We start from the raw sequence: 57,671 nt of genomic DNA on the forward strand, positions 1-57,671 counted from the left end.
TGAGATTGTTGTAAACAGTCACGGTGCTACAAACATACCTGGAGTATTTGCTGCAGGAGATTGTACGAATAGTGCTTATAAGCAGATCATCATTTCTATGGGATCTGGTGCTACTGCGGCGTTAGGTGCTTTCGATTATTTAATCCGAAGCTAATAAGCTAGAAATAGCGAGCCCTCATTTTTCACAAAATGGGGGCTTTTTGTTATGAATAAGGATCAATAGTATTCACATTTTAACTTGTCAGTAAAACCTATTCCTGCTATTATCGTAATAACTTATTAAATGAGTTTAATAAGTACATCAACACTAAGGAGTACATACAAAGATGGCAACGTTCTTTTTGATTATTATTTACTTAGCGTTTATTAGTTTGGGGCTACCTGATTCATTGCTAGGATCAGCATGGCCTGTGATGAGTATGGATCTGAATGCATCACTAGGAACTGCAGGAATTATTTCAATGGTTATTGCAGGTTGTACGATTGTATCAAGCTTGATAAGTGGTACCGTGCTCCATCGTTTTGGTACGGGGAAAGTGACACTTGTGAGTTGTATCATGACAGCAGCAGCGCTATTTGGTTTTACATGGTCTCCTTCACTTATTTGGTTGGTTATTTTTGCGATTCCACTCGGAATAGGCGCTGGGTCTGTAGACGCAGGATTAAATAATTACGTGGCTATTCATTACAAAGCACATCATATGAGTTGGCTGCACTGTTTTTGGGGAGTAGGTGCTACACTGGGTCCGATGATTATGGCTTCGTCTATTTCAGGCACCAATCAGTGGAGACAAGGATATCTCATCGTTGCGGTTATTCAACTTATTCTAGTAGTTATTCTATTCGTTACGCTTCCTCTGTGGGATCGAGTTGCAAACCGTAGTCACGTCATGAATACGGAAGATGAACATGAGTCGGGTAATCAGGAGTTAGATCCCATTGCTGAGAATAAGAAGCCGTGGAATATAAAAGGAGTCAAATTAGCGATGCTAACCTTCTTATTCTATTGTGGAATCGAGGCAAGTATGGGGTTATGGGGCAGTAGCTTTCTTGTAAATATAAAAGATTTATCCGCAGCAACGGCAGCACAATGGGTCTCATGGTTCTATATAGGCATCACCGTTGGGCGAATGATTACTGGATTTATTACGTTTAAAATGAGTAGTCGAATGCTAATTAGGTATGGTCAGCTGATCGCTTTATTCGGAACATTATTGCTTGTATTACCATTTCCACCGATCCTCTCGCTTATAGGATTTACAGTTGTAGGATTGGGGTTAGCACCCATATTTCCTTGTATGCTACATGAGACCCCTGCCCGATTTGGGAAAAAAAAGGCGCAGTCCATTATGGGTTTTCAAATGGCAGCTGCTTATACGGGAAGTACACTAATCCCTCCCTTTCTTGGTTTGCTTGCAACCAATATAAACATTAGTATCTTTCCGTGGTTTATTATCATGTTTGCCATCGCGATGCTGTTGTGTACAGAGAAACTAAATCATTTCTTGAAGAAATCGTTGCGTGGGTGACGAGACAGGAAGTGGTCTTCTACTCCGCGAAATATGAGGCATGTTAATTGTATACTCTGTTTGAAAAGTTATTAGAGCTAATTATTCCAGTTAATGGTATGTTGTTCCGTGATGGACGTCATACTATAGGGGCTGCATAAGAATGATAGGGAATACGACAGAGAAGGAACGGACGATATTTGATCATGCTGGAAATACAATCAAGACCGAAGATCGAGAGATTCGAATGATTGCCAAGTATGAGGAGCCTCTGGTTGTCGTATTAGGAAATGTGCTTAGCGATGAGGAATGCGATGAGCTAATAAAGCATTCTAGTGAACAATTGCAGCGTTCAAAAATAGGCCAAGATCATGAGGTCAATTCAATTAGAACGAGCAGTGGTGTATTTTGTGAAGAGAATGAGATGGTTACAAGAATCGAGCAGCGACTCTCTCAAATTATGAATATCCCTATTAAGAATGGCGATGGCTTGCAAGTTCTGCAATATACCCCTGGCCAAGAGTATCAACCTCATTTTGATTTCTTCGCAGAAACAAGTCGAGCAGGTGCCGCCAACAATCGAATTAGTACGATCGTGATGTATTTGAATGATGTGGAGGAAGGTGGAGAAACAACATTCCCTAAGCTGCATTTATCTATTTTTCCTAGCAAAGGTATGGCGGTCTACTTCGAATATTTCTACAGTGATCAGGAATTAAACGACCTCACACTGCATGCAGGTACACCCGTGATCAAAGGAGAAAAGTGGGTTGCAACGATGTGGATGAGAAGGCAATCTTTTCGCAGCTAGTTTGAGGGGATAATCCCTGTCGACTCCTTTATGAAAGCCCCGCCCCGATTGGGGTGAGGCTTCATTTCTTATTTATAGTAGGAGGTCGTTAATGGGACGAATATGCTCCCACCTTCCTTAAGATCTGAATGTATAAAAAGACTTTCCACGCCACTAATGTCAATCTCGAACGTTTTTAGTCCTTCCGCCATATCAATAGTATCGATTTCAAGTTTAGCATCCGTCTTAGTATCTTGAACGGAGAAATTCTCAATATCTTTGCCCACTGCTGCGACTTGAAGGTACAATTTTTGATATTTTCCCTTAGGATAGAGCATGAATCCGCTTGAGCGGTTGCCACTGGCGTTATTGAAGAAAACATCTTTATAGTCTTTACCATTATAACTCGTTAACTGGGGATCCTTAGTCCGATAATCGGCGTCAAAACCTTCAGCAATCGAGACCCCTACCCCTTTTTCACCAAGAAAGATAGTATTGGTTGTATTATCATATTCGATTGCAACGCCGAGTGCCTTCGACATGGCACGTACTGGAAGATATGTACTTCCGTTATATGAGATGGGTGCCATAACTGCACCTTTATCGTTCAGTGGTTGAAACGGTTCTCCATTCACCTGAAACTTCATGGTTGGATTCAAAAATGCTTTAATCTGCTGCAAATTTGACCCCGCATACACACCAGCACTGGTACTCATTAATAAAATAGCAGTGGCTCCAGCTGTGAGCCATTTCTTCCGCATGTTAATAGCCTCCTTAGAAACAAATTTGGTATAATTAGCAATTGATATGTGTTAATTGCACTTGAAAACCTCCTATCATATGAATAGTCCGAATCCTCATAATTCAGACCTCTTTTCCGCTATAATACAATTTCCAATACACATAAGTTCATTTAGACATGGCAAGTCCTAGTCTAAAGTCTAGGTTAAGCCCCCCCCTTAGGACGGTTATGTCAGGCAAATAAGACGGATATAATGAATTTATATCGGAAAGCGTGACTTATGAAGCCAAAGGAGTGTTTGAATATGAAGGCAATAGGTGCTACTGCAAATACACCGACAGGGAAGGTGCATTGGGTACTTTTTAATCCAAAAACCTATGCAGCCATCCTCTATTTATTGTTATCTCTCCCATTAGGGATTATCTATTTTACAGTAGCGATAACGGGAATTGCACTATCAATCGGATTAGCTCCAATTTTTATTGGAATACCACTTTTTTTTGGAGTAGCTAAGCTGTTGAATGGGATTATAAGCTTTGAACAAAGCATGATAAGGCAAATTTTACGTTTACCTACTCCTCCTGTTTCATCCAACAATCAACAGTCCGAAACAGGACGAAACTGGTTGATGCAAATGGTGAGAGGTTTTGATGGTGAGCTATTCATTCGAAATCTGATGCTTGTATTACTAAGATTTGTAACAGGTATTGTATTCTTTATTATTATGGTAACGGCGATATCATTAGGGCTAGGATTTATTGCTCTTCCAGTCGTACATATCATTTTGATGAATGAGATGAAGCTTGATATTTTAGAAAATACCTTGTTTAGTTATTTTCATATCGATTGGACCTATAATCAGCAATATATGCTGTATGTAGGCGTTGGTCTTGTGCTTTTCTGGATCGCGCTTCGCGTCGTGAATGGGCTTATGCAAATTCAGCGCAGAATCATGTATGTGGATGAGCCCTATCAGCAGTCGTCCGTACCCGTGGAGACGCAATCACATGCGACGGTTCAGTCGCAATATTATGAGTACGAAGAGAATCAACCTACTCAAGGGATGATGCAGCCAGTCTATAGAGAGCTTTAGAGGATCTCTTTTATCTACAATCCAATAAAGTACTTTGATTTCATGTAATCATGGAGAAAAGCTGTCGAGAATAATCTCTCGACAGCTTTTCTTTTGCGTAAATGTAAGGGATGCATACGAATAAGAGTATGGAGAGAGCGATGATGAGAAGAAGGTTTGCCTTGCAGTGCAACAACCAATTGTCGCCATCTTTGTGGAGGTTGTTTTATGGGGAAGTTAGTTGATATAAATTATAGAGTGTATAATAAAATGATTGTTGAATGATATAATACAGTAAAAGTATTTGCGTTAGATTATAGGAGGATAGCGCTTTGAGTGATAAGCTTGATCCAAGACAAATACGTTCTAAAAAGAAGCTTCATGAAGCGTATTTAGCACTAATAATGGCTACGAATTCAACTCTTTCAATTAAAGAAATATGTGATAAAGCAGGCTGACAAGGCCTACCTTTTATAAGCTTTATAATGATGTCTATTCTTTGAGAACAGCTATATATAAGGAAATGTTACTTGAGTTAAATCAAATGTTAGTGATTAAAGAACAGATGAGAGTGGAAGATGTTAGACTTAAAAATTTACCGATTAATATGGTGAATTTATTTCAACATATTTCAGATAATGATATATTTTACCATTCATTTCTTCTTTTCAGTCCAGACTCTGATTTCATTAATGAATTAAAGAGCATATTAAAAAATTACATTGAGGATGGACTTCGTATTGCAAATTCGGAAGAAGATAAGGTAAGCATACCATTGGAATTTGCAATTAATTATGCAGTGGGGGCTTATTTTGAGAGTATTTTATGGTGGATACAGAATAACTATAAATTTTCTGCCGAAGAAATGACTATGTTATTACTACGAATATCATTAAAGGGTCCATTCACGGACGAAATTCAACGATTGTTTAAATTAGAAAAATAAGAAATTCCTTAATGATACAATTACGAAATTTTTTCGTATCATCAAGGAATTTTTTTTGTTTTTAAAGGGTTGTCCAACCGTCATCGATACCTAACTTTAGCTGCAGTTACAAATTGAACTTGTCACTAGCTAAGTACAAGACACCGTGAACGGCATCTTCGGCTACCCACAAGTGGTATTCACCTCGCCACCAATGGAGATAATGTTATCTACCGCAGCATCGGTAATGATTGTAACTTTAAAATATTTTTGTTAACAAGTTTACACTTGTAAATTAGTTGGTATGCTATACATATTGTTTTATGTTAATAAATAGTCAATGGGAGGAATTAATATGGGTCGTTTAGAGAATAAGGTAGCAATCGTAACAGGAGCAGCCTCTGGAATGGGGGAAGCGACAGCTAAGTTGTTTGCAAAAGAAGGAGCTAAAGTCGTTGTTGCTGATATTAACATTGAGAGTGCAAAGCGAGTTGTTGCAGAGATTGAAGCTATGGATGGAATAGCACTTGCACAATACGTTGATATTGGTATACCTGAACAAATAGAAGAAATGGTTTTAGCAGCTAAGAATGAATTTGGTCGCTTAGACATTCTTCACAATAATGCCGCTCGTCTTAATTTTAAAGGTGATGTAGATGTAGTGGGAATGGATTTGTTCGAATGGAATGAAACGATGCGATTTAATCTAAAATCGGTTCTTTTAGGAACAAAATATGCGATTCCAGTCATGCTTGAAAATGGTGGAGGCTCGATCATTAATACTACTTCAATGGGAGGATTGGTTGGTGAACTTGGAAAATCCGCGTACGCAGCTGCAAAAGCAGGGGTTATATCATTAACGAAGTCAACGGCGGTTCAATATGCAATGCAATTGCACCAGGTATGGTACTAAGCGATACGATGGTAGAAAATGCGCCAGAGTCATTAAAAAAATTAATAGATATCTATACAGATTTAAAATGTACACCACGTATTGGTAATCCTGTAGATATTGCTAATTTAGCTGTGTTTCTAGGTAGTGATGAATCTACATTTATTACAGGTCAAGTCATTAGTGCGGATGGTGGATTGCTTATTAAAAATCCAGCTGTTGCCGAAGTACAAAAACAAAATTTAAATTGGTAATTTCAGCAATGAACCCACAACCGCAACAGGTTGTGGATTTTTGCTGTCCTCCATGTGAGGTTCTTTTAGTTAATCATGAATATTTCCTCCCAAGACGAAGCGGTGATTTAACTGCCGCCACGTCAATTCGCCAATATGGACCCCGCCGCTGTTTTTGGAAGGTGAATGAATGATCTTTCCATTACCCATATAAATACCTACATGGGTAATGATCCTATCGGATGGCTGTAAATTTTCATAGTCAGATGCGTTGTTTCCTCTATAGCTAGAGAAGAATAACAAATCCCCACGTTTGGCTTCTTTCAGTGAAGTATATTTTTTCTTGGAAAAGGCTTTAACGTATGCAGCTTGACTCCTCGAATCCCACGGTAAATCCATCTCTAATGAAGTCATAAACACCCACCGTGTATAGTCGGAACAGTCGAATGTAGAAGGCTCAGTTCGATCAGAACCATATAAATAGGGGGTTCCTATAAAAGATTCAGCGGTCGTAATAAGCTTCTTCACAAAATTCTTATGGCTCGGATGAATGGAAGGGGTAGGGTGTTGCTTGATGAGTGGAAATCCATTTGGATCTAGTAATACCTTTTTACTCGGATCAGCAGTTAAATTCCGTATGCGGTGAGCATTAGGTAGTTGCTCAACACCTAAATCTCCGAAATATAGATCGGGGTCATTGGTTTGTTCTTCTGTAACTATTTTCGATTTGTGGTCATTGGCGGAATGTGGGCGTATTTCATTGTTTGACGAGCAAGCAGAGAGAATAATAATACAGCTTAATCCCAATGTAAGCACCTGAATCATTCGTTTTCTCACTAAATCACGTACCTCTCTAGGTCATATGATTTTAGAATGTCTAGATTTGTTTTTTTGATTCACGTAGAGGGGAAATAAGAACCTAAATAGTTAAAGGCGAATTTCCATTCAAACTGAATGAGAATTCGCCACTGAGCGGGACTTTTTTATTTCTGATATCGAAATTAGACTATGGTTTCTATAATTACTTTTTCAAATAATTAATAAATAGAGATTTAAGAACGGAGAGTTCCTCTTGGGGAGCTAAGTCGAGTTCGACCATAAGAATGTTTTGCTGTAAAGATAGCTTTCTAGTAAAAGTGAAGAATGTGTGGATGATCGTAGTTAGCGTCTTCTCTATCGATATATCGGATCGAATCGATCCGTCGCGAACACCTTGTTCGGTAATAGTCGAGAATACCTTAGAAATTTCCCGATAGACGGCATTGAATGTGTCGATATCTTCCAGGGGATCTTTGTAGTGAGCGGCATAACTATCGAAATTCTCTAACATTTTTACATTCGAACTGTCGTGCTGATCTAGCGTTGAAATAGAGCTTTCGAATAGCAACTCCAACTTCTGAAGACAGGATAAAGGTAGAGCAGCGATCGATTGGTATGTGTGAAGGACTGTTTCTAGGTTTCTTGTAGCGACCGCAACGACCAACTTATCTTTTCTTGGAAAAAATCGAAATACGGTGGCTACTCCGAGGCTAGCCTTGGTTGCAATATCCTGCATGGTGGTTTTCTCAATACCTTTATGTGTAAACACATGTTCAGCTGCTTCAAGAATGACGAGTGTCCGGTTTTGTTTGCTACTTAGGAGTTCGTTCTCATATCTTTTTTTTGGATTCATGAGGTTAGCCTCTCAGTTCATAGGGTTTTCTGTTCCTCGTATTATATCGTTCTATTATTTTTGAAACAACAATTGAAGTTTTTGTGACAATTTGATATGATAAATATCACAGTGATAGACACTATATCATTTGTATATAAATGGAATGATCATGGAACGAAGAAGAGATAAAATATTTTTTTATAGTTCTATGACAGCGCTTACTTTTTGAGGGGTATGGAGCTAGTCAGTAGGTAACAAAAAATACAATCAGAATGGAGATGCGACAGTGCCAGCTAAAAAACCTGCTCAGTGGGATCGCGAAGTGGATGTTGTTGTTATGGGAACCGGGGGTGCGGCGTTAGTAGCTGCGATTACGGCTCATGACCAAGGTGCAAAAGTGTTAATTCTAGAAAAAATGTCCCAGATTGGGGGAACAACTGCATTCTCCGGAGGGATTCCATGGATTCCGATGAACCGTTATATGCAAGAAGCGGGAATCGGAGATACTCGTGAGGATGCACTCACCTATATCCGCCGTCTGACTGGGGGTAAAGAGCCAGATTCATCACTTCTCGAAGTCTTTGTTGATAATGGACATAAAATGATTGATTATCTTCATGAGAATACACCATTGAGATTTGCTGTTCCGTTGTCCTATCCTTCTTATTACGGTAATCTTCCAGGAGCTAAGAATGGTCGTTCCCTTGATCCAGTTCCTTTTGATATGACTCAAATTAATGAATGGGGAGATAAGATTCGTCAGAATCCTATATTTCCACCGCTAACACTTGAAGAGGGTGGCGCAATTGGCGGAGTCGATTTTGCTAAAGTAGCAGAGCGTATGGAGAATAACATTGTAACGATGGGTCGCTCGTTGATTGCTTCTATGTTCAAAGCTATTCTAGATCGTGGAATCGAAACGTTGGTAGAAACACCAGGTAAAGAATTGGTACTTAATGATGATGGCGAAGTCATTGGACTTGTTGCCGAGCAAAATGGTGAGAAGTTGTATATCGGTGCACGCAAAGGGGTCGTTCTTGCTTCCGGTGGATTTGAATGGAATCAGGAACTTGCTAAGACGTTCTTAAAGGGTGAAATTACACATCCGATGTCACCTCCAGGTAATGATGGAGATGGCTTGATCATGGCGATGGAGGCAGGCGCAGCTCTTGGAAATATGAGTGAAGCTTGGTGGTATCCAGCGATGCAAGATCCTACTTTTGAATATGAAGATCACGTCATGAACCAACTCGGCGGTGGACGTAATGGTCCAAACAGTATTGTAGTTAACCGTCATGGCAAACGTTTTGTCCATGAGGGAACGACATATAACGATATGCCTAAAGCATTTTATCAATATGACCCTGTAGCGCTTGAGTGGCCGAATGAACCTCCAGTATGGATGATCTTTGACCAACAATTAAAGGATAGCACAATGATTATTACGATGATGCCAGGAGAAGATACGCCAGAGTGGGTCGATCAAGCTGATAACATTAGAGACTTGGCTGAGAAAATTGGTGTAGATGCTGATGGTCTTGAAGCAACGGTACAACGTTGGAATGAGAATTCCAAGAAGGGTATCGATCCCGATTTCCACCGTGGAGAAACCTTCTTTGAGAATCTAAATGGCGGAGGTGGAAATGCCGCTGCTAATATTGGACCAATCGAAAAGGGACCTTTCTACGCATTACCAATCTATTTCGGTGCACTTGGCACGAGCGGTGGACCTAGAATTAATGCGGATGGTCAAGTGATCAACCTTCGTGGCCAAACCATTTCTGGTCTGTATGCCGCTGGTAATGCAGCTATGGGAATCATGGGACAAACGTATGCTAGCGCGGGCGGAACGATTGGTCCAGCAATGACATTCGGTTATCTTGCAGGAATGGCAGTTGGTAAATTGGAGCCGAAAGACATCTAAGACAACTATAAAACAATAAAGGAAGAGTGACTAATATGCCGAACGGTTCACATCATGTGGAACTTCCAGTTCCTATTCAGAATATATGGAATTTCGTAAGTGACATGGATAAATGGGCTCCACTTGTACCAGGATATATCGAACATGAAATATTAAATGAACGCCAATCCACTTGGAGCTTCAAAGGCGATCTTGGTTTTATGAAAAAGACAGTTAAGCTGAAAATTGATATTACGAATTGGATTGAACCGACTAAGGTGACCTTTGACTTGAAAGGGCTTTCAGATAATTTCGTCGGGGACGGTTACTTCGAGGCGAAGGTCATTGACGATAACAACACTAGCATGACTGGATACCTTGATATCACAGCGAAAGGTGCTATGGGACCTATGATCAATACTATTTTAAAAAGCTTCGTACCAAAAACAGCTGAGGATCTTACAATAGCAATCTCTGATAAAATCATTGAAATTGAGAATGTCAGCGTATAACCTGAGTTCCGTACTAACGAGGACACCCTTCAGGGTGTCTTTTTTTCAATGAGTGTAATTAATTATAGTAATACTATTGGTGAAAATATGAAATAGGGACTATGAGTGGATAGAATTAGGACTAGATGAGGTTGTTTTTGCTACTTACATGACTTTACATGTTATTTCGGGTGTTATTTTGACATAATACCCTTTTATATGACATTAAACATAACATATATATTAATAATGACTATTTAAATCTAGTAATACTTAACTCTACTTGTATGATATACTATCATTGATCTTATAAATGATAGGGAGGATTAATACATGTCGAGTTGGAAGTTACAATGGAATAAGAGGGTCTCTTCTGTAGTAGTGGCTACTCTACTCTCTGTGCAAGTGTTGGGCGGAGTTGTTATGGGTTCAGTTTGGGGTGGGAACAAGGTAGAGGCTGCTAGCCTATCTGCCACAGATGTTGAGGTCCATTTAATTGGAATTAATGATTTCCATGGACAGTTGGATACGGTTTCTACCGTAACATACAACGCAACATCCATGCCTGTAGGAACAGCGGCGATTCTAGCTACTTATCTGAAAGAGGCTCGTGCAAAATATACCAATTCACTACTCTTCCATAATGGTGATTCTGTTGGGGCGTCGGCTCCTGTGTCTTCACTAGAGCGTGATGAACCAACACATGAGTGGATGAACCTGATGAAATTCGATGTGGGTTCGTTAGGAAACCATGAATTTGATCAAGGTGTAGAGGCATTAATGACACAACTTAACGGTGGAGTGGATCCTAAAAATAGTAGTGTTACCCACGCTGGCTCGGATTTCAAATATGTTAACGCCAATGCTGTAGATAGTACAACTGGCACTCCTATTATTGATCCTTATGTTATTAAAGAAGTGGGTGGCGTAAAGATTGGATTCATAGGTCTAGTAACCAAGTCCACGCCAGCTAAAGTAGCTCCTTCAGGTACGGTGGGTGTTCGTTTCCTATCTCCTGCGGAAGAAGTTCTAGCGGTTGAGGGTTATGCTAAGGAGCTTCAGGCTCAAGGCGTTGAAACAATCATAGTGCTTGCACATGATCCTGCGACGACCAAGACTGGTGTCACAACTGGAGAAGCGGCAGATCTAGCTAATGCACTTCCAGCAAATTCTCCTGTTGACGTTATCGTTGCTGGTGATAATCACGCGCTAGCTAATGGCGTTGTAAATGGTAAACTAATTGTACAAGCTTACTCATATGGTACGGCGTTCGAAGATATTAAACTGATTATCGACCCTATATCAGGTGATGTTAAGGAGAAGTCGGCGGAGGTTATTAATACTTTCCATGAGGGTGTAACACCTGACCCAGAGACCGTCGCTCTAGTCGATAAGTATTTGGCAAAACATCCGGAGTTGACTAAGCCTGTAGGTACGACAGATGGTACCGTTACTCGTACAGATACATACACCAAAGAGTCGTCTCTTGGTAACTTGATCGCTGATGCGATGCGTAGCGCAGACTTCGGTGATGGTGAAGGGGTTGCGGATTTTGCCTTTATGAACCCGGGTGGCATCCGCGCGGATCTTCCTACTGGTGATGTTACGTTCGGTGACTTAGCCAAAATTCAACCGTTTGGTAATACATTGGTGAAGCTGACACTTACGGGTGCACAGATTAAGGAACTCTTGCAGCAGCAATGGAATGTAAAAGCGGATGGAACAGTCGATGTTAAAACGCTACAAATCTCCGGTCTGAAGTATACAGCAAATATGTATCTTCCTGTAACGGAACGTATTGCTAGCCTTACATTAGCTGACGGTAAGCTAATTAATCCAAGTCAAAGTTATACGGCTGTTGTTAACAACTTCATGGCAGCGGGCGGAGATAATTACAAAGTTTTGATGGATGCTAGTACATCTGTTCCTGGACCTATCGATCTGGATGTGTTCTATGATTACATCGTGAAGACATTCAAGGGTGGCGCTATCACGGCTCCAATTGAAGGACGTATAATCAATAATCTGACGGCTCCGTCTACGACGAACCCTCCTGCAACTTCAGGACCTTCGCCATCGACGCCGTCGACATCTAGTCCTTCTACGACGCCGAGTCCAACACCAACACCAACACCAACACCAACACCAACACCAACACCAACACCAACTCCTGTGGTACCTGTACCTACAACGGAGCCTGTACCTCAGTTTAAAGATTTAGGTCAAGTTCCATGGGCTAAGGTAGAAATTGAGTCTTTGGCGGCAAAAGGGATTTTAAAGGGTATGGACTTGAACACATTCGCACCAACCAAAAGTGTGACTCGGGCAGAGTTCGTCACTATGTTGGTTCGTGCTCTGAAGCTGACAGACACTGGATCAGTAAAAACATTTAAGGATGTAAAAGAAAATGCCTGGTATTCAGACTCTATCGCAATTGCGGTTAACCTTGGCATTGTAAAAGGTTCTGGAAACGGGAATTTTGAACCAAATCGTGAAATTACCCGCGAAGAAATGGCCATTATAGTCGCAAATGCTTTGAGCAAAACGCTTAAAGCAACGGACAAGGATGTGGCGCTCAACAAGTTTACGGATAAGTCTAATATTGCCGAATACGCACAGGAAGCTGTAGCGCAGTTGGCTAGTGTAGGAATTATCACTAGTATAAATGGTAAGGAGTTTGCACCTAAGGCTATAGCAAACCGTTCCCAAGCGGCAGTTATTATCTTCCGTATGTTGGGGCAAGCGTCTTAATCATTAATAAGAACGCAAATTAAAGTTAAACAAAAAGGTAGTTGTCGCAGAGTATTCTCTGTGGGAGCTACCTTTTTTTATTTATCGTATCAAGTTTAAGTGTAGGTTTTACGGAAACAGATGTTATAATTGTTATTATTTGTCGATGCGTGTAGATACATATATGAAATTGGGAGTGCGGCGTCATGATCGAGTTATCAGGATATCAAACGGTAGATATCATAAGCAATAATGGAGAAATAGAGTTATACAGACTTTTACGTCAAGAAGATAACATAAGTATCATTGCAATGACGACGTGCGACGAATATCCTGGACCCGCTATAATTGATGCTTTTCGATACGAGTATGACATTCTTACGAGATTGAATGGTACAGGAACGCTAGAAGTGTATAGCCTGGAGATCATGCCGAAGCGGCCTATTCTACTTTTACTAGATATCGGGGGAGGAACTCTCGATTGGGTATTGCGTACACGTGCCAATAGGTTAGAGCTTTCGGAGCTACTCCGTATTGCTATAAATACTGTCGATAGTCTTATGCAATTACATCGTAAGAATATCATTCTAAATGAATTAACTCCTTTCCATTTCTTTGTCAATCCTGACACATTTGAAGTAAGGTTTATCGATATTCGCATGTGCACAACCGATTCTGAGAAGAGTCCACTACCACTGCCTAGTGACCGTCCGGATTGGGTATTACCTTACATATCACCAGAGCAGACAGGTAGAACGGAGATGACTCCGGATTATCGCTCCGATTTCTATTCGCTTGGAGTCATGTTATATGAGTGGTTCTCAGGGAGCCTTCCTTTTGAATTTAAAAATGCATTGGATATCGTATATCATCATCTTGCTAGTACGCCTGAATCTCTTGATCATCGATTCTTCAATATACCTAAATCGATCTCCGACATTATCGCAAAATCCATGGAGAAGATGCCTGAAGCGAGATATGAAAGCGCATTCGGGATGAAGTCGGACCTAGAGGAGTGTCTGGCCCGGTGTCAGGTCTCAGGGGAGATGGATTCCTTTGTACTCGCTAGCCACGATATTTCGGAGCGTTGGGTTGTACCCTCTCATATGTATGGACGACAAGCTGAGCAAGAAATATTGAGAGAAGCGTTACAGCGAGCGACAAATGGAACCACGGAGATGGTCTGGGTCAGCGGTAGAGATGGAGTAGGGAAAACGTTCTTCGTGAAGGAAACACTTCGAAAAACGGTTACCTTCGAAGGATTCCTCGCTATAAGCAAAATTGACTCTCATTATACTGCCTATCCTTACGATATATGGATTCAAGTGATAGATCAATTAGTTGGCCAACTGTTGATGGAAGACAATATACAAGTGGAAGTTTGGAAATTACGTATTATCAATGCGGTAGACAGTTATGGACAATTGCTAATCGAACTGGTTCCTAAGTTGGAATTACTCATTGGTCAACAGCCAGCTGTACTACCACTACCGCCAATTGAAGCACAGCGACGGTTACACATTCTTATGAACCGATTTATCCAGTTGTTTCTTCATCGTAATTATCCATTGGTACTGGTTATCGATGATCTTCAATGGGTAGATGAAGCTTCGCTTCAATACCTTTCGTATCTTGTGGAGGATCGGGAGACGAAACATTTACTCGTAACCTTGTTGTGTCGAGATGGAGAGATTACGCCTGAACATCCGCTAAGTCGTTGGAAGAAACATTTTGGAGATCGTGGCACCTCATGGAGTAATATTTATTTGAAGCCCCTTGAAGTTGCCGATCTACATAAGTTGCTAACTGAGGCGAAGCATGACGATGTAGAAGATATGGATATGCTGGCAACAGTGTTATTTCAAAAAACAGAAGGGATTCCTTTATTTCTCAACCGATTTATCCAGGATTTGATTGATAATAAACTAGTCACCTTCAATGAGTTAGATCGATGTTGGAAATGGAACTTACAGCTTATAAAGAAAATGAGTGTCCCTGATCATGCCGTTGATTACCTAACGGATAAATTGAAGCTTCTTCCGGACCAAATGATGGTTGCACTTAGTAGGGCTGCGGTTCTGGGTAGAAGCTTTGATCTAGACACGCTGTTCTTTATCACTGGAATTCGTCTGGAGCTACTATCAGAATTACTAAGTATGGCTGTACGAGAGCATTTACTTCAGCCCGTAAATAGTGGGAATGACAAGCAGTATAGATTTCAGCATGACCGTATTCAGCAATTTGCTTATTCTCTAGTTCCTGAGGAAGAGCGTCCCGACTTGCATTTGAAGATCGGTTCGCTTTTGGTCCATCGTTTGAACTGCAAAGAAGAGGTCAATATATTTGAAGCCGTTAATCATCTGAATCAGGCATGGGAACGTATAGACTATACGAAACAGAGGTTGGAAGTGGCTGTACTCAATCTACAGGTGGGACTAAAGGCGAAACAATCGACCGCATACGAGACGTCATTGAAATATTTACGCTATGCTACGGAACTCTTGGGAGAAAATTATTGGGATAGAAATTATACTTTGACATTCCGTTCTTTCCTAGAGCGAGCGGAGGTGGAGTATTTATGTTCCCATTTCGAACATGCTAATGAATTGTTTGATGTACTGATGAGTAAAGCGAAGACTAATTTAGATAAAGCACTTGTATGCAACGTTAAAATTAAATTGGAGTCAGCCCAAGATAACTATGAAGAAGTCATTTCCTTAGGTCGTAAGACGATGCAATTATTAAATGTTAGCCATAATTTCGATCCAAGTTCAGTTGCGTTAACTCAACAATGGGTGCGATTAAGTCGTAAAATTCGGAAGCATCCGATTGAGACGCTAAGTCATCTGCCGCCTATGACAGATGAAGCGCGTAAAGTTGCGATGTCCGCATTGGTTGAAACGGGCAATGCTTGTTTTTTTGTAAACGAGAAGGCTTGGCTTGCATTGACTTTCACAATGGTCGAAATGACACTGGACTACGGCATGACACCTGAGGCTTCTATCGGATTTGTAGGATATGCCATGTTTCTAAGTTTCCACTCTCGAAATGATAAAGAGGCATGTAAGTGGGGCACGCTTGCTTATAGTTTATCAAAACCGTATCCCAAGCTTCATGTGAAGACACTTAGTTCATTCTCTATGTGTTATGACAGTTGGCGGCAATATGACCCGCAGTTCATTGACACATTTACTGAGTATGCTGGCAAAGTAGGATTGGAATCAGGAGATCTGTGGCATGGCAATCAGAGTGTTCTGATCAATTGTGGGCTGCTCCTGCAATATGGATACCCACTAGGGAGGATCTATGATCGGTTAATTGCACATTCGGGAGATTTCCTTCGTCATAATAATAGTCTTCATTGGAAACAAGCAACAGTTACTGTGGCTCTTCTTGTCCGATTAACAGGATATCGTGCACCTGATGATCCATTTGATATTGATCATATAAGCAGCGAGGACTTCGCTGCATCGGTTCACGGGGACGAGTTCAATGTGATCCAAGAGCTCGTCTGCACGCTTCAGTATTTACCTGGTTATTTGTTTGGTCAATATCGAGAAGCGAATGAGGCTTTAAAGAAGGCTGCAGCTATTCTGGAATCGCGCAATAATGGCTTCGATAATTCTGTTCAGTATACATATGAATCACTAGTACGGGCACAGCTTTATGAAGAGGCTACTTATCAGGAGAAAAAGGAACTTAGGGTAAGTATGCATAAACGCTTGAAGCAATTAAAGCTATTGGCTGAACGTTGCCCGAACAACTATTTGCATAAATATTTGCTCATCAAAGCTGAATTTACCCGACTGGCGCAAAAGAATCGCCAAGCAGAAGAGCTTTACGAACAATCAATTGAGGCTGCACGTAAATATGGTCTTATTCACGATCTAGCTATTGCCGCTGAGTGCTACGGTAAATATGGTCTTAGTCAAGGTAAGCAGCAGCTTGCGAAGATCTATATGACGGAAGCATATGAATCTTATCTTCAATGGGGAGCAGCGGCGAAAGCGGACGATCTGGAACAAAGGTATGGTCATTTAATACATGCGAGACGAGAGTCAGGAATGGAGAACGTTGATTCTCTTTCCGTTATCATGTCAGCACAGGCCTTGTCGGGCGAAATGGAAATGAATCGTTTGTTGGGGACATTGATGCGTATTATGCTCCACAATGCCGGAGCAGAATACGGAGCAATCATTTTCGACAATGAAGGCAGGTGGACCGTCGAGGCTTACGGAACAGCGGAGGAGCAACACATCGAATCTGTTCCACTTCAGGCGGAGTCAGAATTGGTTCCAGCAGCTATTATTGGATACGCTGCGAGAACGCAAGAGGAAATCGTGCTACATAACGCGGTTAGCGAAGGAATGTTTATGTATATCCCGTATGTTAGGAACAATGGGTTGAAATCGGTCCTCTGCTTTCCGATCTTGTATCATAATAAGTTGGTATGTGTGCTTTATATGGAGAATAGGCTATCACCTGGTGTGTTCACACCACAGCGGCTTGATGTGATAAAACTGCTTGGTTCTCAGTGCGCGATCTCCATCGCCAATGCCAAGCTTTACTCAAGGGTTCAATATCTTAAGGATAACTTGGAGGATCAAGTTGAAGAAAGGACTCGTAGCCTCGAACGTTCGATGCGTGAGACGTCCGCTGCTCTAGCTGATGCTTCTGTTTATGAAGAGCGAAATCGTATTGCTCATGAAATTCATGATATTGTTGGGCATACACTCACATCGACACTTCTTCAAATAGAAGCGGGAAAGAGGTTGATTCACAGAGATACAGAAGGAGCCACTGAGCGCTTAAAAGAAGCTCAGGATCTTGTCCGACATAGCCTGAATGAAATCCGTGGATCCATCCATATGTTGAAAGAGGATAAATATGCTGATCTTGCACTCATATTGAATCAACTGATTCGAGATACGGAACGGAATATGGGCGTTGAAATACATGCTGTCTTTTACGATGTTCCTGAGTTGCCGATAGTCTATAAGAAGACAATTTATCATGCGCTACAGGAAGGATTGACGAATGGCATACGGCATGGAGAGAGTAAAGAGTTCCACTTCAGTCTGGAACTTGTAGGCTCGATTTTGCAATTTAGACTTGAAGATCGTGGCATAGGTAGTAGTCATATTGTAATGGGGTTTGGATTGAAGGCGATGAAAGATCGTGTAGAACAAACGGGTGGCAGCTTATCAATCGATTCACGGCTTAACCAAGGATGTCTACTGAGAATCGAATTGCCTTATCCAATGTTACGGATGGGGGATAGAGAATGAGGAAGATAACGGTTGTGATCGCAGATGATCAGATGCTGACACGAGAAGGACTTCGAACCATTCTAGATTTGGAGGATGATCTCGATGTGGTTGGTGTAGCTAAGAACGGAGTAGAGGCTTGTGAGATGGTAAAAGTGCTACATCCGGATCTGGTGTTGTTGGATATTCAAATGCCTCTTATGAACGGAATTAGTGCATTAAAGAGAATAAAACGGGATTTTCCACAAACATTTATCTTGATTCTAACTACTTTCATAGATGCAGACTACATCGTAGAAGGAATGGCGTATGGAGCAAGCGGCTATATGTTAAAGGATATGGATTCAGATAAAATGATCGCATCAATCCGGGATACGGTGTCTGGTCAATTCATTCTACCAGCTGCCGTCGCTGCTAAGATAGCAGAGCGGATTAGTCATTTTACGGAAGATTATGAACATAGGCAGAAGAGTTTGGATCGAATCATGCTGACAGAGCGGGAAGAGGAAGTGGCCAAGCTTATTATCCAAGGATTAAACAACCGTGAAATTGCCGATGCGCTTCACATAGCTGAAGGTACAACTCGTAATTATATCAGTAATCTCTATGGGAAATTACAGGTTGTTGACCGAGCGCAAGCCATAGTTCGCCTTCAAACATTAATCTATACCTTTTGAAAATATAGATAATCCCTACTTCAGCCGTTCCGCTGGGTAGGGATTATTTTGCCTATTATATTCAAAGATCTTATTCTACTTTTGTACCGGTTGGCCATTAAATAATTGTACATCTAATGGAGCTGTAAGGAAGTTCTCGGCTTTAGCAACGAAAGAAGTGAAGGGCTCACTTGCATTATGAATTTCAACAGCCTTTTCGTCGTTCCACACTTCAACCATTGTAAATAAATTCTCTTGTTCAGTATGTTTGTATAGATTGTAGGAAATGTTACCCTCTTCTAATCTAGAGGCAACGATTAAGGGTTGAATCTCTTGCACAAATGCTTGATGTTTTGCTGAATCTACAGTGAAATTAGCATGAATAATAATCATTTAAATACTCAGCTCCTTGTTTAGTGGTATAGAGAAACAGTTTATGTAACCATATTAGATAGGTCAACTATTATATCATTAATATATCCATAAAACCACAAAGGAAGTTAGTCTGAACGGATTTTAAATTTGTATTTGAGGAGTGATATAACGTGAATCAAGAATCGATAACACTTGGGATAGGCTGTTTTTGGAGTCCAGATGCCTTGTTTGGGCATTTGCCAGGCGTGATTAGAACGCGTGTAGGATATGCAGGGGGGACCACTAATAATCCTACCTATCGCCAGATGGGAGATCATACGGAAACGGTAGAAATGGATTTCGATCCGGACATTATATCTGTAGAAGACATCCTGAATGTGTTCTGGAACCATCATAATCCGGTGAATATTAATGATTATAGAGGACGGCAATACATGTCAATTCTACTGTATCATGATGCGAAGCAAAGAGAGCAAATGTATAAGGTGATCGAGAAGAGAAAGCGTGAGGATAATAAGGGAGAAACATTAACATTAATCGCACCTTATGAAGGATTACACCTTGCGGAAGATAACCATCAAAAATATTCTTTGAAGCGACACCCTGATGCGTTCGGAAAGCTTAATATACTCTATCCTGATCACAATGATCTAGTAAACTCTACATTAGCTGCCCGATTGAACGGACTGGCGAAAGGTTATACGAATCTAGAACGCATTACGAATGAAATTCAGCAATGGAGAACCAACGTAACGAATCAGAGAATCATGATAGATGGAATCCGCAACATGCGTTGGTAGGCATTAAATGGGTAATTTTGATGGGAAGGTGACATTATAACTATAACGGGAGCAGGAAATGGAATTGGGCAAGAGGTGGCTTCTTACTTCCATATAAAAAAATAAACTGTCGAGATTCCTCGACAGCCTTAGGTAGACCTATGGGGTCTGCCTATTTCATTGTACTTACGAGCATTCCGTTCCATATATTGCATCTCCGGAACTGCCTAACAATCATTCGAACGACAGGGACAACCTGAATGAGCAAATCTATTGCTATTTAAGAGTCCGCTAGCGCCCGATGATCACCTGTTAGGTATTTCTCAGTCAGAATGGAGAGCATTTGAATACCAACCTCATTGTGTCCGCCTTGAGGAATAATGAGGTCGGCATATTTTTTGGATGGTTCGATAAACGCCTCATGCATTGGTTTTACCGTGTTCAAATATTGATTATGGATTGAGCGAATCGTCCGACCCCGTTCTTCAATATCGCGAACTACGCGACGAAGGATACGCACATCTGGGTCGGTATCGACAAATACCTTGATATCCAGCTCATTTCTGAGGTTCTCATCGGACAATAGATGGAGGCCTTCGAGAATGGCAATATTGTTCGGTTTTAGTTCAACTGTGTCGACAACTGAACGAGCATGAACTGTGAAATCATATACGGGAGCTTGAGCGACTTGTCCTTTCTTTAGACAATTGAGGTGCTCAATGAGCAATTCGTTGTCAAAAGCGAGCGGATGATCATAATTAATCAATTCGCGTTCAGCCAAGCTTAGATGTGTATGGTCTTTGTAGTAGTTATCTTGAGATATGAACGTTACTTTATCTGATCCAAGACGGTCAATAACGGAACGAGCCACTGTTGTTTTTCCGGAGCCGGTGCCGCCGGCGATACCAATAATGAGCATGGCGTTAGAATAAACCTCCCTTAATAATTGCCTTTGCAATTCCAATATTGTAGCATAGCGGCAACATTTTTTCACCTGGGTTCGACAATTGAAGTACGGTAATGTTTAAAATTCGACAATATTAAGAATAAAGGTGACTTCTAGAGAAGGATTATCAGTGTAATGGAGAGTTTGGATGACTATTAAGAATATTTACATAGTATTTTATAAATGGTTATTAACTATGTAACATTTATGTAAAACTGTTTGGCATGTTATTGAGTCTAATAGTTATAGATGCAAAGTGGGCAGGGGAGGAATCGAATGAATAACGAAACGGTTATTGCTCGAATCGGTTGTTAATGAGCTAGATGTCAACTATCTGAAAGTAATTCAGCTTAAATATTATCACGATATGACGATTACTGAAATTGCGAGAACGTTAAAGAAGCCTGAAGGCACGATTAAAACATGGTTGCATAAAGCCCTCGGAGGGCTGCGGCAGCGCTTGAAGGTGAACAAGGTGGATGAGAAGTACCAATATAACGAGCGTGAATTGCCAGAGTTGGAGGGATGAAGGGACATATTGAGCAGCTTGTGGTCCCTGCCGGAATCAATGAGGCGGTTCGAAGCGGCATGTATCTCGGACGAAAACGCAGAAGGCACCACATGATGACGAGAATGGTTTCCTTCACTGCGTGTCTGTTATTTCTGGTAACGATAGCTTCAATCCGATTCTCCCCTGTAGTGGCCGTATATGTGAGCGATATACCCGGTCTTCGATCGTTCGTCCAGCTTATCAGTTACGATAAGGGTCTGCAGTTAGCGCTCGAAAGCGACTTCATGCAGCCGGTTGGACTGTCTGATGAGCATGATGGTATCCAGTTAACAGTGGATGGAATTCTCGCAGACGAATCGAGAATCGTCGTATTCTATACGTTAAATAATCTAGATGGGCGTAAGCGTGTCATAAATCTTGTAGATGTAAAATTGGTCGATAACAAGGATATATCCCTCTCGTATGGGTCTTTCAATTTCAACGAAGATTGGGAGAGCAAACAAGGAACGGTTGAACTGAATTTGCACGATGGGGTCGAGATCCCAAATACCCTGGATCTACGACTTAAGGTGGGGAAGGAGAAGATAGAGGACGGTCCAGTCTGGCAGATTGTAGTCCCTGTTGATAAAGAGAAATGTGAAGGTCTGAAGAAAACATATGATATTAATCAGACGGTCATCGTTGAAGGCCAGCGGATACATTTTGGAACAATGACCGTCTATCCAACTCGGATTGGGTTAGAGATCGATTATGATTCATCTAATACGAAGAAACTATTTTATTTTGATGATATCCGAATTGAAGATGAACAAGGCGAAATATTTGGTACAATCACCAATGGCATATCCGGTTCGACCATTGACGAGAATCGACAGGGGCTCTATTTCCAGAGCAACTATTTCCACAAGCCGAATCAACTCTATTTGCGGGCTAGTAGCATTCGAGCACTCGATAAAAGCAAACTGGAAGTGCTCGTGGACCTCGATAATATGCAACTGCTCTCTCGCCCGGTTAACATGCTCACACTCGATCCTGCGAGTGACAGTGAAGAAAAGAGCCGGAAAGCTCTCGTCCTTCACCTGAAGAGTGATGATCCGATGGATGAGAACCGTGGGTTCAGTTTGTTCGAGAACAAATACATGGATAGAACGGGTCAATTATTCGCATTCAACCGGACAGAGGGACATTCCTCCGGGGAGTTATACTATTATCTTGAGAAGGCGGACTATATAAGCCCGCTAAAACTCACAATCTCCGATTATCCATCCCGCATTCGGGGTGACATCAACCTTAGAATCAAATAAGCGACAACGAAAGGGCTAATCCGCTAATGGAGTAGCCCGTTCGTTTTTTTTTGTGGCTTATAGACAAAACAGAACTATTCCTGTAATCTAATACCTATATTACATATGCATAGATATACTAGGTATTATGCGCGAGAGGAGTAAAAAATACTAATGAACAGTATTCCTAAGGAATTACTCAAAGGTAGCACAGGTACATTGGTACTTACCTTATTAGCTCGTCAAGATTTGTATGGGTATGAGCTGATTAAGGAGTTGGAACGTTGTTCCGACGGGGTGTTCCTACTGAAAGAAGGAACTTTATATCCGATTCTCCATGCGATGGAGACTGAACAATGGGTGGAGGCTTATTGGTCCCAAGTTGAAGGGCGGAAGCGTAAATATTACCGACTCACGGAATCAGGTAAAGGACAGCTAACGAAAAAAAAGCAAGAGTGGGCACAATTTCGGAATGCGGTCGATAACGTCCTCGGGGAGGGAAGTATATGATTCGGGATCACGAAGGAATTCAGCGTTACTTAGATGAAGTATGTTCCCGTGTCCGCTCAAAAGGATCACATCGTGATATTCGACATGAATTAGAGAGTCATCTGGAAGAGCTCGTATTGGAACGAGAATCGACAGGTGTGGAGCGAGACGATGCTGTACTCTGGGCTATTGACCAGATGGGCAATCCTATAGATGTGGGAGATGGGCTACATTCGGTACATCGTCCGAAGACGCATTGGGGTCTTTTAGCAGGAGTAATGATATTCGTCGTTTTCGGGATTCTAGCGATGGTTGCAGTAGAAGGATCCATTGGAACAGGAAATGATGATATGTATATACAGTTTGTGTATTCAAAAGCAATGGCCGTCATTATTGGTATGGTATTTATGGCTTTCTTTTATTTTTTCAATTATCAGAAGATAAGATCGTATTCCTTCGGATTATACGCAGTTATTATCATGGGCACGATAGTAACTTTACTCACCGGGGTTACAGTGAACGGATCAGGTCATTTCTTTCGTTTACCTTTTATCACGTTAGATTGGTTTGGCATTACCCCCTATTTGTTGATGATTGCAGCACCGGGCATGATCATGAGTTGGAAGAACCATAAATGGTTCTGGATGTTAACAACGATAGCTTTTCTAGTTGTCCCGACGCTTTTATTTTTTACATTTTCTACGATGAGTTATTTATTGCTCTATACAGTCGGGTACGTTCTGTTACTCATATTCATGACAAGAAGCTGGTGGGCAGTAGGGATACACGGAATAGTGATGGGTTTGGTTATATTGCTAGGTGTATTGCAAAGGGATTATCGATTAGAAAGAATAGCTTCGTTCTTCAATCCCGATAAAGATCCTCAAGGTGCAGGGTATATACATGGTGTGTTGGAATCAAGTATTCATTCCGCAGGTTGGTGGGGTCATGGGTTGAAGGGTGAAATGACGCAGCAAATTCCATATATATGGAGTGATAATATTGGTACCTTTTTGATCTATAGTTTTGGATGGTGGATCGGAATTGTCATTGTGATTAGCATCGTATTCTTTATTGGACGTCTCCTTCAATCTAATCGAGCTGTGAGGGAACCCTATGGGCGTGCTCTTGGGATGGGTCTAGCCGGAATGCTTAGCTTCCAAATGGTCTATAGTGTGCTCATGTCATTTGGTCTAGTGCCCACTATTGGAATACCCTTTCCATTCCTGAGTTATGGAGGTAGTCATGTTATGATTGAAATGGCTATATTGGGTCTGATCTTAGGCATCTACCGAAGAAAAGATGTGGTGGGAAGTAACGACGAATTATATGCTCAACGATTATAATATGAACTAACATAAGGGGAAGGAGATATGGATTTACAACGCATAGCTTATATTCCCTAACTATATCAGAAGACGGATATCAACCTTTAAGAGGACGGTATCCGTCTTTATTTGTGTCTGATTAGGAGAGGGTTAAATCTGATGAGACAGCCTATGGAGAAAGAGGTATACTTTTTATATGAAGAATTGAAACGACAAGGAGTGGACTCTATATGAACAATAAGAAGGCATTATCAGATGGATCTAACGAGAGAACTTATGACCTTGGAGGCCATAGCAAGCGAAACGTTCAGGTATTATTAGAAGCTCTGAAAGATATCGATGGAGATCAGATGAGTGATATATATGGAAAAGGTGCAGTAATCGAAGATTTCCAAGATAAGATGGCGCAATATTTGGGAAAGGAATCGGCAGTTTTTTTCCCGAGCGGAACGATGGCACAGCAAATTGCTTTAAGAATATGGTGTGATCAAAAAGGCGGGAAACGTGTTGCATATCACCCTTTATGTCATTTAGAGATTCATGAACAAGATGGTTTAAAAGAATTGCACCATATCGAACCGGTCTTACTTGCAGATAAGGATAGCTTAATTACGCTAGAAGACGTTCAGAATATGCCGAAGGATATTGCGTGTCTATTACTTGAATTACCTCAGCGGGAGATTGGGGGTCAATTGCCTGATTACGCAGAGCTTGAAGCTATTTCTGCTTATTGTCGAGAACAAGGGATTAAGCTACATCTGGATGGTGCCAGACTTTTTGAAATCTTACCGTATTATCAAAAATCAGCTGAAGAAGTTTGCGCACTCTTTGATAGTGTATATGTATCCTTTTACAAGGGGATTGGTGGGATCGCAGGAGCGATTCTCGCTGGCGGTAAAGATTTCACGAATGAATCTAAGGTATGGAAAAGACGTCATGGCGGAGATTTAATTAGCTTATATCCTTATATCATCAGCTCGGAGTATTATTTCAATCAGCGCGTGGATAAGATGGGACAATATTATCAGGAAGCCAAAGAAGTGGCTGCATTATTTAACCAGTGCCAGGGTGTTGCGACAATACCAGCTGTACCGGTATCAAATATGTTCCATGTTCATTTTGATATGCCGAAAGATCAACTTGAGCCGATCATGAGTCGAGTTTATGAGGTAACAGGTGTGAGCTTATTGCCTTATTTCCGTGATGCTAGTGAACTAACCTGCTACAGCGAAATAAGTATTGGAGATCGTTATGCTGAAATACCGAAGGATAAGGTAACGGAAGCATTTCAACGGTTGGATGAAGAGATGCGAGAATCGTAATATTATTTCGATATAGAATTGCTAAGCTACGGCGCATACTGTTATTAGAAGAACCTGCTATATAGCGGGTTCTTTGAGATGTCAAAGTTAAATTACAGAATAGAGAGAGGATCATATGTCACCTATTACACGCTTCGAAGTCGATTCTTTTTATAAAAATCGCCAGTCGGTTAGGCTTGTCTTATCTGAGCTAGATTACCATCACTAATTCGTCTAACTCTGAAAGACCTGTTCGACAAGGGTATGTTTCTATGATATGGTATGAGGAACCTATGGGCATTCCACTCTTTCGAGTGGGGTGCCTTAGTGTATATCTATAGGTTTTTTACATTAAATGTCTTTAGGGCATAATTGAAAATACTTGGAGGTAGTGATGCTATGTTTCTCTCTGTATCCCTAGTCGGGGAAAGATCCAGCGACTAATAATAGAGCGCAAAGATCATATATTGAAGAGGAGCGAATAGATCATGACAACATTATTTCAAGCAGAGGAACGCACACATCTGAATACATCAGGGCTTAGGAATCTACGCCAAGAGGGACGTCTTCCTGGCATCGTTTTCGGTCGAAATACGAAGAATGAGATGATTCATATTTCAACAATAGAATTTCAGAAATGGTTAAAGCGTGGTGCAGTTGGTTTTATTGAGTTGCAGCTTGAAGGAAAAGAGTCTTTATCCGTATTAATGGAGGAACTACAGCGTGATCCAGTAACACGGGATTTGCTGCATGTTGATTTCCAGCAAGTACAAACAAACGTGATCATACGCACAAAATTAGCATTGAAGATCACGGGTACACCAATCGGTACAAAGCAAGGCGGAGTTGTACAAATTCAGAGTGAGTTCGTTGAAGTAGAAGCCTTACCTAGACATTTACCGAATGTAATAGAGTGTGATATTGGTGGTATGAATATCGGGGAATCATTGCTTGTAAGTGACTTGGATTTGTCAACAGAAGTGACAGTTATTTCTGGAGGAAATGAGCTTCTCCTATCCGTCGTAAAACCTTAATTCAATACTTGTGAGCCATTATAACTAAACTTTTAATACGCTTAGAAAAGTACCGTAGCTGCAATCACTTGCAACTACGGTATTTTATTGTTCTGCACAAACATCCAATCTGACACGTACAATAACCTATACTCCGAAAAATACGGCATGGGGGGGAACTAGGATGATCGTGATCTCAGGTCTGAATGAAGAACTAATCGATACGTTACCGTTAACTGACTTAGAGAAGAAAATTGTGAATCAAAAGAGAAATAGTCCAACTGTCTATCGATATGACTCTCTGGAGGCTTTGCAATTCGAGTTAAAGATGAGAACGAATATTGTGGAGGCGGCTAAAGCTCTAGAAACTAGTGATGCAAGTTTTGCAACGTTCGATAATTCCAGATGTAATAAAGAATTGTGGACACGGACAAATAATGGCGGGTTTAGACTGAATAGCGGCATTCTACCTTCGGATGGGATCAATGATATTTATAGAAATGGGCATTTGTATGCGTTTGAGTGTGCAACCGCTATGGTTATTACTCTGTACAAGGCGACACTCGATGTACTAGGTAAGGAAGTATTTGATCGATATTTTCAAGATTTATACTTAAGGGATTGGAATTATGACAGTGACTTACAGTTGAAAATCATAGAACATAAGGGTGACGCTTACGCAGGCGACATCGTATATTTTAAAAATCCAGACCATAATCCTATATCGCCGGAGTGGCAGGGTGAGAATGCTGTCGTATTAGGAAGAGACTTATATTATGGCCATGGCATAGGGATAAGATCGGCAGAGGAAATCATAGCATCCCTTAATAGAAGAAGAATACCTGGTAGTAAGATATCTGCGTATATGTCTGATGAGGTTGTTCATCCGGATTTTGAATATCTGCGTAAATTATCGATAAGATTAACTCAGACTCAGACTCAGACTCAGACTCATCGAGCGAGAGCAAATCAACATCATAGAGGTGACATTGTTGCAAGGGTAGGATCACACATCTATACTCTCCATAATAAAAGGTAAGAGATTTCCGATTTCCTAATTAAATTAGTTAGCTGCTATTTGCCTTGGCGAGTTTTCTCAGCGAGAACATTCCATTGTTCTTCAGTAATCTCAAGAAGATCGTTGAATTCGCCTGCTCCTTGAAGCCACTCTCCTCCATCGATCGTAACGACCTCTCCATTAATATAACCGGCATAGTCTGAGATTAGATAAGCTGCTAAATGAGCAAGTTCTTCTTGATTACCTACACGGCGTAGAGGAATCCGATTAATCATCTTTTCTTCTATGTCAGGCGTGGGCATGAGTCTAGACGTTGCACCATCCGTTGGAAACGGGCCTGGGGCAATAGCAACTTGGCGTATTCCGTGACGTGCCCACTCCACGGCAAGGGAGCGGGTTAGTGCTAGTACGCCCGCTTTAGCCGCAGCGGAGGGTACAACAAAGGCTGATCCTGTAGAAGCATAGGTGGTCACAATGTTCAGCATGGTACCCGGATGACGTTGTTCAATCCACCTTTTACCGACTTCCAACGTCGTATACATGGTTCCATGTAATACAATATTTAAGATTGCATCTACCGCTCGGGGAGAGAGGCGTTCAGTTGGACTTATAAAGTTACCAGCGGCATTATTAACCAACACATCGATTCGCCCAAATTGCTGTTCGACGGCCTCCACAAGGTCATGAATTTGGACAGGATCTCGCACATCGGTGACTTTGTAGAATACGTTATTCCCGTTTACACTTAATTCTTCTGCTGTTTTTTTTAATGTTTCTTCGCGTCGACTTGCAATGGCTAGTTTGGCTCCAAGATTCAGGAATTGTGTACCCATGGCTCGTCCTAATCCAGTAGCTCCACCTGTGATGAGAACGACCTTGTCTTTTAATAAATCTTTTGAAAAAGGTCCCATAATTCACTCTCCTTTGACTCTGATCATCGTTATTGGTCGTGTCAATTAGATTATGCTGTAAGGATAGCGAAGATGCTATAGAAAAGATAAGATGAACGGAACATATTTTTTCTGGGAGTCGTTAAGTGTGGGATAACTCTTGGTGTTAAAATGTAGAGTTTTGGCTTCACCTATTCGTTAGAACAGGCTACCGATCATTGGTAGCCTGTTTATTTATAATGTTATTTAGATTCCTTTAATTCCTCTAGTTGTTCCTTAGATTCCTTTAGTTCCTTATCTTTGCCACCTAATTTAATACCAATCTGACCGTCATGGCTGCCTACATGCCCACCAATTCCGAGTTCGACACCTTGACCTCCACCTAACTGTCCCTTCGCATGGGCGCCTAATCCACTCTGACCTCCAAGCTGAGCACCAGTAGTAAAGCCAATGCCTTGGTTAATTCCCATGTGACCATCTGCATGAGCACCTAGTCCACTCTGACCACCGAGTTGAGCACCAGTAGTAAACCCTGCACCTTGTTTGAGTCCTAGGTGTCCCTTGGCTTGAGCACCAAGCCCATGTTGACCACCGAGTTGAGCACCGGTTGTAAACCCTAGCCCTTGACCACCGCCTACTTGGCCTTGCGCTTGAGCACCAAGCCCGTATTTGCCGCCTACCTGTGCTTCCGTATTAAATCCTACTCCTTGGCTCTTTCCGAGATGACCGGTGGCTTGAGCATCGATAATATGTTTGTCTCCGACCTGACCACCTGTTGTGACTTGGAGACCTTCGTTAGTACTTAGGTCAGCTCCGCCATGTACGTTAATCCCGTATGGCTCTCCGAGATGGCCGCTCGCATGCGTACCGATACTATGGCTAGTTAAATGCCCATCAGCTGTAAATCCAACGCCGTGCTTACCACCTATTTCCCCAGCGGTATCCATACTAATTCCCTTACCCTTACCTACAGATCCGATAATATGGCCATTTACGCTCTCTTGTCTATCCGCATCACTGTCAGATTGATTCTCAATAGGCCCTATGCGTGAGGAGGAGAAATGATAGTAATGTGAGTAAGGAAAGGGCTGAGACCGGAAGGAATGATCAGGACGTTGAGCATTCGCAAATGTTGGCTGGGATTGATAGGAATAGAATGATTGGGGATCATAGTTGTTCTGATCTCCATTTCTAATGTTCATTTAGAAAACCTCCAATAGGAATATGATGATATAGCCTATTCACACAGCGTTTGAAATGTCACCCATATACAGAGGATGGTTGAATATTGTTGTGTATTTACGATGAATTTGTAACTCGTTCTATGTGAAAAGTCCTTGCAGTTCATGTAACAAACATAATATGATCAAAAGAAAGCGGATACAAGTAATCTCTTTTAAAAGTAATAAGAGAAGGTATCTACTGAATAGAAGGTGAAGGTAATATCTTATATTTACAATTTAAGATATTTATTACATTAAACAAAAGCCATTTTAAAATTAGGTAGATTCTCATCTGATCTAACGATGTTAGGACATAAGAGATGGAAGGATGATGATACTCCCATGCTACGATACAAATTGAAATACGTGTTACAAAACAAACAAACGAGACTGATTATGATGCTTACGATCGTTATTTCGTTGTTAATTACGAGCATTGGTCTGTTTTCTTATCATGAATATAGAGAGGCACTCGATACAGAGCTGAACACACCGAATGTGGAGCTACTGCAGATTAATCAGGATGTAACGAACCGGGTATTCAGCGAATCTGATAATAAGGCAGTAGATTTGTCTTTCCACCCTGCAACCATCCAATTCATCGAGGGAGCCCCCGATAGTGCAGCAATGACGGACGAACTGATCCAATATATGAGAACCCTGGCAACAGGGTCAAATATCCATTCGATTAGTGTGATCCAATTCAAAGACCATTCTGTCCTATCGAGTGAATATGGATACGAGTCTGTGTGGCAGAATGCTCCAGATGATGCATGGAGTTCATGGATTTATGAAATTAAGGAGAAACCTCTACTTATTAAGAGAAGGTTGTATAGCGGTAATAACGCGAAACTAGAAGGTACCGAATTACTATCTTTAGCACGGCCTGTTGTTCTCAAGGGAGAGATTGTTGGTGCAGTCCTAGTTGATCTTGATTATGATTGGCTGTTCTCCCAGATGTACACGCATTTGTCGAGTTATCAATTTGTGTACAACCTGGATGGGGAGTTAATTTATCCGAAATTAAACGTACCCTTTTCACCGCCAGAAATGAAGAAAGTCCTGTCTCAAATCTACGTAAGTCCGTTTGCTCATGTGAATATAGAGGGCCAGGATTATATGGCTAATCAGACTTTTTCTAATGTGACGGGTTGGAGGATGCTTTCATTTGTTCCTATGGAGGAATTGCTAAGGAATGTAAAGATTGCACGTAATATGATGCTTTTGTTGTCGTTTATTTCTATTTTTGTAGGTTGCTCTGCGATCTACTATTATAATTTTGCAGCTTTTCGACCATTAAAGAGGATTAATAAGCTGTTAAGTTCTGAACAGACACCTGTTGGTCAGGGTAATTTATATGATTTGGAACCTGTGATTGGAAAGCTTGTTGGTGATTTCCACAGCAAATCCCTTGTAGCTGAATGGAGCTTACCTGAGCTGCGTTCTAAATTTGTGCAGGATTTAATTACACGGAGTATGGGAACCCAAGAGACACATACGAAGTGGGAGCATTATTATCAGGGTTGGGAAGAAGGACCCTTTGAAGTAATGATGGTCTCCATCGATCGATATTGGCCATGGGCCTCTTCCTATAAGGAAGAGGATCAAATGTTGCTTAAGTTCGCTATGAATAACATTATTATTGAGCATTTGGAACCCATGTGGCGAACGGTAACGACGGTACACAAGAAAGATAGTGTCATTGTTCTGTTACAACCTAAGGGATTAGGAGAGAAGTATCTGAGAGATGATGCGGATAAACTTATAGAGATGCTACATGATCTGTTAAAAATATCAGTATCCGTTGGTTTAGGTTCTACAGCATCAGATATTCTACATGTGGCAAGGTCTTATACAGAAGCCAAGCTTGCATTATCCTACCGTCTTTATGATGGATATGGACATGTTCGGGACTATTCATCTATTGAAGCTAAACATGATGAGGGTGCCCAAGTTGTGGATGATACTTGGAGTGTGGAAGTGATTCAATCTCTGAAATCATCGGATAGTCATACATCAATCCAATGGATAAGAAAATGGACAGCAGAGGTTCGGAAAAAAGCGATTCAGCCACAGAAGGTTTATCGTATGGTGGATGACCTAATCGATGAAATCCTAGCTATTGCCATTATGGGAGGACACTCCTTTCCTGCTGAGCTTGCAGATTACACGTGGCATCAAGTGGAGACGATGAATTTATCTGAAATTGAAGAGATATTATGCGGTGTAGTCATTCATCTGTCTAATGAACTCGGACAACACAGACAATCGAAGGAGTACCAACTTGTTCAGGCGATGATTCAATACATGGAGAATCAACTGCACCTTAATATTGGATTACAGGATATTGCCTCCCATGTAAATATGGGGGTGTCTTCTGTCAGTAATATTTTTAAGGAAGAGACAGGTACGACCGTATACGATTATTTAACGAATTTGAGAGTAGATAAAGCTTGCGAACTATTAAAGGATAGTAGTATGAAAATTGCCAATATTGCTCAACTTGTTGGATATCAGAATGAGAACAGCTTTATCCGTGTATTTCGGAAGAACAAATCGATTACACCAGGTAAATTTCGAGAGGCCATCAAATATACCAAGGCATATGCAGATCAGCCAAAACCGCACCAAATCAGCGTTTCTGAAGACTCAGAGTAAGATTAAATGATTGTTGAGAATCCTCCATGTGCGGTATATTTTGTTTGAGAAATAAATCACAAAATAATGAATAGACACTTGGAGGTGTAGCAAAAGGTGAGGATAGGAGGAGGAATTATTCTCCAATCATATGCCTAACAATCGATAACTCAGGGAAGAGGGATCTCATTGAAATGGATAACTAGAAGAGGGGTTTGGATACCATCTGGATTAGCTATTGTACTCATAATTTGGATCGGATATCAGTATTCTAACAATTTCAATTCAGGCGATGCAGATGTGGACTTTCCTATAAAGCCCATTACTCTGATTGTCCCTTATGCAGCTGGAGGGGGTACAGATATAACAGCGCGGGCTATAGCCGCAGCGGCAGAAAAACACCTCAGCCAGCCGATCGTGGTTGTGAACCGCACAGGCGGTGGGGGATCTGTGGGATTGATGGAAGGTGCCAATGCCAAGGGTGATGGGTACACACTTACCTATCTACCGGTAGAATTGACAACCTTACCCCATATGGGATTGCTACCGATTACCTATGAAGCGTTCAAACCGATCGCGCAAACCAATTTTGATCCTTCCGCCATTACCGTAAGAGCCGAAGCGCCATGGCAAACCGTGAATGAATTTCTTGATTTTGCTAAAACGCATCCCGGTGAAGTGAAAATGGGGAATGCAGGAACGGGTAGTATTTGGCATTTAGCAGCCGTAACACTGGAACGGGAAACAGGTGTGGCGTTTGAACATATACCTTTTGAAGGTGGAGGGCCTGCCGTTTCTGCACTAATGAGTGGATTTGTTGATGCAGTACCTGTAAGTCCTGCCGAAGTAAAGAAGTATGTGGAGGAAGGAAAGCTACGAACGCTTGCGATTACAGCGGATCAACCTTCGGAGGCGTTGCCTGGTGTTCCTACGTTAGAGGAACAGACGGGTCTTCACGTAAACTTTACAGGAACATGGAGAGGGCTTGCTGTGCCTAAAGACACCCCCGATGAGATTGCAGAACAGCTTGCCATTGCCTTTATTAAAGGAACTGAAGATGTAGAGTTTAGACAATACATGAAGTTAAATGGACTTGGGTTACTTGTCAAAGACGGCGCAGGTTTTACTCAACAAATGAAAGAAAGTCATGATTTATTCGGGAAGATCATTCCGGAGCTAGGTTTGAGTCGTCATTGAGTTGATCTCGCAAGTGAAATGAAAGCGCACACATAATATGATTTCTTAGGAGAATCCATTCTATTTTTTAAAATGACATCTTCTGAGGTTAGTTCAGTGCGCCCTTATTTAGGAAGAATATTGAATATTTGATTAAAAAAACAATATTTCAACTTCACAAGAAGGGTATGAAAATAATATGAAAATTAAAAAAGTAATAGATAAGATTCCTGGAGGCATGATGTTGGTTCCTTTGTTCTTAGGAGCCTTAATTCACACTTTCACACCTAATGCAGGCACCTATTTCGGTGGATTTACAAACGGGCTAATGACGGGTACTGTACCGATTCTAGCTGTCTGGTTCTTCTGCATGGGAGCTGCTATTGATGTAAGAGCTACAGGAAGCGTACTGCGTAAATCGGGTACTCTGGTATTAACCAAAATTGCTGTAGCTTGGGTCGTAGCGATGATCGCGATACAGTTCCTACCGGAAGGTGGAGTTCAGACTGGTTTCTTTGCCGGATTATCTGTTCTTGCCATCGTTTCCGCAATGGATATGACTAACGGTGGATTGTATGCCTCCATTATGCAGCAGTATGGTACAAAAGAAGAGTCAGGTGCCTTTGTTCTAATGTCGCTTGAATCGGGTCCACTAGTGACTATGTTAATCTTAGGAAGTACGGGTTTAGCTGTGTTTGAACCACATACATTTGTAGGAGCAGTGCTTCCTTTCTTAGTTGGTTTTATTCTAGGTAACTTGGATCATGACCTTCGTTCTTATTTTGGAAAGGCTACACAGGCACTCATTCCATTCTTTGGTTTTGCACTAGGTTGTTCTATTGATTTAGGTGTTATTCTAGATACTGGATTGCTAGGAATCTTATTGGGCTTAGTAGTTATCGTTATTACAGGTATTCCGTTGATTCTGGCTGATAAGTTCGTCGGTGGTGGAAATGGTACGGCTGGTATTGCCGCATCGAGTACGGCTGGAGCAGCCGTGGCCAATCCTATGTTGATTGCAAACATGAAGCCGGAATTCTTACCCGCTGCTGAAGCAGCTACCGCATTAGTGGCTGCATCCATTATCGTAACCTCGATTCTGGTTCCGATACTGACAGCATATTATTCGGGGTATATGAAGAAAAGGAAAGCAGCCAGTGAGGTTCATCCCGTACAGGAAGTTACGTTATAATCCTTAGAATGATTTAAAAAATAGACAAAAGGGACACCGATGTAGGGTGTCCCCTTTTGTTGATATATGACGATCCGAGGAAGGCGAGTCAACTACAAGGTTTAACTCGTCCAGTCCCGTCGTAAGGTAAAGAGATCTTGTAACTCGTCTGTCGATAACTCGGTAATCCAACCTTCGGTACTTGAAATCACGTTATCGCTAAGTTGCTGTTTGTTCTCTAGCATTTCATCGATACGTTCTTCTAATGTGCCCAGGGAGATGAACTTGTGTACCTGTACATCTTTGGTCTGACCCATACGGTAAGCTCGATCTGTAGCCTGATTCTCAACCGCAGGATTCCACCAGCGGTCGAAGTGAAAGACATGATTGGCGGCTGTAAGGTTGAGACCTACCCCCCCTGCCTTGATCGAAAGAATGAATACAGAGGGTTGTTCCGCAGGTGATAGGGTATGTGATTGAAATTGGTCAATCATACGGTCACGTGCGGTTTTGGACGTACTGCCATTCAAGTAAAGTACAGGCTCCTGAAGTTCTTGTTCGAGTACCCTTTGCAGGATTTGACCCATGCCAATGTACTGCGTAAAAATAAGGCATCTCTCGCCATCTTCTCTTAGTTCCTTCACCATAGCAAGAAGCCGCTCCAATTTTGCGGATCTGTTGATCCATGTGTCGCTATCCGTTACGCCATCAATACTTGTAGATGCCTCTGGAATAGCTTCCTTCGTTAGAAGCATCGGATGGTCACAGAGCTGTTTAAGATGAGTTAACGTAGCTAGAATAGCTCCTTTACGCTCAATACCCTCAAGCTTCTGCATGCGTTCCATGAGGTTAGTGACGGTATGATCATAAAGGGCACCTTGCTCAGCCGTAAGATGAATATATGTTTTTATCTCGTTCTTATCAGGTAAATCAAGCTGAATAGCGGGATCCTTCTTTTTACGGCGAAGCATAAAGGGCTTAACTAGCTTCTGTAAATCGATCGTACGTTGTTCATTATGCTCCTTCTCAATGGCATTAATGAACCGATTATTAAAGGCACGCGAACTACCTAAATATCCCGGGTTAATGAAATCGTAGAGAGACCAAAGTTCAGAGAGGCGATTCTCAATAGGTGTTCCAGTTAGTGCAATTCGATGTCTGGCCGGGAAACTCCGGACCGCAGTGGATTGCTTCGTCTGGGCATTCTTAATATTCTGTGCTTCGTCTAAACAAATAGATGCCCAAGTGAATTCTTTAAGCAGCTCTTGATCAAGAGTTGCCGTAGCATAGGATGTTAGAATGATATCTGCTTGAAGAGCCCCTTTCAGAAAGGACTCACTATTATAACGGTTTGATCCATAATGGAGCATAACCTTCAAAGTTGGAGCAAAGCGAGCCAATTCTTTCTGCCAATTGCCAAGAACCGAAGTAGGGCAAATCAAGAGAGAAGGGAACCACAAATCTGTATTCACAGTAGTTTCTTTCAGATGTAATAGATAGGCAATGAATTGCACTGTTTTACCTAGTCCCATGTCATCTGCTAGACAAGCTCCGAGTCCACAACGTCTCAAAAAGGCTAACCAAGCAAATCCATCTTGTTGGTAGGAACGTAAGTCTGCTTGAAGATCCTTGGGTACAGCAAGTGTTGGCCATTCTGTCTGTTGTCTAAGTTGACTCATGATCTTCATGAGATGTTCATTCAGCTCAACTTCCAACTCAATACGCTCTGAACCTTTCTGTTGTTGATCCGCTGAGTCGGTATCAGGTTCATCACTGTTACCCAATAGATGAAGTTGAAGGATATCTTGAAATGTCAGTCCTTGCTCTTTGTCCACACCTGCCATTGCTTGGCGAATCTGTGCTAGTAACGCTGGATCAAGTGGAATCCATTGTCCTCTAAATCGGACTAGTCGTTCATTGCGGGCAACTAGCTCAGCAAATTCACTCTCCGTGAGATGAGACTCGCCAATCGCAATACGCCAATCGAAGTTAACAAGAGAGTCCAGTCCAAATAGTGAGCCACCGGTACTACCTTCACTGGAGCGTACCTTAGCTCGGAGCTTCGGTTTCTTTCGACTCGCTGCTTCCCACCAAGCGGGAAGCAGTACTTGCCAGCCAGCTTCAAGCAGACGGTGACTGTCTGACGTCAAGAATTCCCAAGCAGCGGAATCCGTCAAAGGACTGCTTAATATATCTTCATTACTGTGGGTGAATCGCTCCTTAGGAAGTGTTGCGCGTAAACGTTCTAACCAGCTAGCAGACCGCTCACGTATATGATTCGACCATGCCTCTGGCCATAATCCAGAGGTATAGCCATCGTCGGAAAGCTTAATAGGTATAAGTACCGTTGGATCAAGCTTATCTTGCAGAACAAGTTGAATGTGCCAAGTTGGTTCATCATCCATAGGTTCTAGTAGTTGGAGAAGCGGTCGAAATGGAGCCGTGTCTGCTTTCCAGCCGAGAGTAATAAGCCATGATTGCTCATCTAGACCCGTTGCAGTCATTCCGTTGTTCGTAAAGAGTATTGGATATTCCCTTCTTAGATCTGATGCTGACGCTTCAGTTCCGTAGTAACGTTGGAATACCGTAGCTGAGAAGGCAGAACGTAAACCCTCAATAAGATCGGAATCGAACCCTATTTGTTCTATAAGTTCTCTATCTTGCGAATCCAATACGACTTGATCCCAGCTCCATTTCAATTTACCGGCTTGGAAAGCTGAGTAACTAGGGATAAATTTCTTCTCATCTATATAAGTGGCCAATCTAGGCACGAGTTGAATCCATTGTGCGACATCTTCACTCCATGCCCATTCAATATGTGCAAGAAACTTTTGCTCTGCAAAGAATGGAATGACTTGCTCAGAAGGTAGAACTACAAGTTCGATATCTTGAACCATTTGAACCTCTAATTCCGTACCATAAAAGGACTCTTCATGCCACGCGAATAAACGGTGTTTCAAGTGTTGCCCTGATACGTAATTATACGTATTGGTAGAGCCATAGATAAGGGCATCGCCATAAGCGGTTAAGGTGATGTGAAGAGTGACGGTCTCTGTATATTGACTCATGGGATCAGCTTTCCTTTCCTAAGCTCCTCTTGGAGTGCGCGTAGTCGGCTATAGCGATTGCTAAATGAGGTTATAAATACTTCCCAGCGCGCCTCTTGCTTCAATTTCTTATATAGCTTCGACAGGCGTTTTAGTAATTTTACTGCTTGTTTATAGCTATCTCTATTTTTCTGAACAATATATCTCTCGACAGACTGATGATAGAAGGGGAGCATTAATTCAGGAGCATTCTTCTCAATGGGCTGAAATACGCTCACACGATAGTCCATAGGTTCTTTACCTGTACTTAATTGATAGTCCATCCATTGCTGCCACTTACCGTGGATCAGTAACTTTTCCTCATAGATCTTCTCGGAATAAGGTAGCATGCGAACAAGCGTTGACCACATGGATGTCTCAGCTTCGGGAAGTTGTTGAATCGTCTTCTCCCAGTAGATCCAATAATCGTTCAGGTTATTATTCCGGTGGGTGCTGAATAGGGGGCCAATTTCAATCAACCAATCCTGCAATCGTGACCATTGTTCCGTTCTATATAGATAATTTAAGAAAGGAAGCACATGATCGGGGTGAACGATGAATGCCGTATCTGCCGCTTTTAACTGGCTCCATGCCTGCTGATCTTCGGAGAGATAGAAGTGCATCCAACTCTGAGATAACATCCATGGAAGTCGTGAAAGTGAGCTCCCGAGTTCCTTCTCTGCTAATTGTAATTGTTGTAATTCTTCCAAGTACATCTCTTGGTCGTTAAGGTTGGGAACAATCCAATTCAACCAGAACTGAATATAGACATCTAGGAAATAATTCAGATTCTTAGGCTCTGTCAGCATGATGGTACGTAAATGTGTTAACGTCTCAGCAATATGGTGCCGTTGTTCAGGCTCGGTATGCAGCGGGAATTCTTTTGTAAAACTACACATAACTGCTTGTTGAATATCATCGGCCGCAACTTGTGTCTGAAAACCCATATAGAAATTAGTGTGTTGCCCATGTTGTGATGGCTTCACTATTTTTGTGAGTACAAATAGATGAGCATGAAATGTAAATAGTAGCTCTAATATCGGTGAAAGCTGAGGACGCATGCTATTAATAGATGCCAAAGCACTCTGAGCGTATTGAGCATTGGGAATGTTCTTTCCTAATGGTGCAATACATTGTTCAAATAAATCATACCATTCGGGTATGGGCAATGTAGATAGAAGACGTGCTTGTCCCTTTAATTTAGCGGAGGCTTCCGCTTGTCTTTCTGCTGTCTGAACGGCTGAGCGATTAGACGTGCTATGTGGAGACGCATGCTTTGCAACTTGATTGAACATAGCTGCTGAATGTGCATTCACGAGTGAATGAACGGATCGCTCATGTAGGTTGGCATATTCAAGCAGAGTAGCAATCATGTGCTTACAGTTAGCTGGAACGGGGCAATTGCAATGGTTCCCCGAAAAGGAATCTAGATTGATGTGAACGGAGTAATTCTCAGTACCTTTGACAACGGCCTCAATCTGTCCGGTTACAGGTATCGTTAACTGATGTACACGGCCCTGTTTGAAATACTGGAATCCGCGTTTTATGGTAAGGTCATTGAAATATTCTGCGACATTCTGAATAAGCATATGCCATTGCATATCATCCATAATATAGGTTGGTTTCATGATATATGAGTCTCCTGAGAGAGTATAGTCTTGAGTATAATCTAATCAATCATATCACTTAATTGAAATCATTTGTTGTAGGGGATTCCTTTTGATCAAGTCTAGACATAAGGAATTGTTTAAATGATATAGTATTTCATGTGACTAAAATCACAAGTCGGATTATGTGCGAGCTTATAATCAACATATCGAGAATCCATCATAAGACGGTTGAATTACAACAGGGGGCGAGTTCATTGGATCATTTTACATTTTCAGATATGAAGCAAATAAAGCGAGAGAAATTAGGAGACGTAGTACCGTTAGAGTTATTCAGAACGATCAGATTAATTGGTTTATATCAGGGGTTACCTATGAATGGTAAAAGCACGACGTTAACCATAGGAAGAAAGATTGGGGAAGAGTTAGGTGTTACTACCGTAGATGAACTATTTGAGTTATTTGAACATTTAAAAATAGGGATTCCTAAGATAATAAGGGAAGATGAGAAGTCGATGACTGTAGTCGTATATGATTGCTTCTGTGAAGGGTTACCGATCATGGAAGGCAAAATGGTATGTGATATGGAAGGAGCAATTATGGAAGGGGCTCTTTCTCAAATTCGGGGTAAACGCGTCTCCGTTCGGGAAGTAAAGTGTAATGTTCATGGGGATGAGTATTGTGAATATGAAGTAAGGTATTGATTGTTAAATATTATAGGACAAGACAGTGAGCTGTGGTTATGACCATGGGTTGCTGTTTTTTTTCAAAAGTTTTGTTTATTGACCATCGTATGAATTACATATATAATTCAATAATAGAAATTTATGGATTTTAATATGCGACATATGATGGGGTGATCTAGTTGATATCAACCACCACGATCCGTTCAGAAATAGAAGATTACATAAGAAGAAATGAAATGAATTTACAAGGGTTATCATTTGCAGCTGGTATGAACAAGGGAATATTAAGTGCCATTATCAATCGTAATCCACCTAAGCCTATTGCTGTAAAACAACTGGATCTTATTACAGCGGGAATGGAGCTTCCAGAGGGAGCGTTATATGATCTATATGTGGATGAGTGTTTCGTTACGAATGCACCTAATTGGAGAAGGTTAAGACCTTTCTTGCAACGATGTGCAGAACTCAAAAAGTACGATTGTATGGAGAGCATCTTAAATCGTCTTACGGAAGACCTCTCATATCTTCCAGGCATATTTGACACAGCAGAATTACTCTATCATCAAGGTTTACATAAAGCAGCAGTCTTGTTGTATCAATGTGTTGCTGAAGGGGAGAGGTTACAACATTCCGAGAGGTTAGCTCTTTGTCACTTTCGATTGTTTTCTCTTTCTATTGGAGAAGATCAACAAGAGAATCTTCGCGCAGTGGTTCGATTTGAGCCTTTCATAGACCGTCTTCCAGAAGAGATTCAGCTGGATGCTTTACTTGAACTTAGTAATGTTTACTTCTCTTTAGATTATATGGACAAGGTCATTGGAATTTCCGACAAACTATTGTTTAGAGCAGATTGCCAACATACTATGAATAAGCGGAAGGTAGATCGAACGCAGAGAAAGACAAAGTATCCTGTTCTGGCATATGCAGCCTATGGACATTTGATGACGGCCGGTGCATATTGCAGATTTAAAAACTATGAAGTAGCGAATAAGTACACTTTATTATATATCAATATGGATTGGTCAGAAGAACGTGAAGAAGATGCGGTTAAGTATAGGGTTAAGTTTCAGAAGTGGGGCGAAGCGAACACATGCATTTATAGAATAAGGCAAGGAGAATGGGATGCATTGCCTCAATATGTATCATATATGAGTGAGAACGAAGAGGAGATTCTGCCAGGGCTTCTTATGATCACTGAAGCAGCGAATATATATGGTATGGATGTAGATGAGATGCTTATTCAATTTGAAGATCATATTTCCTTCTATGGTGAATCGAATCGGTTAGCTGGTGAGTACTCTCAACCATTAAGTATGGATCGTTGTCTTAAGTTTCTCATAGAATTAGCTATTTATCATCTACGCAGGCAACGGTATGAAATTGGATTAAAGTGGATATTACAAAGTTTGGAAACCTCCATTAGAATACATAGTGACACATGCTTTACTAGATGTGTTAAAGTATTCGAGCAATTCAGACATTTAGCATCAGGAGATACACAGATAGAGTATACAAATATAATATTGAAAGAAGGAGAAATGTAAAATGAAAAAGGGAATATTCGGTCTGTTAATTGTATTTATGATTGTTATTGGACTCACTCATCCAGTAGGTCCTGGAGCTGGAGGTCAGATTACACCTCTTTCCGAGCATGGTGTAGGAGGACTGTAATATTTGCACCTCAATTTACGATTTGAAATGATGGGACAAGAAGTCATTCAGATCAACACCTAGATTCGGTTAATTAGATAGGTTTAAAGAAAACACCATTTAACCAGTGAACTGCATTAGCTGGTTACACGGTGTTTTTTTACATAAGGGCTAGATTGAATGTATCGATTCTATTCTGCAGTGGTGAGGGTTAATCCAATGTATCTGTAAAAAGCAACCCTATATCCTAAATTTAACACCTCCTCAAATGTGGAAATTATCCCCATAATAAAAATATACACTTATAAGGGGTGAATAAAATGGCAAATGTATCAAAAGTATGTAGTCTGGTTCTTGCAGCAACAATGGTATTTGGTTTAGCTGCTTGTGGAAACGGTTCCAAAGACAATAAAGGTAATACTGCAAGTAATGAGACGGATAAGACACCGGAGAAGGTCGTTGAAAAGGTTGTAGAAAAGGATATCAAGATTACATTCCAGAACATCTACCCGGATACGACTGATCCTAAGAATCAACTGATGAAGAAGCTCGTGACGCAATACGAAACAGAACATCCAAACATCAAGATCGAACTTGATTCACTTAATACAGATCAACAGAAATTGAAATTAAAGACACAGGCAGCATCGAAAGAGGTTCCTGACATTACGATCGTGAACCCTGCTGCTCAAATGCAACCTTTTGTTGATGCCGGTTTATTTGCACCATTGAATGATATGTTGGATCAAAATGGCTTGAAGGATACGTTCCAAGAAGGACTTTTAGATTGGTATAGCTTTGATAACAACATATATGCTCTTCCAGATGGTAATAACATCGGTGTCGTCTACTATAATAGAGAACTTTTTGATAAAGCTGGCGTAGAAGTGCCAACGACGTTTGAAGATATGTTAAAAGTCGTAGCAACGCTCAAAGAAAAAGGAATTACACCGATCGCTATCGGTGAAAAAGATTCTTGGACAGGGTCCTTTTTGTTCATGAATATGTTGCTTCGCACAAACGGACCAGGATTCTTACAAGATGTTGTAGATAAGAAGAAGACCTTCGATGATCCCGCATTTAAAGAAGCAGTCGATTCATTCGAGAGTTTAGTTGCAGCTGGCGCATTCCAGGATGGTGCAACTTCCTTTGATTATAATGCTGGGGAGAACCTATTTAAAACAGGTAAATCAGCAATGTACTACATGGGAACATGGGCAACAGGTGGTATTGAAACATCCTCTGTGAATGGAAAAGTAGGTGTATTCAAATTCCCTACAATCGCTGGTAAAGGTGATCCGAATGAGTTCATGTTAGCACCGGGTAGTGCATTTGCAATTTCTGCGGATAGCGAGCACTTGCAAGAAACAAAAGATTTCTTGAATTGGTTCATGTTGAACTTCCCTAAAGAAGCATTTATAGCTAAGGGAGCAGTTGGGATTGGTCAGATCGTAGATGGAGACTTTAAGGCGGCTGGTTATTCCGATATGGCGATGGAAGTACTGAGTCTATTTAAAGAAGTAAAAGGTGGAGACTTGGCGTTTGATAACACCATGAATCCAGGTACAGCACAAGTTCATTTAAATAGTATTCAAAACTTGTTTGTGCAGAAAGTAGATTCGGCTGCAGTAGCGAAAGAACACCAAGCAGCGTTTGAAGCTAATAATAAATAGTTAAACTAACTCATTTATGAAGGGAACACTTGCTGTTCCCTTTATATCTATCTTAATAGTCAGAAGGAGGGAATACGGTGTGAACGTTCTCAAGGTATCTCGTCTTACCATTACAGCGTTTGTATTACCTTGCTTGCTTATATATTTCGGAATTGTATTCATCCCTATTGTCGTATCGTTATATAGTGGCTTATTAGATTGGAACGGGATAGGGGAATCAACATTTATAGGATTGGACAATTTTAAAAATTTATTTTTCCATGATCCTATTTTTTGGCCGTCTGTAAAGAGGACATTTATGTTTTCTGTTTTTTCAATGGCAGAGATTCCACTTGCATTGTTTATAGCGATCTTGCTTCGAAGATTTGTTCGTAAACCGAATTTTTTAGTTTCAAGTTACTTTTTACCTGTTATTCTATCTGTGGTTATCATCGGGCAGTTATGGAAAACCATATACAACCCTGCATCTATGGGGGGGATGTTGAATCAGGTTTTGATCACTGTTGGGTTGGAATCCTGGTCAAGATCTTGGTTAACCGAACCCGCAGTAGCAATGTATTCTTTATACTTTGTGGCTTTGTGGCAGTACTTGGGCTATCATACACTCATTCAATTTACAGGGATATCGAATGTTCCAACTGAAATTTACGAAGCAGCCCGAATCGACGGGGCCGAAGGATTTAAGGCTGATCGTTACATTACATTTCCTATGATTATCCCCATTTTTAAAATTTCCATTGTGTTAGCATTTATTGGGTCACTGCAGGCCTTCGATATGGTCATGGTCATGACGGGCGGAGGCCCTGCTAATACAACGGATGTGATTTCTACACACATGTATAATATGTCGTTCAAGTCTATGCAGTATGGCTATGGTAGCTCGATTGCTTCATTTCTAGTTGCTGTGTGTCTAATTGCCACGGTCGTTATTAATGTTATTTTTAATAAAATAGAGAAACGATTCACGTAAAGGAGGAAAATCGATATGAATACATCACAGGTCACGACTTTACGACATGTAAAGACCGAACCCAAGCGCAGACGATTTTCTTTGACGAAGGGAATCGTTCTTCTGTTCTTGTCTGTGTTAGTTGTGACACAAGTCTATCCTTTGTTGTGGTTATTCTTGTACTCATTCAAAACAAATGAGGAGATACTCTCTGGGAGCTTCTTCTCACTACCGCAATCTCCGCAATGGAGCAATTACGTCTCTGCATTTTCAGGCGGGGATTACTTTCGGTATTTATGGAACAGTGTCTTTGTTACAACGTTAACGATGACGTGTGTCATTATATTGAGCTCTCTAACTGCTTTTGCGATAAGCCGTTTCCGCTGGCGGTATGGGCAATTGGTGCTATTACTATTTCTTATCGGAATGATGATTCCAATGCAAGCGACGTTATTACCATTAATGATTATCTTTAAGAATATGCACATTTTGAATACACATCTATCTATTATTTTTCCGTATATCGCATTCTCCATGCCGATTGCTATATTTATTCTTAATGGGTTTATGAAGTCAATTCCGGGCGAGATTGAAGAGTCGGCAATCATGGACGGGGCTAGTATAATTCGTGTATATTGGAATATTATGTTACCCATTTCGATTCCACCTATTATGACAGTGTGTATTCTAACGTTTATTAACATTTGGAATGAATATATTATGGCATCCATATTTATTTCTTCAAATAGCTTGAAGACACTACCTTTTGGTGTAAATAGTTTTGTCGGACAGTATTCTGTGAATTATGGAGCTATTGGGGCATTTTTAGTATTAGGTGCACTTCCCGTGATCATTATCTATTTCTTATTAGCAGACAAGATTACACAGGGTATGGTAGCTGGAGCTGTTAAAGGTTAATCATGATAAAGTCGGTATTATGATAAAATGAGAAGAAATCGGGTGAAGGGGGACAACAGGTTTGGCTCGAGGATTCCGTTCTATTCATAACCGTCTTTTTCTACTTTTTTTGACTTGTATGACCGGTATTCTTATCCTCGTCAGTTTCCTTTACTATACACGTACGTTAGATATTATCCATTCAAAAATAAGTGATATTGCTGAGAAGAACATTTCTCAAACAGCGGGTCTATTTAATTTGATGCTTGAGGGGTATAACAGTGTCACAAAGTCTTTAAATGGTAATTATGAATTAACTCGATTACTCCAAGAGACTTCTAGTAATCCCGTGGTCTCAGTCACCAATGAGCGCACGATAACGAATATTATTGGTGCAGCGTACTATTCCCGTAAGGAGATTGTAGGGATTCACATCATTACGGACGCGGGTAAGGTATATAGTTATGAAAGACAGTTCGCGGGTGTCATTGACATTAATTATGCTCAAATGGACTGGTATAGCAAATTGAAAGCGTCTTCGGGTGATATGGTCTGGCTTGGATTCTATGCTAGATCTCCTATTAATACGATGCAACAAGATTCGGTATTTGTATTTGGTAGGAAATTGTACGATCTAACTAATTATAAGTCCATAGGAATGATTATCATTGAGACGGATCCCTCTCCTATTAAAGAAGCATTATCGAATGTCAGTATTAGTCCTGGCACGAAAGTGTTTATTACGGAAAAAGATGACCAAGTTATCGCAAGCAAGGAACAGCAAGAGGACGAATGGCCCGTATTTACCAATCTTCCTAAGCCCTCTCCAGATCATGAGATTCTCGTTGATGATGACTCTGATCAATTAATTGTAGCTGCGAAGACCTCCATTGCAGATTGGACGATTTACGGCATGACACCGAAGAGTGATCTAAATGCTGAGATTAATCAGACTCGATTGTATTTAGGAATTGTGCTTCTTGCTCTGATCGCTGTATCTACAGCCTTGGCTTCGCTCGTGTCTAGAACGATTGCTTCGCCATTGAAGTTACTGATTCGAGAGATGAAGAAAGTTGAATTGGGGAATTTCAGTGGATCTGTTAACGTGAATTCATTTGAGGAAATCAATAGTCTCGTCTCTTCCTTTAACCGGATGGTACATCGGATGGATGAACTTATTGAGCGGATCAAGATTTCCTCGGTCAGCGAGAAGAATGCTCAGTTGCAGGCCCTTCAATCACAGGTGAACCCCCATTTTTTATATAATACATTAGATATGATTTACTGGATGTTAGATGAGAAGGGAAATGAAAAGTTAAGTCGCGTGATCTTGTCTCTTTCACATATGTTTCGATATAGCAGTGACTGGGAGGAAGCTTCGCAAACAACGCTCCGCCAAGAGTTGGAACACATTCGTCATTATCTAACCATTATTAAGAGTCGTCTAGATGATCGGGTTCAGACGGAGATCAACGTGAATGAACAATGGCTCGATGTTATTTTACCGAAGGTAACCCTTCAGCCAATCATTGAGAATGCTATAAAATACGGCTTGGAACCGCTAGGTACTCCTTGTAAGTTACAGGTATCTACAGTACAACATAGTCATGAACTCCATATTAGAATTACAGATCATGGGTTAGGCATGGAGGAAGAACTGTTATGCCAGATTAGAGCATCTCTTAAAATAAATCCGAATGTCCTTATTGTGGAATCGGCTAACCGACTGAGGAGGGGGATCGGACTACATAATGTTCATGCCAGAATCAATATGCTATTTGGAGCAGCTTATGGCCTCCGTGTGGAGAGTCAAAAAGGGGAGGGAACGACCGTTATCATTGTGATACCGATTCCGTTACAAGGAGGTCATGAAGATAAATATTCTCATCGTGGATGATGAATCCGCCATCCGGGAAGGCATTAAACGGACGATTGACAAGGAATATCCACAATACAACGTATATCTGGCTGCGAATCCAGAGGAGGCCGTACAACTGCTCCGAAGTCTTCCTATTGAGATTGTATTGACAGACATCCTTATGCCGGGTATGACGGGTCTAGAATTAATGCAGTTCTCTAAAGCAAGTTACCCACATATCAAATGGGTGATTATTTCCGCATACTCTGAATTTGCATATGCTAAGGAAGCAATCCGTCTAGGCGCGGTGGAGTATCTGCTTAAGCCGATAGGGAAAGAAATGTTGCTTGAGATGATCGGTAAACTTGAGCGTAGCATTGGATTTGAAGTAGAGATGGTCAAGGAATCCAAATTGCTGAAGACAAACTTGAAATTTCTGCGTGCTGCAGTATTTCAGCGTTGGGCTTCAGGTCTGGACATCGGGGGCATGGATATGGCTTCGGTCATCGTGGATCACCCACATTTTCAACTCATCATGGTGAAGATGGAAAGTGACAGAGTGGTACACCTAGAGCATTTTATCATTGATAATGTACTCACTGAATTGATTAATCATCATGGTAAAGGGTTTGCTACAAGTTTTGATGCTAAAAGTCTGTTAGGACTTATTACAATGAATGAAACGATAAGCATGAAGGGCATGTTGGAAGAGCTCCGTATTCATTTGAAAAAGTATTTAAGAGTACCTTTTCAAATTCTGCATACCGAAGTCATGTGCGACTTCAGTGTCATTCCTACAGAAGTACAACGGATGCATCAAGATTCGATTTCTCATGAATTCGAGTATTATGCAACGGGAGGTAGCCAAGTCATTGAGGTAGCTCTGCAATATATTAAAACCTATTATAATTCTGACTTGTCGTTGGAGAGGGTTGCTTCGATTGTTTATTTGAATCCCGTGTATTTTAGCCAATTGTTCAAACAGAAGACAGGGTCCGGGTTTAAAGAATATGTGATTCATTTACGCATGGAGCAAGCCAAGCAATTATTACTCCATCCCCAGCTTAAGTTAGCGGATATTTCGGAACGGGTAGGATATCAGGATGTGAAGCATTTTACACAGCTATTTCGTAAAAAGTTCAACGTCACCCCGACAGAGTATCGTCTAGAACATCGAGCGGAAGGACGAACCGTCTGTCCATGATACAAATGAAGTATTGAATATATATTGGTAATTGCAATTGCCGCAAAAAGTAGTCACTCAACAGATTCTTGATAAAATGTTCATATTTGTATGGAAAATATCCGATAATATAATAGTAAAGAAAAATTTACCATTTTATTATAGGGAGAAGTGTTTAAATGGCACAAATTTCAAGTACCTCAAGTACTTCAAGTAGATCGCAGTCTACACCACCTGTAAAGTCTAGAGCGAATATTATGTCACCCATTGACCGGGAGATTGAACAGCTAATTAATCAAAAAGGAATTATTAATGAAAAAATCGCTACTGTTAGATCAGATGAAAAAATGAACTCTGAACAAAAAGATGAAAGAATTAAATTATTAACCATGGATATGCAGTTACTTGAATCTCAAATTATGCAGAAAAGAATGGAGAAGACTGAGGCTAGTAAAACTGACAAGAGTGATTCTTCTCAAAAGGAGGATTCTAGTAAAAAAATCGAAATGGATACAAGTAAGCAAGATATCTCAGGTATTTCTATGGAAAAGATTTTACAAGCTAACAATCTACATGACCAATTGAGTAAAATGGCAAGTGTACGTAGATCACTGAAAGTGGAAACTGACACTCTTAATCATGAAGTAAGAAAAGGAAGAGATCTTCTTGGAGGTGAGAATGAACCCGGTGACCCAGGCAAATCGGAAATGAGAAAAAATCTCGAATTGACAGTCAATAAATCGAAAACCGAACAAGCACTGGACATAGATAAGAAGATTGCTGAATTGGATCGTAAAATAAGTGAAAAGATTGAATCCACACAAGATAGTATCCAGAACGATGACAAGAAAGTCGTCACTGAAGAGGTTGAAGATCAGAAGGAGCTATCTGTATCCGATGAACCTTTGAACGCTGATAATACAAATAAGAAGAATCAGGATAATGACAAGAACAAAAGTAATGACATACAAGCACAAAAAAACCTTCAACCTATTATCGACATTCGCGTGTAGAAATGGGCTCTACTTTACTATACAGAATAAACATTACATAAGTATTTATCTTGATAGAGAAACAAGTTTGAATTTTTACGTTATCCAGTAAGAAAGATTATAGTAATGTAGTCATGACCAAATATGCTAAAAATTAAAGATGTAAACGAATCATTGCGTGGCATAATCTATCTATTAATCAAAGAAAGGGTTCTTCGTTAAAATCGAAGAACCCTTTCTTTGATTTTTTTAATATACATATCTTCGTTGAGCCCAATAGCTGAAGATGAAGATGGTAGCTTCGGTTAACAGTTTGGCTAGGATTAGAGGAATACCTATTTGTTCATGATACACATATAAAACCCCATAATTTAATAGAAGTACTAGTATGGCAAGCGCAAAGTATTTGGTCAGTGCGGTTGAAAGTGTGGAACTTATATTTTTAGTAAAAACAACCCTTCTATTCATCGTAAAGTTGAAGATGGAGCTACAGACTCTAGCCAACAGTACCGATAGGAATAGATTAGTCGTGAAATACTGGAGCAGAAGAAGTAGAACGAAATCTAGAATCCCAGATAGGAGGGATGAGGCACTGAATAGAAGTATAGGGAGATATACTCTGATGGAGTCGGCTAGTGGTCGGAAATGAGAGGACTTATTATCCTCTAAGTAGATGGTATCAATAAAGATTTCATCAATGGCGTATCCTTCTTTATGAGCTCCTAACAACATGTTCATCTCATATTCAAAACGTTCTCCTGAAATCCGACACAACCAGTCCAGCATATGTGCAGGAAATCCACGAAGTCCGGTCTGTGTATCGTGAACCTTAATGCCTGTGGTGAAAGCATACACCTTCCGAGTAAGCGTGTTTCCAAAACGGCTACGAAGGGGAACGTTACCACTGAAAGATCGACTTCCAAGCACCAGCTGACAGCCAGGTTCGTCAAGCGCTTGAGAAATTCTCATAATATCTTGAGGATGATGTTGCCCATCACTATCCGCACAGATCACGTTACCTTGCTCCCCAATATCTTTTAAATACTGAAAGCCTGTTTTGAGTGCACGGCCTTTGCCTTGATTGGTCTGATGATGCAAGACCGTACAACCAGATGATTCTATCAATTTAAAAATGTCTTGGTAGAGCTCTCCGCTACCATCATCAACAATGAGTATGTCTACATCTGTCTGAACCTTTAGTTGAATTATTAGCAATAGTAATCTTTCATCCGGTTCATAAGAGGGTATAAGGATAGTCATGTTAGTTGACCTCTCTTATGTAAAGGATGTCGCTAACACCGCGTTCTTTCCCTTTGCCTAAGGGATTGTTCACGACATCGCCCATGAAGTACATCGTCGATGAACCACCACCGTCTAGATTGTAGGCTTCGGTACAACCTAGATCTGCGAATACCTGAGCGAACCCAGTCAGCCTCATGCCTTTGCTGTAACCTTCCTTACGTCCGTCAACGACGATAAATATATAATGATTAGGACCAATCATACCGATTCCTGTTCTTGGATTCGAATTCTGAATGGAACGGTTTCCGAAGTTGGTGTCGATTTTGAGATTGTCAAAGTTATCAATCATTACACCGTCTTTAATCAGCGTGGGTCCAAAAGAAAGAGTGTTGGTCACTCCCCGTTCGAGTAAGGAAGTAGACGTTAGTTCCTCTTCATCAAAGGATTGCATCGTACCGTCGTTGAATAATGCTAGGGCAGTTCTTACCGGGCTATCACGGTATATAGTGCCGTTTCGGATAATCACACCGTCATCTCTGAAACCGTAATAATCGCCGTTTATCGCAAATATCGCATGGTTGTCATCAGCTATGGTAGAGGTCTTCTCTATAATGTTGCGCCCGAATTGGTTATCGGCAAAAGCCGAGAGTAGGTTACTTGAGTCTTTAAGAACGACATCCGCGACATAATAAGTAATTTGATCGGATCCAGAACCCGTCTGCATTTGATTAATCTTGATCTCGATATTGTCACTGGTATAACTATGGTCATCAACCTTAGCATGGACATTACTCGCAGCAACAGAAGCTGGTTTACTGTCTGTAGACTCTTCATTCTGAACGACAACTTCTACATGTTCTATTAAATAACGGTCAGCAAGTTTGTATACTATGGCTCCTATGACAACAAGGAGTACAATCATTGCAATGAATAGCTTTCGTTTTTTAATGGGTCTAATTTTCATGGGTGTTACACTCCTTCAATATCTTCAAATGTTTGCACTACCCGTATGTAATATCTATTAGTCATGATAAGGGTATTAACTGAATTGAAACTGAAGATCCGTTGAAGGTTTGATTAAAGAGTTTACTACTATATAAAAATATTACACATTAGTATAATGATGTAATGTTTTTTTCGTATGGGGGTAAGGTTTTCCAAAGAAGTAATTATGATTCACTTCAACAGATTCAACATTACACAACGATAAGAAAGTACAAGAATGCAGATGGTGAAATAGTAGATGAGAATAGGACAAATATAAGCTTGAGGTATGTCTATCCGAAAGAAATGGAACGAATATTGTCTAGTCATGAATTTGAGATTGTGCATGTATATAAGGATTGGAAGAAGACAGCTATAACAAATGAGAGTTATGAAATGATTTATGTGTGCCAGAAAAAGTAGCGAAGGTGACGGAATTGACCTGAAGAAGCGGTAGCGTTCGCCTACAAGCTTTCCATAGGAAAGCTACTTCGAAATCAGAGGGCAAGAGCGATCGGAAGGATAATCCGTCATCGTAGCGGCATCCTACGAGAATATTCGTTAGAACTATATTGGTATGGTGTTGACTTAATTAAGGAGTCCTTATGTTCCACTTCATTTTTTAGAGATCTCACCATTGAGCGTAGGTATTCACCTATACTTCCTAAAGTGAATAGCCTATAAGAATTGAGAAATTCGCTAAACGGAGGAATGGGCATGGGCTATTTTGTAACGGTAGAACAAGGTGTGAAATATTATGTTGAAGATGTAAATTCGGGCGGAAAGAAGACGATACTATTTATACATGGTTGGCCTTTGAGTCATAAGCAGTTTGAGTATCAATTCGATGTTCTTCCTGCTATGGGCTATCGGTGTATTGGCATTGACTGGAGAGGGTTCGGTAAATCAGATAAACCGATAGATGGGTACAACTTTGACCGATTGGCAGACGATCTTCGAGCAGTTATTGGGGCATTACAATTACAGAACATTACGATTGCGGGTCATTCGACAGGGGGAGCTATTGCGATTCGTTATATGTCCCGGTATCAAGGCTTCGGCGTATCGAAACTTGTCCTAATCGATGCAGCAGCACCCACGGGATTTACCAAAGAAACCGCTAATACATTGCTGACCAAAACGTATAATGATCGTCCTAATATGATTGAGGAAGTAACAAACACCTTTTTCTTTCAATATATAACACACCGATTCTCCGATTGGTTCTTTCAAATGGGATTAGAAGCAGCAGGGTGGTCTACAGCGGCGATCATAGTCACACTGAGAGATGAGAATCTATTCAATGATCTTGATAAAATACACGTTCCTACGTTAATCATTCATGGTATTCATGACAAAGTAATCCCATTTGCACAGGCACAAGAGGTAAATAAAGCTATTAGGAATTCACAGCTTGTCCCCTTTCAATATAGTGGGCATGGTGCTTTTTGGGAAGAACGTGAGAAGTTTAACCAATTGTTAATGCAATTTGTTGGATAACCCAACCCTTACGATGATCTATAAGCTGTGATTCCGGTTCTCTTTGTGGGACCGGTTTTTTCTGGGATCCAAGAGCATACGCAGAAAGAGGCAGTGGATTTCTGTTATCATAGATAAGAATACAATTCCCTTTTCGTCAGGAGGAGCAAGATAAATGACTATGCAGTTGACCCCAAGCAGTATAAGGCTGTGGTGCGGTAAGAGCTCCTATGATAAAGGGGAAGCTTACTACCAAACAGGAAAAGTGACGTTTACATATACAGATTCTGAGACTGGATTGTATACAGCGATTGTTAAAGGAAAAAGCACCGAGCAGGTTACGGTTAGAACTAATGCTGCCGGTGATGTGTTTGCAGAATGTACGTGTCCTACATTATCTTCGTATGATCTATATTGCCAACATATCGCTGCGGTGCTATTAAATATTCATGATATAGAGCATCAGAGTGAGAAGGAAGATGGGTTATTAGAGGAAGGATCTGAGGGAGAAACACAACTGACCAACTTTATGTTGGAGTTATTTACGGAGAAGAGCATTCGTCCAAGCTATAAGCGCAAATACTTCGATTCAAGAATCCCACTTGATGTAGAATTCACCTGTAAATCGATATATAACGGATACCGGAAGTACATGTTTGGGTTAGAGATGAAGATTGGACCTGCACGATTGTATGTCGTGAAGAACGTAAGAGAATTGCTTGACCGAATTGAACGCGAGGAGACGCATATGTTCTCCAATCATTTCACGTATGATCCGGAAATTCACTGCTTTTCTAAAGAGAATGATGACATCATTCGCCATCTAATTGCTATTAATAACAGTGAAGAGATATACCAAGAGCTTGCCATTATGGAAGCGAATCAGAGGAACCGGTTATTGATGATTCCACCGATCTACTGGGATGATCTACTTCTACTTCTATTGAAGGCACCAACGGTTAAGTTAGCGCAAGGGCATTTTGTTAAAGATGGAATTTCAGTATCGGATGAGACGATCCCAATTCAGTTCGAACTAAATCATACAGCTGGAAAAGGTTATTATATGGACATTGAAGGCTTAGACAAGATTACCATTATGGAATCATATGACGTCGTCTTATTTGATGGAAGGTTAGTGAAATTACCTAATGAAGAAATCAAACGTCTTGCGGAGTTGAAACATATGCTTGAGATATCCCATCAACAGCAGATACCCATCGCACAGGAGCAACTAGACTTATTTATGGAAAAAGTTATCCCGGGTTTGATGAAGATCGGTAGTGTTCATATCGCAAAGGCAGTGTCTGAACGTATGGTTCGCACACCTTTGAAAGCTAAGTTGTACTTAGATCGAGTCAAAGGTCGACTGCTAGCTTCGATGGAGTTCCAATATGGAGGTCTCATCCTTAATCCTCTGGAGGAGGAGAACAATCAGCACGAAGGAGACGACCGTATTCTTATACGTGATGGCGATCGGGAAACGGAAATTCTGGATCTCATGGACCAAAGTGCCTTCACAAAGACGGACATGGGGTATTTCTTAGCGGATGAAGATGCAGAGTATGAATTCTTGTATCACATTGTTCCCCAACTACAAAAGCGTGTTGAGATCTTTGCTACCTCTGCTGTTAAAGCGCAGATGCATCCTGGCCTTACGACTCCGAAGGTCACAGTAGATATGGATTCAAGACATGATTGGCTAGAATTTAAGTTCGATATCGATGGCATTCCTGAACAAGAAATCCGTCATCTATTGAAGTCTCTGGAGGAGAAAAGTAAATATCACCGACTACCCAATGGTGCATTTGTACCCCTAGAAGGTGAGAAATTTCAGGAAATGTTACGTTTTATGAACGAAGCGGGCATTGGTACAGGCAAAATGACTGGACCTGAGCTCAGACTTCCCATCATTCATGGACTTCAGTTGGTAGACTACCAAGATACAGGGAAGACAGTCCAACTGGGTAAATCATTTCGTCGGCTTCTTGAGAACATGCGCAATCCCGATCTGATGGACTATCCTCTACCTGAGAAGTTGGGTACAGTCCTTCGAGATTATCAGCAATACGGTTATCAATGGATGAAGACGCTCGCTAAGTACCGATTCGGGGGAGTACTAGCAGATGATATGGGACTTGGCAAAACCATTCAAAGCATTGCATTCATCGTCTCCGTCTTACCCGAGATTAGAAGTGAGAAGTTACCTACTCTCATCGTTGCTCCAGCATCTCTTGTATACAATTGGCGCAATGAGTTGAAGAGATTTGCACCCGAAGTGAGCGTAATGATTCTGGATGGTACCCAAGAAGAACGCCGTAGAGAGATAACTAGAAATTCAGGGGTGGATGTTCTCATCACCTCCTATCCGCTACTACGTAGGGATTTCGAATATTATGCGGGATTAACATTTCATACGTTGATTTTGGATGAGGCACAGATGTTTAAGAATCATGCCACTCAGACCGCACAGACCGTTCGAAGAATACAAGCTAGACATCGATTTGCACTCACAGGAACGCCTGTAGAGAATTCGATTGATGAGTTATGGTCTATTTTTGACGTAGTATTTCCAGAGTTATTTACGAGCAGGAAGGTCTTTGCGAACCTTTCACGTGACCATGTAGCTAAGAGAATACGTCCATTCTTGCTTCGGCGTCTAAAGGGTGATGTGTTGAAGGAACTACCTGACAAGATTGAGTCCATACAGGTATCTGAATTGCTCCCCGATCAGAAGAAAGTATATGTGGCATATCTTGCTGAACTGAAACATGAGACGGTGAAACATCTGAAAGAGAAGAGCTTTCAGAAGAATCGAATCAAGATTCTAGCGGGTTTAACGAGACTACGTCAATTGTGTTGTCATCCGGTGTTATTCGTTCAAGGGTATACGGGAAGCTCAGCCAAGTTCGAGCAGCTTTTGGAACTCATTGAGGAATGTCGGAGCGCGGGTAAGCGTATGCTAGTATTCTCACAATTCACAGAGATGCTCGGCTTAATCCGAAGAGAAATGGGGAAACAGGGAGTACCCTATTTCTATTTGGATGGGCAAACACCTGCCTCTGAGCGTGTGGAGTTATGTGATCGATTTAATGAAGGAGAATATGACTTGTTCCTCATCTCCTTAAAAGCAGGGGGGACCGGACTGAACCTGACCGGAGCGGACACGGTTATTCTGTATGATCTATGGTGGAACCCTGCTGTGGAGGAACAAGCAGCTGACCGTGCACACCGCATCGGACAAAAGAAAGTCGTCCAAGTAATTCGCCTCGTTGCACAAGGGACTGTGGAAGAGAAGATGTACGAGCTACAGCAGAAGAAGAAAAATTTAATCGATGAAGTGATTCAACCGGGTCAACAAGCATTGTCCGTTCTGACGGAGCAGGAGATTCGGGAAATTCTGATGATTGAAGAATAGCTGAATGAAGTATATCTTTATCATAAATTGAGGATGCTTGCTAGTTATAAACCTATGATCGGTGGAATGGAGTGACAGACTTTGAAGAATGAATTTCAAAAGCCAAGTAGTCATAGAAAGTCAACCCGAACGGACAATGCAAGATTAACAAGTAACTCGAGGGATGCAGTGAAGACGAATGCTGCTAAAGGTAATATAGATTCTGTAAAGGTTAATGATTGTTCCGACAAGGTAAACGTATCTAGTGTAAGTTCTACAGATTGGAGAATACTCGATCAATTGTACTCTTATGAGGGAAATGACCTTGGAGCAACGTATGGAAAAGATGGGGTAACATTCAAAATTTGGGCGCCCGTTGCAAGTCAGGTTAGGGCTAATCTATATGACAAAGATGATGCGACACAGCTTATTGGCAGTGTTAACTTAACGATGGGAGCGAAAGGTGTATGGTCTGTAAATATTAAGCCTATGGATCTAGGCGTTACAGATCTTCGAGGATACTTTTATCAATATGAAGTAACAAATAACGGTCAGACTCGACAAGTCCTTGATCCTTATGCGAAATCAATGGCTATATGTAGGATAGATACAACAGGTAAGCTAGGTCCTGATGGAGATCGAATAGGTAAGGCTGCAATCGTCGATTTGAGTGATACGAATCCTGAACAGTTCAATTTCGCGAGTATTGAGGGGTATAAGACGCGATGTGATGCGATTATCTGGGAAGTGCATATCCGGGACTTTACAGCTGATCCTTCCATTGAGGGTGAATTGAATGCCAGATGGGGTTCCTTTAATGCTTTTAAAGATAAGCTTGATTATATCCAATCCCTAGGGGTTACACATGTTCAATTGCTTCCTGTCATGGCCTGGTATTATGGGAATGAGGCGGCGATGGGCAATAGAGAACTAGATTACTCAGCTGTAGACAATGAGTACAATTGGGGATACGATCCACATCATTATT

At 41.0% G+C, this 57,671-nt stretch carries 44 protein-coding genes and 2 pseudogenes (2 of these 46 cut by a window edge); 35 read left to right on the top strand and 11 right to left on the bottom strand.

Annotated features, from left to right (window positions below; all coding sequences use genetic code 11):
* The 3 genes from ahpF to AC1D7X_RS20490 all read left to right on the top strand — a co-directional run.
* A protein-coding gene (gene ahpF / locus AC1D7X_RS20480; protein WP_495457911.1) for an alkyl hydroperoxide reductase subunit F crosses the window boundary here: on the top strand, positions 1-154 show its 3' end. 1,376 nt of this gene lie to the left of the window's left edge; the window shows 154 of its 1,530 coding nt (coding positions 1,377-1,530); its start codon lies off the left edge, out of view; its stop codon occupies positions 152-154.
* 172 nt (positions 155-326) lie between these two features.
* The gene (locus tag AC1D7X_RS20485) at positions 327-1,529 is read left to right on the top strand and encodes an MFS transporter (protein ID WP_495457910.1); all 1,203 of its coding nucleotides are present in this window, start codon (positions 327-329) and stop codon (positions 1,527-1,529) included.
* 142 nt (positions 1,530-1,671) lie between these two features.
* Positions 1,672-2,319: a 2OG-Fe(II) oxygenase gene (locus AC1D7X_RS20490; protein ID WP_495476006.1), complete on the top strand. Its 648-nt coding sequence runs from the start codon at positions 1,672-1,674 to the stop codon at positions 2,317-2,319.
* Between the two features lie 68 nt (positions 2,320-2,387).
* Here AC1D7X_RS20490 and AC1D7X_RS20495 read toward each other — a convergent pair whose 3' ends face one another.
* The gene (locus AC1D7X_RS20495) at positions 2,388-3,059 is read right to left on the bottom strand and encodes a stalk domain-containing protein (RefSeq protein ID WP_495457908.1); all 672 of its coding nucleotides are present in this window, start codon (positions 3,057-3,059) and stop codon (positions 2,388-2,390) included.
* 285 nt (positions 3,060-3,344) lie between these two features.
* On the opposite strand from AC1D7X_RS20495, the gene AC1D7X_RS20500 reads away from it, so the two are divergent.
* The 4 genes and pseudogenes from AC1D7X_RS20500 (at position 3,345) to AC1D7X_RS20515 (ending at position 6,183) form a co-directional block, all read left to right on the top strand.
* Positions 3,345-4,133 carry a sensor domain-containing protein gene (locus AC1D7X_RS20500; protein ID WP_495457907.1) on the top strand — a complete coding sequence of 263 codons (789 nt, stop codon included), beginning with the start codon at positions 3,345-3,347 and terminating at the stop codon, positions 4,131-4,133.
* A 311-nt stretch (positions 4,134-4,444) separates the two neighbouring features.
* On the top strand, positions 4,445-4,570 hold the full coding sequence (locus AC1D7X_RS20505) for a hypothetical protein (protein WP_495457906.1): 126 nt from the start codon (positions 4,445-4,447) through the stop codon (positions 4,568-4,570).
* 41 nt (positions 4,571-4,611) lie between these two features.
* Positions 4,612-5,058 carry a TetR-like C-terminal domain-containing protein gene (locus tag AC1D7X_RS20510; RefSeq protein WP_495457905.1) on the top strand — a complete coding sequence of 149 codons (447 nt, stop codon included), beginning with the start codon at positions 4,612-4,614 and terminating at the stop codon, positions 5,056-5,058.
* Between the two features lie 334 nt (positions 5,059-5,392).
* A pseudogene (locus AC1D7X_RS20515) lies at positions 5,393-6,183 on the top strand (SDR family NAD(P)-dependent oxidoreductase).
* Between the two features lie 69 nt (positions 6,184-6,252).
* On the opposite strand, the gene AC1D7X_RS20520 reads toward AC1D7X_RS20515, so the two are convergent.
* Together AC1D7X_RS20520 and AC1D7X_RS20525 are read right to left on the bottom strand one after the other, a co-directional pair.
* Entirely contained in the window at positions 6,253-6,999 is a 747-nt protein-coding gene (locus AC1D7X_RS20520) for a C40 family peptidase (RefSeq protein ID WP_495457904.1), read from the bottom strand.
* Between the two features lie 184 nt (positions 7,000-7,183).
* Entirely contained in the window at positions 7,184-7,834 is a 651-nt protein-coding gene (locus AC1D7X_RS20525) for a TetR/AcrR family transcriptional regulator (RefSeq protein ID WP_495457903.1), read from the bottom strand.
* Positions 7,835-8,102: 268 nt separating this feature from the next.
* On the opposite strand from AC1D7X_RS20525, the gene AC1D7X_RS20530 reads away from it, so the two are divergent.
* The 5 genes from AC1D7X_RS20530 (at position 8,103) to AC1D7X_RS20550 (ending at position 18,884) form a co-directional block, all read left to right on the top strand.
* Positions 8,103-9,740, top strand: coding sequence for an FAD-binding protein (locus AC1D7X_RS20530; RefSeq protein WP_495457902.1), 1,638 nt, complete (start codon positions 8,103-8,105; stop codon positions 9,738-9,740).
* A 35-nt stretch (positions 9,741-9,775) separates the two neighbouring features.
* A complete protein-coding gene (locus AC1D7X_RS20535) occupies positions 9,776-10,231 on the top strand; it encodes an SRPBCC family protein (protein WP_495457901.1) in 456 nt (151 codons plus the stop codon).
* A gap of 312 nt (positions 10,232-10,543) precedes the next feature.
* Complete coding sequence (locus tag AC1D7X_RS20540; protein ID WP_495476007.1) at positions 10,544-12,961, top strand: 5'-nucleotidase C-terminal domain-containing protein; 2,418 nt, start codon at positions 10,544-10,546, stop codon at positions 12,959-12,961.
* Between the two features lie 185 nt (positions 12,962-13,146).
* The gene (locus AC1D7X_RS20545) at positions 13,147-18,228 is read left to right on the top strand and encodes an AAA family ATPase (RefSeq protein WP_495457899.1); all 5,082 of its coding nucleotides are present in this window, start codon (positions 13,147-13,149) and stop codon (positions 18,226-18,228) included.
* Positions 18,225-18,884 (top strand): response regulator, encoded by a 660-nt coding sequence (locus AC1D7X_RS20550; protein ID WP_495457898.1) that lies wholly within the window; start codon positions 18,225-18,227, stop codon positions 18,882-18,884. The genes AC1D7X_RS20545 and AC1D7X_RS20550 overlap by 4 nt, the downstream gene beginning before the upstream one ends.
* Before the next feature lie 75 nt (positions 18,885-18,959).
* Here the strand turns inward: AC1D7X_RS20550 and AC1D7X_RS20555 are convergent, their stop codons facing one another.
* Positions 18,960-19,256 (bottom strand): putative quinol monooxygenase, encoded by a 297-nt coding sequence (locus AC1D7X_RS20555; protein WP_495457897.1) that lies wholly within the window; start codon positions 19,254-19,256, stop codon positions 18,960-18,962.
* A gap of 152 nt (positions 19,257-19,408) precedes the next feature.
* On the opposite strand from AC1D7X_RS20555, the gene AC1D7X_RS20560 reads away from it, so the two are divergent.
* Complete coding sequence (locus tag AC1D7X_RS20560) at positions 19,409-20,038, top strand: peptide-methionine (S)-S-oxide reductase MsrA (RefSeq protein WP_495457896.1); 630 nt, start codon at positions 19,409-19,411, stop codon at positions 20,036-20,038.
* A 259-nt stretch (positions 20,039-20,297) separates the two neighbouring features.
* On the opposite strand, the gene udk is transcribed toward AC1D7X_RS20560, so the two are convergent.
* Positions 20,298-20,936 (bottom strand): uridine kinase, encoded by a 639-nt coding sequence (gene udk, locus AC1D7X_RS20565; RefSeq protein WP_495457895.1) that lies wholly within the window; start codon positions 20,934-20,936, stop codon positions 20,298-20,300.
* Positions 20,937-21,258: 322 nt separating this feature from the next.
* Here udk and AC1D7X_RS20570 point away from each other — a divergent pair, with 322 nt between their 5' ends.
* The 7 genes from AC1D7X_RS20570 (at position 21,259) to AC1D7X_RS20600 (ending at position 27,927) form a co-directional block, all read left to right on the top strand.
* On the top strand, positions 21,259-21,492 hold the full coding sequence (locus AC1D7X_RS20570) for an RNA polymerase sigma factor (protein ID WP_495457894.1): 234 nt from the start codon (positions 21,259-21,261) through the stop codon (positions 21,490-21,492).
* A complete protein-coding gene (locus tag AC1D7X_RS20575; RefSeq protein WP_495476008.1) occupies positions 21,489-22,778 on the top strand; it encodes a DUF4179 domain-containing protein in 1,290 nt (429 codons plus the stop codon). Before AC1D7X_RS20570 ends, AC1D7X_RS20575 begins: the two co-directional genes overlap by 4 nt.
* A gap of 153 nt (positions 22,779-22,931) precedes the next feature.
* Complete coding sequence (locus AC1D7X_RS20580) at positions 22,932-23,267, top strand: PadR family transcriptional regulator (protein WP_495457892.1); 336 nt, start codon at positions 22,932-22,934, stop codon at positions 23,265-23,267.
* Positions 23,264-24,592 (top strand): FtsW/RodA/SpoVE family cell cycle protein, encoded by a 1,329-nt coding sequence (locus tag AC1D7X_RS20585; RefSeq protein ID WP_495457891.1) that lies wholly within the window; start codon positions 23,264-23,266, stop codon positions 24,590-24,592. Before AC1D7X_RS20580 ends, AC1D7X_RS20585 begins: the two co-directional genes overlap by 4 nt.
* Positions 24,593-24,804: 212 nt before the next feature.
* Positions 24,805-25,896, top strand: coding sequence for a threonine aldolase family protein (locus AC1D7X_RS20590; protein WP_495457890.1), 1,092 nt, complete (start codon positions 24,805-24,807; stop codon positions 25,894-25,896).
* Between the two features lie 467 nt (positions 25,897-26,363).
* Positions 26,364-26,909, top strand: coding sequence for a 50S ribosomal protein L25 (locus AC1D7X_RS20595; protein WP_495476009.1), 546 nt, complete (start codon positions 26,364-26,366; stop codon positions 26,907-26,909).
* 163 nt (positions 26,910-27,072) lie between these two features.
* Entirely contained in the window at positions 27,073-27,927 is an 855-nt protein-coding gene (locus tag AC1D7X_RS20600) for a protein-glutamine gamma-glutamyltransferase (RefSeq protein ID WP_495476010.1), read from the top strand.
* Between the two features lie 35 nt (positions 27,928-27,962).
* On the opposite strand, the gene AC1D7X_RS20605 is transcribed toward AC1D7X_RS20600, so the two are convergent.
* Together AC1D7X_RS20605 and AC1D7X_RS20610 are read right to left on the bottom strand one after the other, a co-directional pair.
* The gene (locus tag AC1D7X_RS20605; protein WP_495457887.1) at positions 27,963-28,817 is read right to left on the bottom strand and encodes an SDR family oxidoreductase; all 855 of its coding nucleotides are present in this window, start codon (positions 28,815-28,817) and stop codon (positions 27,963-27,965) included.
* Positions 28,818-29,038: 221 nt separating this feature from the next.
* Positions 29,039-29,998, bottom strand: a complete 960-nt coding sequence (locus tag AC1D7X_RS20610; protein ID WP_495476011.1) for a hypothetical protein — start codon at positions 29,996-29,998, stop codon at positions 29,039-29,041.
* A 363-nt stretch (positions 29,999-30,361) separates the two neighbouring features.
* Between AC1D7X_RS20610 and AC1D7X_RS20615 the strand changes: the two genes are divergently transcribed.
* From AC1D7X_RS20615 to kdgT, 3 genes are all read left to right on the top strand, one after another.
* Positions 30,362-32,677, top strand: a complete 2,316-nt coding sequence (locus tag AC1D7X_RS20615) for a helix-turn-helix domain-containing protein (RefSeq protein WP_495476012.1) — start codon at positions 30,362-30,364, stop codon at positions 32,675-32,677.
* Positions 32,678-32,902: 225 nt separating this feature from the next.
* Positions 32,903-33,853, top strand: coding sequence for a tripartite tricarboxylate transporter substrate binding protein (locus AC1D7X_RS20620; protein ID WP_495476017.1), 951 nt, complete (start codon positions 32,903-32,905; stop codon positions 33,851-33,853).
* 178 nt (positions 33,854-34,031) lie between these two features.
* Complete coding sequence (kdgT, locus tag AC1D7X_RS20625; RefSeq protein WP_495457884.1) at positions 34,032-35,024, top strand: 2-keto-3-deoxygluconate transporter; 993 nt, start codon at positions 34,032-34,034, stop codon at positions 35,022-35,024.
* Positions 35,025-35,125: 101 nt separating this feature from the next.
* Here the strand turns inward: kdgT and AC1D7X_RS20630 are convergent, their stop codons facing one another.
* Positions 35,126-38,071 carry a DEAD/DEAH box helicase gene (locus AC1D7X_RS20630; RefSeq protein WP_495476013.1) on the bottom strand — a complete coding sequence of 982 codons (2,946 nt, stop codon included), beginning with the start codon at positions 38,069-38,071 and terminating at the stop codon, positions 35,126-35,128.
* Positions 38,068-39,717, bottom strand: coding sequence for an SWIM zinc finger family protein (locus AC1D7X_RS20635; RefSeq protein ID WP_495457882.1), 1,650 nt, complete (start codon positions 39,715-39,717; stop codon positions 38,068-38,070). The genes AC1D7X_RS20630 and AC1D7X_RS20635 overlap by 4 nt, the downstream gene beginning before the upstream one ends.
* A 236-nt stretch (positions 39,718-39,953) precedes the next feature.
* On the opposite strand from AC1D7X_RS20635, the gene AC1D7X_RS20640 reads away from it, so the two are divergent.
* The 9 genes from AC1D7X_RS20640 to AC1D7X_RS20680 all read left to right on the top strand — a co-directional run bounded on the left by AC1D7X_RS20640 (position 39,954) and on the right by AC1D7X_RS20680 (position 49,605).
* A complete protein-coding gene (locus AC1D7X_RS20640; protein ID WP_495457881.1) occupies positions 39,954-40,400 on the top strand; it encodes a V4R domain-containing protein in 447 nt (148 codons plus the stop codon).
* 161 nt (positions 40,401-40,561) lie between these two features.
* On the top strand, positions 40,562-41,926 hold the full coding sequence (locus AC1D7X_RS20645; protein ID WP_495457880.1) for a transcriptional regulator: 1,365 nt from the start codon (positions 40,562-40,564) through the stop codon (positions 41,924-41,926).
* Between the two features lies 1 nt (position 41,927).
* Positions 41,928-42,053, top strand: a complete 126-nt coding sequence (locus AC1D7X_RS20650; RefSeq protein ID WP_495457879.1) for a hypothetical protein — start codon at positions 41,928-41,930, stop codon at positions 42,051-42,053.
* A 299-nt stretch (positions 42,054-42,352) separates the two neighbouring features.
* Positions 42,353-43,705: an extracellular solute-binding protein gene (locus AC1D7X_RS20655; protein ID WP_495457878.1), complete on the top strand. Its 1,353-nt coding sequence runs from the start codon at positions 42,353-42,355 to the stop codon at positions 43,703-43,705.
* 79 nt (positions 43,706-43,784) lie between these two features.
* On the top strand, positions 43,785-44,675 hold the full coding sequence (locus tag AC1D7X_RS20660) for a carbohydrate ABC transporter permease (protein WP_495457877.1): 891 nt from the start codon (positions 43,785-43,787) through the stop codon (positions 44,673-44,675).
* Positions 44,676-44,690: 15 nt separating this feature from the next.
* Complete coding sequence (locus tag AC1D7X_RS20665; RefSeq protein ID WP_495457876.1) at positions 44,691-45,572, top strand: carbohydrate ABC transporter permease; 882 nt, start codon at positions 44,691-44,693, stop codon at positions 45,570-45,572.
* 61 nt (positions 45,573-45,633) lie between these two features.
* Positions 45,634-47,448: a sensor histidine kinase gene (locus tag AC1D7X_RS20670; protein ID WP_495457875.1), complete on the top strand. Its 1,815-nt coding sequence runs from the start codon at positions 45,634-45,636 to the stop codon at positions 47,446-47,448.
* Entirely contained in the window at positions 47,426-48,613 is a 1,188-nt protein-coding gene (locus AC1D7X_RS20675; protein ID WP_495457963.1) for a response regulator, read from the top strand. The genes AC1D7X_RS20670 and AC1D7X_RS20675 overlap by 23 nt, the downstream gene beginning before the upstream one ends.
* Before the next feature lie 158 nt (positions 48,614-48,771).
* Positions 48,772-49,605 (top strand): hypothetical protein, encoded by an 834-nt coding sequence (locus tag AC1D7X_RS20680; protein ID WP_495457874.1) that lies wholly within the window; start codon positions 48,772-48,774, stop codon positions 49,603-49,605.
* 228 nt (positions 49,606-49,833) lie between these two features.
* Here AC1D7X_RS20680 and AC1D7X_RS20685 read toward each other — a convergent pair whose 3' ends face one another.
* The gene (locus AC1D7X_RS20685) at positions 49,834-50,844 is read right to left on the bottom strand and encodes a GtrA family protein (RefSeq protein WP_495457873.1); all 1,011 of its coding nucleotides are present in this window, start codon (positions 50,842-50,844) and stop codon (positions 49,834-49,836) included.
* Between the two features lies 1 nt (position 50,845).
* Positions 50,846-51,790 (bottom strand): phosphodiester glycosidase family protein, encoded by a 945-nt coding sequence (locus AC1D7X_RS20690; RefSeq protein WP_495476014.1) that lies wholly within the window; start codon positions 51,788-51,790, stop codon positions 50,846-50,848.
* 737 nt (positions 51,791-52,527) lie between these two features.
* On the opposite strand from AC1D7X_RS20690, the gene AC1D7X_RS20695 reads away from it, so the two are divergent.
* The 3 genes and pseudogenes from AC1D7X_RS20695 to AC1D7X_RS20705 all read left to right on the top strand — a co-directional run.
* On the top strand, positions 52,528-53,310 hold the full coding sequence (locus tag AC1D7X_RS20695; protein WP_495457871.1) for an alpha/beta fold hydrolase: 783 nt from the start codon (positions 52,528-52,530) through the stop codon (positions 53,308-53,310).
* Positions 53,311-53,464: 154 nt separating this feature from the next.
* Positions 53,465-56,704: a DEAD/DEAH box helicase gene (locus tag AC1D7X_RS20700; RefSeq protein WP_495476015.1), complete on the top strand. Its 3,240-nt coding sequence runs from the start codon at positions 53,465-53,467 to the stop codon at positions 56,702-56,704.
* Positions 56,705-56,953: 249 nt separating this feature from the next.
* Positions 56,954-57,671 (top strand): annotated as a pseudogene (locus AC1D7X_RS20705) (alpha-amylase family glycosyl hydrolase) (its annotated part continues 1,373 nt past the right edge of the window); the annotation flags it as partial.

The sequence above is a fragment of the Paenibacillus sp. Y568 genome (genome assembly GCF_059445545.1).

Excerpts from the sequence above, each read along its gene's own strand:
- AC1D7X_RS20485 (WP_495457910.1), top strand. The coding sequence starts at position 327 with ATGGCAACGTTCTTTTTGATTATTATTTACTTAGCGTTTATTAGTTTG.
- AC1D7X_RS20490 (WP_495476006.1), top strand. The coding sequence starts at position 1,672 with ATGATAGGGAATACGACAGAGAAGGAACGGACGATATTTGATCATGCT.
- AC1D7X_RS20495 (WP_495457908.1), bottom strand. The coding sequence starts at position 3,059 with ATGCGGAAGAAATGGCTCACAGCTGGAGCCACTGCTATTTTATTAATG.
- AC1D7X_RS20500 (WP_495457907.1), top strand. The coding sequence starts at position 3,345 with ATGAAGGCAATAGGTGCTACTGCAAATACACCGACAGGGAAGGTGCAT.
- AC1D7X_RS20525 (WP_495457903.1), bottom strand. The coding sequence starts at position 7,834 with ATGAATCCAAAAAAAAGATATGAGAACGAACTCCTAAGTAGCAAACAA.
- AC1D7X_RS20535 (WP_495457901.1), top strand. The coding sequence starts at position 9,776 with ATGCCGAACGGTTCACATCATGTGGAACTTCCAGTTCCTATTCAGAAT.
- AC1D7X_RS20540 (WP_495476007.1), top strand. The coding sequence starts at position 10,544 with ATGTCGAGTTGGAAGTTACAATGGAATAAGAGGGTCTCTTCTGTAGTA.
- AC1D7X_RS20545 (WP_495457899.1), top strand. The coding sequence starts at position 13,147 with ATGATCGAGTTATCAGGATATCAAACGGTAGATATCATAAGCAATAAT.
- AC1D7X_RS20550 (WP_495457898.1), top strand. The coding sequence starts at position 18,225 with ATGAGGAAGATAACGGTTGTGATCGCAGATGATCAGATGCTGACACGA.
- AC1D7X_RS20555 (WP_495457897.1), bottom strand. The coding sequence starts at position 19,256 with ATGATTATTATTCATGCTAATTTCACTGTAGATTCAGCAAAACATCAA.
- udk (WP_495457895.1), bottom strand. The coding sequence starts at position 20,936 with ATGCTCATTATTGGTATCGCCGGCGGCACCGGCTCCGGAAAAACAACA.
- AC1D7X_RS20575 (WP_495476008.1), top strand. The coding sequence starts at position 21,489 with ATGAAGGGACATATTGAGCAGCTTGTGGTCCCTGCCGGAATCAATGAG.
- AC1D7X_RS20580 (WP_495457892.1), top strand. The coding sequence starts at position 22,932 with ATGAACAGTATTCCTAAGGAATTACTCAAAGGTAGCACAGGTACATTG.
- AC1D7X_RS20585 (WP_495457891.1), top strand. The coding sequence starts at position 23,264 with ATGATTCGGGATCACGAAGGAATTCAGCGTTACTTAGATGAAGTATGT.
- AC1D7X_RS20590 (WP_495457890.1), top strand. The coding sequence starts at position 24,805 with ATGAACAATAAGAAGGCATTATCAGATGGATCTAACGAGAGAACTTAT.
- AC1D7X_RS20595 (WP_495476009.1), top strand. The coding sequence starts at position 26,364 with ATGACAACATTATTTCAAGCAGAGGAACGCACACATCTGAATACATCA.
- AC1D7X_RS20600 (WP_495476010.1), top strand. The coding sequence starts at position 27,073 with ATGATCGTGATCTCAGGTCTGAATGAAGAACTAATCGATACGTTACCG.
- AC1D7X_RS20605 (WP_495457887.1), bottom strand. The coding sequence starts at position 28,817 with ATGGGACCTTTTTCAAAAGATTTATTAAAAGACAAGGTCGTTCTCATC.
- AC1D7X_RS20610 (WP_495476011.1), bottom strand. The coding sequence starts at position 29,998 with ATGAACATTAGAAATGGAGATCAGAACAACTATGATCCCCAATCATTC.
- AC1D7X_RS20615 (WP_495476012.1), top strand. The coding sequence starts at position 30,362 with ATGCTACGATACAAATTGAAATACGTGTTACAAAACAAACAAACGAGA.
- kdgT (WP_495457884.1), top strand. The coding sequence starts at position 34,032 with ATGAAAATTAAAAAAGTAATAGATAAGATTCCTGGAGGCATGATGTTG.
- AC1D7X_RS20630 (WP_495476013.1), bottom strand. The coding sequence starts at position 38,071 with ATGAGTCAATATACAGAGACCGTCACTCTTCACATCACCTTAACCGCT.
- AC1D7X_RS20635 (WP_495457882.1), bottom strand. The coding sequence starts at position 39,717 with ATGAAACCAACCTATATTATGGATGATATGCAATGGCATATGCTTATT.
- AC1D7X_RS20650 (WP_495457879.1), top strand. The coding sequence starts at position 41,928 with ATGAAAAAGGGAATATTCGGTCTGTTAATTGTATTTATGATTGTTATT.
- AC1D7X_RS20655 (WP_495457878.1), top strand. The coding sequence starts at position 42,353 with ATGGCAAATGTATCAAAAGTATGTAGTCTGGTTCTTGCAGCAACAATG.
- AC1D7X_RS20665 (WP_495457876.1), top strand. The coding sequence starts at position 44,691 with ATGAATACATCACAGGTCACGACTTTACGACATGTAAAGACCGAACCC.
- AC1D7X_RS20680 (WP_495457874.1), top strand. The coding sequence starts at position 48,772 with ATGGCACAAATTTCAAGTACCTCAAGTACTTCAAGTAGATCGCAGTCT.
- AC1D7X_RS20685 (WP_495457873.1), bottom strand. The coding sequence starts at position 50,844 with ATGACTATCCTTATACCCTCTTATGAACCGGATGAAAGATTACTATTG.
- AC1D7X_RS20690 (WP_495476014.1), bottom strand. The coding sequence starts at position 51,790 with ATGAAAATTAGACCCATTAAAAAACGAAAGCTATTCATTGCAATGATT.
- AC1D7X_RS20695 (WP_495457871.1), top strand. The coding sequence starts at position 52,528 with ATGGGCTATTTTGTAACGGTAGAACAAGGTGTGAAATATTATGTTGAA.
- AC1D7X_RS20700 (WP_495476015.1), top strand. The coding sequence starts at position 53,465 with ATGACTATGCAGTTGACCCCAAGCAGTATAAGGCTGTGGTGCGGTAAG.